This window comes from Allobosea robiniae, assembly GCF_900102525.1.
GTDB classification, from domain to species: domain Bacteria; phylum Pseudomonadota; class Alphaproteobacteria; order Rhizobiales; family Beijerinckiaceae; genus Allobosea; species Allobosea robiniae.
Map to the genome: position 1 here is coordinate 440,817 of NZ_FNBZ01000002.1, position 56,012 is coordinate 496,828.

General features: G+C 67.0%; 54 protein-coding genes (2 of these 54 cut by a window edge). 22 read left to right on the plus strand and 32 right to left on the minus strand.

Annotation, left to right across the window (positions count from 1 at the left end):
- Positions 1–1,946 carry the 3' portion of a YfhO family protein gene (locus tag BLQ70_RS07765; protein WP_139163501.1) on the plus strand. It extends 550 nt beyond the left edge of the window, so 1,946 of the gene's 2,496 nt are visible here — the last part of the coding sequence; its start codon lies beyond the left edge, outside the window; it ends in the stop codon at positions 1,944–1,946.
- A 256-nt stretch (positions 1,947–2,202) separates the two neighbouring features.
- Here BLQ70_RS07765 and BLQ70_RS07770 read toward each other — a convergent pair whose 3' ends face one another.
- Both BLQ70_RS07770 and BLQ70_RS07775 read right to left on the minus strand, forming a co-directional pair.
- On the minus strand, positions 2,203–3,264 hold the full coding sequence (locus tag BLQ70_RS07770) for an NAD(P)/FAD-dependent oxidoreductase (RefSeq protein ID WP_061966851.1): 1,062 nt from the start codon (positions 3,262–3,264) through the stop codon (positions 2,203–2,205).
- A 158-nt stretch (positions 3,265–3,422) separates the two neighbouring features.
- Positions 3,423–3,851: a GlcG/HbpS family heme-binding protein gene (locus BLQ70_RS07775; RefSeq protein ID WP_091856502.1), complete on the minus strand. Its 429-nt coding sequence runs from the start codon at positions 3,849–3,851 to the stop codon at positions 3,423–3,425.
- Between the two features lie 179 nt (positions 3,852–4,030).
- Here BLQ70_RS07775 and lysM point away from each other — a divergent pair, with 179 nt between their 5' ends.
- From lysM to BLQ70_RS07810, 7 genes are all read left to right on the plus strand, one after another.
- Positions 4,031–4,471, plus strand: a complete 441-nt coding sequence (lysM, locus tag BLQ70_RS07780; RefSeq protein WP_061966853.1) for a peptidoglycan-binding protein LysM — start codon at positions 4,031–4,033, stop codon at positions 4,469–4,471.
- Positions 4,472–4,617: 146 nt separating this feature from the next.
- Positions 4,618–4,935 carry a rhodanese-like domain-containing protein gene (locus BLQ70_RS07785; RefSeq protein ID WP_091856503.1) on the plus strand — a complete coding sequence of 106 codons (318 nt, stop codon included), beginning with the start codon at positions 4,618–4,620 and terminating at the stop codon, positions 4,933–4,935.
- Positions 4,936–4,987: 52 nt separating this feature from the next.
- Positions 4,988–5,947, plus strand: a complete 960-nt coding sequence (locus BLQ70_RS07790) for a DUF3829 domain-containing protein (protein ID WP_091856504.1) — start codon at positions 4,988–4,990, stop codon at positions 5,945–5,947.
- A 101-nt stretch (positions 5,948–6,048) separates the two neighbouring features.
- Positions 6,049–8,358: a xanthine dehydrogenase family protein molybdopterin-binding subunit gene (locus tag BLQ70_RS07795; protein ID WP_091856505.1), complete on the plus strand. Its 2,310-nt coding sequence runs from the start codon at positions 6,049–6,051 to the stop codon at positions 8,356–8,358.
- 131 nt (positions 8,359–8,489) lie between these two features.
- A complete protein-coding gene (locus BLQ70_RS07800; protein ID WP_061966857.1) occupies positions 8,490–8,921 on the plus strand; it encodes a c-type cytochrome in 432 nt (143 codons plus the stop codon).
- A gap of 183 nt (positions 8,922–9,104) precedes the next feature.
- Positions 9,105–10,046: a c-type cytochrome gene (locus BLQ70_RS07805; protein ID WP_091856506.1), complete on the plus strand. Its 942-nt coding sequence runs from the start codon at positions 9,105–9,107 to the stop codon at positions 10,044–10,046.
- Between the two features lie 19 nt (positions 10,047–10,065).
- Entirely contained in the window at positions 10,066–10,701 is a 636-nt protein-coding gene (locus BLQ70_RS07810; RefSeq protein WP_091856507.1) for an HAD-IA family hydrolase, read from the plus strand.
- Here BLQ70_RS07810 and BLQ70_RS07815 read toward each other — a convergent pair.
- The 3 genes from BLQ70_RS07815 to BLQ70_RS07825 form a co-directional block, all read right to left on the minus strand.
- Positions 10,679–11,299, minus strand: coding sequence for a helix-turn-helix domain-containing protein (locus tag BLQ70_RS07815; RefSeq protein ID WP_061966859.1), 621 nt, complete (start codon positions 11,297–11,299; stop codon positions 10,679–10,681). The genes BLQ70_RS07810 and BLQ70_RS07815 overlap by 23 nt on opposite strands.
- An 88-nt stretch (positions 11,300–11,387) precedes the next feature.
- Positions 11,388–12,311, minus strand: coding sequence for a DMT family transporter (locus tag BLQ70_RS07820; RefSeq protein WP_091856508.1), 924 nt, complete (start codon positions 12,309–12,311; stop codon positions 11,388–11,390).
- Positions 12,312–12,434: 123 nt separating this feature from the next.
- Entirely contained in the window at positions 12,435–13,214 is a 780-nt protein-coding gene (locus tag BLQ70_RS07825; protein ID WP_091856509.1) for an SDR family oxidoreductase, read from the minus strand.
- Positions 13,215–13,340: 126 nt separating this feature from the next.
- Here BLQ70_RS07825 and BLQ70_RS07830 point away from each other — a divergent pair, with 126 nt between their 5' ends.
- Together BLQ70_RS07830 and BLQ70_RS07835 are read left to right on the plus strand one after the other, a co-directional pair.
- The gene (locus BLQ70_RS07830; protein WP_091856510.1) at positions 13,341–14,171 is read left to right on the plus strand and encodes a UDP-2,3-diacylglucosamine diphosphatase; all 831 of its coding nucleotides are present in this window, start codon (positions 13,341–13,343) and stop codon (positions 14,169–14,171) included.
- Complete coding sequence (locus BLQ70_RS07835) at positions 14,171–15,280, plus strand: glycosyltransferase family 4 protein (protein WP_091856511.1); 1,110 nt, start codon at positions 14,171–14,173, stop codon at positions 15,278–15,280. The genes BLQ70_RS07830 and BLQ70_RS07835 overlap by 1 nt, the downstream gene beginning before the upstream one ends.
- Here the strand turns inward: BLQ70_RS07835 and BLQ70_RS07840 are convergent.
- Positions 15,216–17,009 carry a cation:proton antiporter domain-containing protein gene (locus tag BLQ70_RS07840; RefSeq protein ID WP_091856512.1) on the minus strand — a complete coding sequence of 598 codons (1,794 nt, stop codon included), beginning with the start codon at positions 17,007–17,009 and terminating at the stop codon, positions 15,216–15,218. The genes BLQ70_RS07835 and BLQ70_RS07840 overlap by 65 nt on opposite strands.
- A gap of 217 nt (positions 17,010–17,226) precedes the next feature.
- On the opposite strand from BLQ70_RS07840, the gene BLQ70_RS07845 reads away from it, so the two are divergent.
- The 7 genes from BLQ70_RS07845 (at position 17,227) to BLQ70_RS07875 (ending at position 26,160) form a co-directional block, all read left to right on the plus strand.
- On the plus strand, positions 17,227–18,072 hold the full coding sequence (locus BLQ70_RS07845) for an AAA family ATPase (RefSeq protein WP_091856513.1): 846 nt from the start codon (positions 17,227–17,229) through the stop codon (positions 18,070–18,072).
- Between the two features lie 42 nt (positions 18,073–18,114).
- Complete coding sequence (locus tag BLQ70_RS07850) at positions 18,115–18,642, plus strand: SixA phosphatase family protein (RefSeq protein WP_091856514.1); 528 nt, start codon at positions 18,115–18,117, stop codon at positions 18,640–18,642.
- A 13-nt stretch (positions 18,643–18,655) separates the two neighbouring features.
- Complete coding sequence (locus BLQ70_RS07855; protein WP_091856515.1) at positions 18,656–20,101, plus strand: YcjX family GTP-binding protein; 1,446 nt, start codon at positions 18,656–18,658, stop codon at positions 20,099–20,101.
- Between the two features lie 27 nt (positions 20,102–20,128).
- Positions 20,129–21,142 carry a YcjF family protein gene (locus BLQ70_RS07860; protein ID WP_091856516.1) on the plus strand — a complete coding sequence of 338 codons (1,014 nt, stop codon included), beginning with the start codon at positions 20,129–20,131 and terminating at the stop codon, positions 21,140–21,142.
- 176 nt (positions 21,143–21,318) lie between these two features.
- The gene (locus BLQ70_RS07865; protein WP_091856517.1) at positions 21,319–22,719 is read left to right on the plus strand and encodes a flagellar hook protein FlgE; all 1,401 of its coding nucleotides are present in this window, start codon (positions 21,319–21,321) and stop codon (positions 22,717–22,719) included.
- Between the two features lie 59 nt (positions 22,720–22,778).
- Complete coding sequence (flgK, locus tag BLQ70_RS07870) at positions 22,779–24,638, plus strand: flagellar hook-associated protein FlgK (protein ID WP_091856518.1); 1,860 nt, start codon at positions 22,779–22,781, stop codon at positions 24,636–24,638.
- A 7-nt stretch (positions 24,639–24,645) separates the two neighbouring features.
- Positions 24,646–26,160: a flagellin gene (locus tag BLQ70_RS07875; protein ID WP_091856519.1), complete on the plus strand. Its 1,515-nt coding sequence runs from the start codon at positions 24,646–24,648 to the stop codon at positions 26,158–26,160.
- A gap of 75 nt (positions 26,161–26,235) precedes the next feature.
- Here BLQ70_RS07875 and flaF read toward each other — a convergent pair whose 3' ends face one another.
- From flaF to BLQ70_RS07915, 8 genes are all read right to left on the minus strand, one after another.
- Positions 26,236–26,607: a flagellar biosynthesis regulator FlaF gene (gene flaF / locus BLQ70_RS07880; RefSeq protein WP_061966871.1), complete on the minus strand. Its 372-nt coding sequence runs from the start codon at positions 26,605–26,607 to the stop codon at positions 26,236–26,238.
- Positions 26,591–26,983, minus strand: coding sequence for a flagellar biosynthesis repressor FlbT (flbT, locus tag BLQ70_RS07885; protein WP_061966872.1), 393 nt, complete (start codon positions 26,981–26,983; stop codon positions 26,591–26,593). The genes flaF and flbT overlap by 17 nt, the downstream gene beginning before the upstream one ends.
- Positions 26,984–27,032: 49 nt before the next feature.
- Positions 27,033–28,184, minus strand: coding sequence for a flagellin N-terminal helical domain-containing protein (locus BLQ70_RS07890; RefSeq protein WP_061966873.1), 1,152 nt, complete (start codon positions 28,182–28,184; stop codon positions 27,033–27,035).
- 199 nt (positions 28,185–28,383) lie between these two features.
- Entirely contained in the window at positions 28,384–29,526 is a 1,143-nt protein-coding gene (locus tag BLQ70_RS07895) for a flagellin N-terminal helical domain-containing protein (protein WP_061966874.1), read from the minus strand.
- Positions 29,527–29,770: 244 nt separating this feature from the next.
- Positions 29,771–30,220, minus strand: coding sequence for a hypothetical protein (locus BLQ70_RS07900; RefSeq protein ID WP_091856520.1), 450 nt, complete (start codon positions 30,218–30,220; stop codon positions 29,771–29,773).
- Between the two features lie 224 nt (positions 30,221–30,444).
- On the minus strand, positions 30,445–30,933 hold the full coding sequence (locus tag BLQ70_RS07905) for a hypothetical protein (RefSeq protein ID WP_061966876.1): 489 nt from the start codon (positions 30,931–30,933) through the stop codon (positions 30,445–30,447).
- Positions 30,920–31,276 carry a rod-binding protein gene (locus BLQ70_RS07910; RefSeq protein ID WP_061966877.1) on the minus strand — a complete coding sequence of 119 codons (357 nt, stop codon included), beginning with the start codon at positions 31,274–31,276 and terminating at the stop codon, positions 30,920–30,922. Before BLQ70_RS07910 ends, BLQ70_RS07905 begins: the two co-directional genes overlap by 14 nt.
- On the minus strand, positions 31,276–32,409 hold the full coding sequence (locus BLQ70_RS07915; RefSeq protein ID WP_061966878.1) for a flagellar basal body P-ring protein FlgI: 1,134 nt from the start codon (positions 32,407–32,409) through the stop codon (positions 31,276–31,278). The genes BLQ70_RS07910 and BLQ70_RS07915 overlap by 1 nt, the downstream gene beginning before the upstream one ends.
- A 226-nt stretch (positions 32,410–32,635) precedes the next feature.
- Between BLQ70_RS07915 and BLQ70_RS07920 the strand changes: the two genes are divergently transcribed.
- Positions 32,636–33,043 carry a flagellar assembly protein FliX gene (locus tag BLQ70_RS07920; protein ID WP_244511939.1) on the plus strand — a complete coding sequence of 136 codons (408 nt, stop codon included), beginning with the start codon at positions 32,636–32,638 and terminating at the stop codon, positions 33,041–33,043.
- 109 nt (positions 33,044–33,152) lie between these two features.
- Here BLQ70_RS07920 and BLQ70_RS07925 read toward each other — a convergent pair whose 3' ends face one another.
- The 3 genes from BLQ70_RS07925 to BLQ70_RS07935 all read right to left on the minus strand — a co-directional run bounded on the left by BLQ70_RS07925 (position 33,153) and on the right by BLQ70_RS07935 (position 35,424).
- Positions 33,153–33,698 (minus strand): 2,4'-dihydroxyacetophenone dioxygenase family protein, encoded by a 546-nt coding sequence (locus tag BLQ70_RS07925; RefSeq protein WP_091856521.1) that lies wholly within the window; start codon positions 33,696–33,698, stop codon positions 33,153–33,155.
- 89 nt (positions 33,699–33,787) lie between these two features.
- Entirely contained in the window at positions 33,788–34,525 is a 738-nt protein-coding gene (locus BLQ70_RS07930) for an SDR family NAD(P)-dependent oxidoreductase (protein WP_091856522.1), read from the minus strand.
- A gap of 77 nt (positions 34,526–34,602) precedes the next feature.
- A complete protein-coding gene (locus tag BLQ70_RS07935) occupies positions 34,603–35,424 on the minus strand; it encodes a hypothetical protein (RefSeq protein ID WP_091856523.1) in 822 nt (273 codons plus the stop codon).
- 215 nt (positions 35,425–35,639) lie between these two features.
- On the opposite strand from BLQ70_RS07935, the gene BLQ70_RS07940 reads away from it, so the two are divergent.
- Positions 35,640–36,854 (plus strand): NADP-dependent isocitrate dehydrogenase, encoded by a 1,215-nt coding sequence (locus BLQ70_RS07940; RefSeq protein WP_061966882.1) that lies wholly within the window; start codon positions 35,640–35,642, stop codon positions 36,852–36,854.
- 114 nt (positions 36,855–36,968) lie between these two features.
- Here BLQ70_RS07940 and BLQ70_RS07945 read toward each other — a convergent pair whose 3' ends face one another.
- The 12 genes from BLQ70_RS07945 to BLQ70_RS08000 form a co-directional block, all read right to left on the minus strand.
- The gene (locus BLQ70_RS07945) at positions 36,969–37,634 is read right to left on the minus strand and encodes a hypothetical protein (protein ID WP_091856524.1); all 666 of its coding nucleotides are present in this window, start codon (positions 37,632–37,634) and stop codon (positions 36,969–36,971) included.
- 190 nt (positions 37,635–37,824) lie between these two features.
- On the minus strand, positions 37,825–38,448 hold the full coding sequence (locus tag BLQ70_RS07950; RefSeq protein WP_139163502.1) for a hypothetical protein: 624 nt from the start codon (positions 38,446–38,448) through the stop codon (positions 37,825–37,827).
- A gap of 2 nt (positions 38,449–38,450) precedes the next feature.
- Positions 38,451–39,614, minus strand: a complete 1,164-nt coding sequence (locus tag BLQ70_RS07955) for a cyclic nucleotide-gated ion channel (protein WP_170843341.1) — start codon at positions 39,612–39,614, stop codon at positions 38,451–38,453.
- Positions 39,615–39,621: 7 nt separating this feature from the next.
- Positions 39,622–42,264, minus strand: a complete 2,643-nt coding sequence (gene alaS / locus BLQ70_RS07960; RefSeq protein WP_091856527.1) for an alanine--tRNA ligase — start codon at positions 42,262–42,264, stop codon at positions 39,622–39,624.
- 188 nt (positions 42,265–42,452) lie between these two features.
- Entirely contained in the window at positions 42,453–43,499 is a 1,047-nt protein-coding gene (recA, locus tag BLQ70_RS07965) for a recombinase RecA (RefSeq protein ID WP_113587307.1), read from the minus strand.
- 234 nt (positions 43,500–43,733) lie between these two features.
- Positions 43,734–46,238 carry a cell cycle histidine kinase CckA gene (gene cckA, locus BLQ70_RS07970; protein ID WP_061966888.1) on the minus strand — a complete coding sequence of 835 codons (2,505 nt, stop codon included), beginning with the start codon at positions 46,236–46,238 and terminating at the stop codon, positions 43,734–43,736.
- 72 nt (positions 46,239–46,310) lie between these two features.
- A complete protein-coding gene (gene flhB, locus BLQ70_RS07975; RefSeq protein ID WP_061966889.1) occupies positions 46,311–47,378 on the minus strand; it encodes a flagellar biosynthesis protein FlhB in 1,068 nt (355 codons plus the stop codon).
- A gap of 9 nt (positions 47,379–47,387) precedes the next feature.
- The gene (fliR, locus tag BLQ70_RS07980) at positions 47,388–48,143 is read right to left on the minus strand and encodes a flagellar biosynthetic protein FliR (protein ID WP_061966890.1); all 756 of its coding nucleotides are present in this window, start codon (positions 48,141–48,143) and stop codon (positions 47,388–47,390) included.
- Positions 48,144–48,235: 92 nt separating this feature from the next.
- Entirely contained in the window at positions 48,236–48,502 is a 267-nt protein-coding gene (gene fliQ, locus BLQ70_RS07985; RefSeq protein WP_061966891.1) for a flagellar biosynthesis protein FliQ, read from the minus strand.
- Between the two features lie 24 nt (positions 48,503–48,526).
- Positions 48,527–48,850 carry a flagellar hook-basal body complex protein FliE gene (gene fliE / locus BLQ70_RS07990; RefSeq protein WP_091856529.1) on the minus strand — a complete coding sequence of 108 codons (324 nt, stop codon included), beginning with the start codon at positions 48,848–48,850 and terminating at the stop codon, positions 48,527–48,529.
- Positions 48,851–48,897: 47 nt separating this feature from the next.
- Positions 48,898–49,308 (minus strand): flagellar basal body rod protein FlgC, encoded by a 411-nt coding sequence (gene flgC, locus BLQ70_RS07995; RefSeq protein ID WP_061966893.1) that lies wholly within the window; start codon positions 49,306–49,308, stop codon positions 48,898–48,900.
- Positions 49,309–49,310: 2 nt separating this feature from the next.
- Positions 49,311–49,712, minus strand: coding sequence for a flagellar basal body protein (locus BLQ70_RS08000; protein ID WP_091856530.1), 402 nt, complete (start codon positions 49,710–49,712; stop codon positions 49,311–49,313).
- 221 nt (positions 49,713–49,933) lie between these two features.
- On the opposite strand from BLQ70_RS08000, the gene BLQ70_RS08005 reads away from it, so the two are divergent.
- Positions 49,934–51,244, plus strand: coding sequence for a flagellar biosynthetic protein FliO (locus BLQ70_RS08005; RefSeq protein ID WP_139163503.1), 1,311 nt, complete (start codon positions 49,934–49,936; stop codon positions 51,242–51,244).
- 162 nt (positions 51,245–51,406) lie between these two features.
- Entirely contained in the window at positions 51,407–52,174 is a 768-nt protein-coding gene (gene fliP / locus BLQ70_RS08010; RefSeq protein WP_091856676.1) for a flagellar type III secretion system pore protein FliP, read from the plus strand.
- Between the two features lie 170 nt (positions 52,175–52,344).
- Here the strand turns inward: fliP and BLQ70_RS08015 are convergent, their stop codons facing one another.
- The 3 genes from BLQ70_RS08015 to BLQ70_RS08025 all read right to left on the minus strand — a co-directional run bounded on the left by BLQ70_RS08015 (position 52,345) and on the right by BLQ70_RS08025 (position 54,518).
- A complete protein-coding gene (locus BLQ70_RS08015) occupies positions 52,345–52,881 on the minus strand; it encodes a fasciclin domain-containing protein (protein ID WP_425284566.1) in 537 nt (178 codons plus the stop codon).
- A gap of 185 nt (positions 52,882–53,066) precedes the next feature.
- Positions 53,067–54,206: a ribonuclease D gene (gene rnd / locus BLQ70_RS08020; protein WP_091856533.1), complete on the minus strand. Its 1,140-nt coding sequence runs from the start codon at positions 54,204–54,206 to the stop codon at positions 53,067–53,069.
- A gap of 48 nt (positions 54,207–54,254) precedes the next feature.
- Entirely contained in the window at positions 54,255–54,518 is a 264-nt protein-coding gene (locus BLQ70_RS08025; protein ID WP_061966897.1) for a hypothetical protein, read from the minus strand.
- 189 nt (positions 54,519–54,707) lie between these two features.
- Here BLQ70_RS08025 and aspS point away from each other — a divergent pair, with 189 nt between their 5' ends.
- Positions 54,708–56,012, plus strand: partial view of an aspartate--tRNA ligase gene (gene aspS, locus BLQ70_RS08030; RefSeq protein ID WP_091856677.1) — the 5' portion only. It continues 474 nt past the right edge of the window; the window shows 1,305 of its 1,779 coding nt (coding positions 1–1,305); its start codon is at positions 54,708–54,710; its stop codon lies off the right edge, out of view.

The following is a 56,012-nucleotide window of genomic DNA, read 5'->3' on the forward strand; positions in this document are numbered from 1 at the left end:
CCGGCATGATGGTGCTGGAGCCAGACCAGGTCGCGCTGCTCGCCTGCTATGTGCTGATCGCCATGGTGGTGGCGCATTGGATCTCCGGCGGCTGGGCGGCCTTCAAGGCGAGCCTGCTGCCGATCACCGCGGCAAGCGTGGTCGGCCTCGCCGTCATCGCCATGCCGCTGATCTGGACCTGGCTCTTCGCCGAGGCGACGACGCGGCCCGAGATCGATTTCGCGTTCGCGGGCCGTGGCTCGCTGCATCCGGTGTCGCTGCTGTCCGCCTTCGTCGGCGACCTGTTCGGCGCCAAGGACCCGGCCGTCGAATTCTGGGGCCCGTACGGCAATCCGCAGGTGCTCTATCTCTCCCAGAACATGGCGCAGGTCTATTTCGGCGCGCTGCCGCTGCTGCTGCTGCTGGCGCCCGGCCTGACGCGCGGCTGGCTCTGGGACAAGTCCGTCCGCCCGCTGACGCTGATGCTGGCCTTCATGGTGCTGTTCGCGCTCGGTCGCTACACGCCGCTGTTCCATCTCGCCTATGAATACCTTCCTGGCGTGAAGCAGTTCCGCCGGCCGGCCGACGCGACCTTCCTGATCGGTGGCATCGCAGCGATCCTTTCGGGCTATGTGCTGCATCGCATCCTGACGGCGGAGGCGGGAACCTCGTTCCGCCGCGACATGCTGATCGGGGCAGGTCTGGTGCTCGGCACGCTCGTGCTCGCGCTCGCGGTCTCGCGCGGCTGGGGGCACCTGGCCGATGCCTGGAAGCCGGTCGCAATGGCGCTCGGCTGGTTTGCGGTCGCGGGCGGAGCGTTCTTCATCCTGCAGCGCTGGCGCGGGGCGCTCGGCACTGCCGCCGCGGCGGTCCTGGTCACCGGCGTCGTCGCCGCCGATCTCGGAGTCAACAACGGCCCCAACGAATCGACCGCGCTCGCGCCGCAGCTCTACGACGTGCTGGAGCCGGGCACGAAGAACGACACCATCGCGCTCCTGAAGCACCTGACCTCCCAGCCCGAGGGCTCGCCGCGCCGCGACCGGGTCGAATTGCTCGGCATGGGCTTCGAATGGCCGAATGCCGGCATGGTTCACGGCTTCGACCACACGCTCGGTTACAATCCGCTGCGGCTGGAGGATTTCTCCGAGGCTGTCGGCACGGGCGACGGCATCGCCAGGCCGGCCGACCGCAAGTTCACCCCGCTCTTCCCGTCCTATCGCTGCCGCCTCGCGAACCTGCTGGGCTTGCGCTACATCGCCTCGCCGATTCCGATCGAGCAGGTCGACCACAACCTTGGCGAGAACGATCTCACCCTGATCGCCCGGACGAAGCAGGGCTATGTCTACGAAAACCCGCGAGCCCTGCCGCGCGTGCAGTTCGTCGGCGGCTGGCAGTTCGCCGATTTCGAGAGCATGAAGCTGTCGGGCCGCTGGCCGGAGACCGACCCGACGCAGGCCGTCCTGCTCGATGTCGAGCCACCCGTCGCGACGCCGGAGGGGCCGGTCGCGACCCAGGCCGAGGTCAAGCTGACGCGCTATCGCAATGCCCAGGTCGAGATCGAGGTCACGACGCCTGTCGCCGGCTTCGTCGTGCTCAACGACATCTGGCATCCCTGGTGGAAGGCCGAGGTCGACGGCGTCGAGAGCGAGATCCTGCGGGCCAACGTGCTGTTCCGTGCGGTGCAGGTACCGGCCGGCACGCACAAGGTGCGCTTCAGCTTCCAGCCGCTCTGGGGCGCGCTGGCAGAGCTCAGGGCGCGGATCGAACCGCAGGAGCCGGATGACATGCTGCCGCCGGCGCCAAGGCATGACGAGCCGCAGATCGTCACCGCGCCGGGCGAGATGCCGAAGCTGGCGGGGCCGTCCGAAAGCGTCCGCAATTCGTTGGGTCTGGGCACCGCCCAGGTTCCGCCGGCGCGCAACGGCACGGCCGCCGCGCATATCCCCGGCGACGCCATCGCGCATTGAAAAAGCCGCGGCGGGGGCCGCGGCTTTCATCGTCCTCTGATCTTGCGAGCTCTGCTTTCAAGCAAGCGGTGTCATCCCGTGCGCGCTGAGGCATGTGAATGCCGCTGCGCAGACACGGGACCGTTTCCCGGAAAAGGCGCCCATGCGGAGGCCGTAAGGACGGGAGCCCCAAGCGTCACGCGGTCCCGTGTCTGCGCAGCAGCGTTTCACGCTGCGGCGCGCACGGGATGACAGGCAATCGTCCGAAACGCCCCGCTCAGGCGACGCCGAGCTTCTTCTGCAAGCTGCTGGAAGAGGTCGTGTACTGGAAGGTCAGCCGCTTCTCCGGATAGACGTAGCGGTGGACCTTCTGGGCGCAGAGCGCGGCTTCGTGGAAGCCCGATAGGATGAGCTTGAGCTTGCCCGGATAGGTGTTGATGTCGCCGACGGCGAAGATGCCGGGCACGCTGGTCTCGAATTTCTCGGTGTCGACCGGGACGAGGTTCTCGTTGAGGTTCAGGCCCCAGTCGGCGATCGGGCCGAGCTTCATCGTCAGGCCGAAGAAGGGCAGCAGCGTATCGCAGGCGATGTCGAAGGGCTCGTTGTCGGTGCCGCGACAGACCACCGCCTCAAGCTTGCCGTTCTCGCCCTTGAGCCCGGTGACCTGGCCGAGTTTCATGTCCATCTTGCCGTCGGCGACGAGGCTGCGCATCTGCTCGACCGAATGCGGCGCGGCGCGGAAATCGTCGCGGCGGTGCATCAGCGTGACGCGATTGGCGATCGGCTGGAGGTTCAGCGTCCAGTCGAGGGCGGAATCGCCGCCGCCGACGATCAGGATGTTGCGGCCGCGGAAGGCCTCCATCTTGCGCACGGCGTAGAAGACCGAGCCGTTCTCATAGCCTTCGATGCCGGGAATCGGCGGCTTCTTCGGCTGGAAGGAGCCGCCGCCGGCGGCGATGATCACGCTCTTGGTGTCGAACACGGTGCCGGCATCGGTGGTGACGCGGAAGCGCGGCGCCTCCTGCGTGCCGGTCGGCTCGACCGCCTCGATCATCTGGTTGAGATGGAAAGTCGGCCCGAACGGCTTGATCTGCTCGAGCAGGTTGTCGACCAGCGCCTGGCCGGTGACCATCGGGAAGCCGGGGATGTCGTAGATCGGCTTCTCCGGATAGAGCTCCGCGCATTGCCCGCCGACCTTCGGCAGGATGTCGACGAGATGCGCGCGGATATCGAGCAGGCCGAGCTCGAAGACGGCAAAAAGGCCGCAGGGGCCGGCGCCGACGATGACGACGTCGGTGGTGATGACTTCGTTTTCGTTGGCGGCAGCCGCGTCGCTCATGATTCTACCTTCGAGCCGGTCCAAACTGTCCGATTTAACGAACTCGCGCGCAGGACATGAGGCTTCGAAGGCCGGTTTGCAAGTGCAAAGTGCTGAAACAGCGGAGCGACCGGGGGGAGGGGAAAAGCCTTCTCTTTCCCCCGGCCGCGGTAGCGGAATCAGGCTCCCGTATCGGCCTTGAGCCCGGCTGCGGCGATGCCGGCGCAGGCAGCGGCCTCGTCATTGTCGGAGGTGTCGCCGGAGATGCCGACCGCGCCGAGGACTGTGCCCTCGGGCGAGCGGATCAGCACGCCGCCGGGCACCGGCACCAGCGAACCGCCGACGGCATGGGTCGCCGCTTCCACGAAATAGGGCCGATCCAGCGCCATCTTGTGGAGGGCGCGCGAACCCAGGCCGAGCGCGACCACGCCATGCGCCTTGCCGAGCGCAATCTCGCCACGCTTCAGGCTGGTGCCGTCCTGAGCGGCGAAGGCCTTCTGCGCGCCGCGCGCGTCGAGAACGGCAATGGCGAGCGGCTTGAAGCCGGCGGCTTCGGCGTGGGCCAGCGCGGTCTGGAGAATGGTCTGGGCCTGGGCGAGGGTCAGCATGGCGAGAACTCCGGTTTCGTCAGCGACGTTCTTGCCAGCCGCGAGAGGTGCGGGAAAGGCCGGTGGGGTCCGCTTTGCGCGATTGGTGCTAGCCGGCAAGCAAAACACCTTTTCCGTAGCCGCTTGCATAGGGCGGCGCGACAGGGCTTGATAGCATACCGACACGAGGAGATTTGCTCATGGGTCTGTTCAGTTTCATCAAGGATGCCGGCGCCAAGATATTCGGCGGCTCAGCCAAGGCGGCGACCGCCGACGATCTGCAGAAGGAACTCGCCGGGCACGGCCTGCCTGCTGACGTCAACATCCAGATCGACGGCGACAAGGTGAAGGTCTCCGGCAAGGCCGTTTCGACGGAAGAGGCCGAGAAGATCATTCTCGCGCTCGGCAACACCACGGGCGTGGCCCAGGTCGAATCGGACCTCGCCGTGACCAAGGAGGCCGCGGCGGCGGTGTTCTACACGGTCAAGAAGGGCGACACGCTCTGGAAGATCGCCGAGGAGCATTACGGCAAGGGCCAGGGCGCCAAGTACACCGAGATCGTCAAGGCCAACACGCCGCCGGTCAAGAATCCCGACCTGATCCAGCCGGGCTGGGTCCTGCGCATTCCGCCGAAGGGCTGAGGCGCCTCGCCGACAAGGCAGCCGCGCGCCTCGTGCCCGCGGCTGCTTTTTATTTTCGGCACCCGGAAGCGAGGCCGAGCGGTGGCGTTTCCCGGATTGCCGCCCTATCTCAACGGCTCGCCCGACCGGGCTGGAGTGGCCTGCCCATGATCGTGAACGACCTCGATATCGACGCCATCAAGGTGGGGTTGGACGATGGCTCCATCCTTCTGGTCGACGTGCGCGAGCCGCATGAATTCGCCGCCGGGCATATTCCCGGTTCGGTCTCGCGGCCTTTGTCTCAATTCGACCCCGCGGACCTGCCGAACGAGCCCGGCAAGCGCATCGTGTTGTCCTGCGCGGCGGGCGTGCGCTCGCGGCGGGCACTGGAATTCGCCCAGTCGGCGGGGCTCGACATCGACAGCCACTATGCCGGCGGCTTCAAGGACTGGCTGATGCACGGCGAGCCGGTGGAGCAGGATTGAGGCCCTGAGGCCTCATCCACGCCCACGCCGCCCGTAGACCAAGGATAAAACCATGCTGACCCGAACTTTCTTCTACGGTGCGGCCTGCGCCACCGCGCTGCTCCTGGCCGCTCCGGGAGCCGGCTGGGCGCAGAGCGCCGCGACCGTTCCCGCCGGCAGCGCCAGCAAGGCCGCCGATGACGATCTCCAGGCCGCGATCACCAAGTCGAACGCCTATACCGGACTGATGAACCGCACGCTGCGGGCGATCCAGTCCTGGGAGCGCTATGACAGCTGGGTCGATATGAAGAAGGGTCCGACCGGCAAGGAGCGCTACATCACCTACGGGCTCTACAGCCTTTACGACGTCAACAGCGAGATCAAGAAGGCCGAGGAGGCGATGGCACGGGAGCCGAAGCTGCCGGCGATCGACGAGACCATGGGCCGCTATATCAAGGCCTATCAGGAGCTGGCGCCGCTGATCACCAGGGCCGAGCGCTACTACGACCGCAAGGACTATCGCGACGACAATCTCGCGGAGGGCCAGAAGCTGCACGCGCTGATGGTGCCGGCGGCGAAGACCTTCCTCGAGGAGCGGGCCAAGGTCGATGCGCTGATGCGCGTCTACAAGCGCGGGCTCGACCAGCGCGAGCTTGCCTCGGTCGAGCAGCGCGAGGGCAAGTCGGCCCGCTGGCAGGTGCGCAATATCATGATCAACGCGCGTGCCGTGATGGACCTGATGCCGAGCAACGAGAGCCCGATCGTCGACCTCAAGTCCTTCAACGCCGCGATTGCCGACTATGCCGCCGCCGTCCGCGAGATGGATGCGTTCAAGGACAAGGAGCCCAAGGGCGTGCCCTTCATCGAGAGCCAGGCGAGCTCCTGGCTCGGCAAGCTGCGCGATTTCAGCGACAAGCTCGCCAAGAGCAAGGGCGATGTCCGGCGCGGCGCGGCGAACGACGCCAACTGGCTGGTGAGCAGCTACAACACCATGGTTTCGCTGTCGGAGACGGCGGTGCGCATGTCGCGTTGAGTTCGATGCGTGCGGCGCAGCCCCGGCGCGTGGTGCGCCGGGGCTGACGTGGCGCGGTTTATGCTCCAGTCTTTCATTAGACCTAACTGAGGATATGCCTCATGCGTCCCATGAAATTCGGTTTCGGCCAGCCGGTGCGGCGGGTCGAGGATCAGCGCCTGACGACTGGCGCCGGCCGGTATACGGATGACATCGCAGCCGAGGGTGCCCTGCACGCCTTCGTCCTGCGCTCGCCTTACGCCCATGCGCGCTTCGCCGTCGCCGATGTCGAGACGGCCGGCAAGATGAAGGGCGTCAAGCTCATCCTGACCGGTGCGGATGTCTCGGGGTATGGCGATCTGCCGTGCAAGGGGCATGTGAAGACCACCTCTGGCGAGATGTCGGAATCCTTGCCCGTTCCGGTGCTGCCGACCGACACGGTGCGCCATGTCGGCGAGGCCGTCGCCTTCATCGTCGCGGAGACGCTGGCGCAGGCGCGCGACGCGGCCGAGGCCATTGCGATCGACTGGGACCCGCTGCCGGCCGTGACCGGCATTGCAGAGGCGTTGGAAAAGGGCGCGCCGCAGGTCTGGCCCGACCGCAAGGGCAATGTCGCCTTCGAAGCCGAGCAGGGTGACCGCGCGAAGACCGAGAAGGCCTTCGCCAAGGCGGCGCGCACCGTCTCGCTGACGGTCGTCAACAACCGGCTCGCCTCCAACTACATGGAGACGCGGGCCTGCATCGCCGAATACGACAAGGCCGACAAGCGCTGGACCCTGACCCTGGGCAGCCAGGGCAGCCACGGCATGCGCGACCTGATCGCGACCTATGTGCTCAAGGTCGATCCCAAGCGCATCCGCGTGGTGACGCCGGATGTCGGCGGCGGCTTCGGCACCAAGATCTTCCTCTATCGCGAATATCCGCTGGCGATGATCGCGGCCGAGAAGCTGAAGCGCCCGGTGCGCTGGGTCGCCGATCGCAACGAGCATTTCCTCGCCGATACGCATGGCCGCGCCAATCTCGCGACGGCGACGATGGCGCTGGATGCCAAGGGCCGGTTCATCGGCCTGAAGGTCGATCTCTCGGCCGAGATGGGCGCCTGGCTCTCGCAATACGGGCCCTTCATCCCGTGGGTCGGCACGACGATGACGCCCGGCTGCTACAGCATTCCGGCCGTGCATGTCGTCTTCCGTGGCGTGCTGACCCACACCACCCCCGTCGATGCCTATCGCGGCGCCGGCCGTCCCGAGGCGGCCTATCTGATCGAGCGGCTGGTCGACGCCATCGCACGCGAGACCGGCAAGGCGCCGGAAGCGGTCAGGGCGCAGAATTTCGTCAAGCCGACGGAGATGCCCCATTCGACGCAGACCGGACCGGTCTACGATTCCGGCGAGTTCGAAGGCCATATGCGCCAGGCGATGGATGTCGCCGACTGGAAGGGCTTCAAGGCCCGCCAGAAGGCATCGGCCAAGGCCGGCAAGATCCGCGGCATCGGCCTGGCCTGCTATATCGAGGCCTGCGGCGGCGGCGGGCCGGAGAGTTCGACCGTGATCCTGGAAAAGGACGGCACCGTCACGGTGCTGATCGGCACGCAGTCGAACGGGCAGGGGCATGAGACGGCCTATTCGCAGCTCGTCTCGCAGCATCTCGATATCCCGATGGACCGCATCCGCGTCGTGCAGGGCGATACCGACCGGGTCGAGACCGGCTCGGGCACCGGCGGTTCGCGCTCGATTCCGGTGGGAGGGGCGGCGCTCGACAAGGCGACGGGCATCCTCACCGACAACCTGAAGCAGCTCGCCTCGGAGAAGCTCGAGGCGGCGGTCGGCGATCTCGAGATCACCGAGGGCGCGGTGCGCATCGTCGGCACCGACAAGTCGCTCGACCTCGCCGCGATCGCGGCGCTGCCGGGCGCGACGCCGGCCATGCTCAAGGTGCACCAGAGCTGGCAGCCGCCGGAGGCGACCTATCCGAACGGCACCCATGTCTGCGAGCTGGAGATCGATCCCGGCACCGGCGGCACGGAGATCCTCAACTATGTCGTCGTCGATGATTTCGGCGTGACGCTGAACCCGCTGATGCTGCAGGGCCAGGTCCATGGCGGCGCGGCCCAGGGCATCGGCCAGGCGCTGATGGAGGAGATTCGCTTCGATCCGGACGGGCAGATGCTGACCGCGACGTTCATGGACTATGCCCTGCCGCGCGCCGTTGACATCCCGAACTTCCATTTCGAGACGCGCAATGTCCGCTGCCTGACCAACGCCATCGGCGTGAAGGGCGCGGGCGAGGCCGGAGCGATCGGCGCCTGCCCGGCGGTGATGAACGCGATGGTCGATGCGCTCGACCGTGCGGCCGGCATCAAGGCGATGGACATGCCGGCGACGCCGCTCAAGGTGTTCACGGCGCTGAAGGAGGCCGGATATCGGCTTTGATGCAAGGGCGGGCTTGCGGCGCTGCAAGCCCGCTCACGCAAAAGCGACTGGCTTAGGTTGCGATCATCGTTTGATCTGGACGAGTTCAAAACAGCGCCGGATGGCGCGGACTTGTCTTTGAGGGGAACTGAATGATCCGCACCGCTCTCGTTCTTGCCGGCCTCGGGCTCGGCCTTACCGCCGTGATGGCGCAGTCGAACCCGATCACGGAGCGCCAGCAGACGATGAAGGGCGTCGGCGGGGCCACGCGCGAAGGGGCGGCGATGGCCAAGGGCGAAGCCGCCTTCGATGCCGCCAAGGCGCAGGCGATCTTCAAGACCTATGCCGATGCGGCCAAGAAGATGCCCACCCTGTTCCCGGATTCCTCCAGGACCGGCGGCGAGACCACGGCCGCTCCGAAGATCTGGGAGGATCAGGCAGGCTTCAAGGCGGCCTTCGCCAAGTTCGAGACCGATGCGGCCGCTGGCGCGAGCGTCGCCAATCTCGATGGTTTCCGCACCGCCTTCGGCGCGGCCACGAAGAACTGCGGCACCTGCCACGAGGCCTACCGCATCAAGAAGTGACCGGCTTCGCGGCCGGTTCCGGAAGCGGGCGCCGGCGACGGCCGCCCGCTTTTTCGTGGCTGAGGGAGCTTTTGACCGCTCACGGGCGTTGAAAACGGGCCAGTCTGGAATTGCTGCGATTTCAGGGTTGCCGATGAAGTGCCGGCCCGTCCAATCTGCCGGACGTCCTGACGGGAGACCTCGATGCTGTTGCTGCGCCGCCTTTTCGTGACCCTCGTCCTTCTGGCGGCCGTCGCTTTCGCGGGCTTCTACGTGCTGACCGACCCGCGCGTGGTTTCGCCCTCGCCGGAGATCGGGGCGTTGCCGGCAGCGGATGTCGAGAACGGCAAGCTGCTGTTTTCGGCCGGCGGCTGCACCTCCTGCCATGCGACGCCCGGGCAAGACGACAAGCTCAAGCTCGGTGGCGGGCTTGCGCTGGAATCGGCTTTCGGCACCTTCCATGCTCCCAATATCTCGCCGCACACGCGTGACGGCATCGGCAACTGGGGCGTGCAGGATTTCGTCGATGCGATGGCGGCGGGCGTCTCGCCCTCCGGGCAGCATCTCTACCCGTCCTTCCCCTATACCTCCTACCGGCTGATGCCGCCGAAGGCGCTGGCCGACCTCTTCGCCTATATCCGCACGCTGCCGCCGGTCGAGGGCAAGGCGGCTGCGCATGACCTGCGCTTCCCCTTCAACATCCGCCGGGTCGTCGGCGGCTGGAAGTTGCTGTTCTTCGAGCGCACGCCGTTCCGGCCCGATCCGAGCCAGAGCGAAGCCTGGAACCGCGGCGCCTATCTGGTCAATGGCCCCGGCCATTGCGCCGAGTGCCATTCCAACCGCAACGCGCTTGGCGCCATCGTCCCGGCAACCCGCTTCGCCGGCGGCCCCGATCCCGAAGGCAAGGGCTGGGTGCCGAACATCACGCAATCGGAGAACGGTCTCGCCAAGTGGTCGAAGGAGGAGATTGCCGAACTCTTGAAGACCGGCTTCACGCCGGATTTCGACAGCGTCGGCGGCTCGATGGCGTCGGTCGTGCGCAATATCGCGCAGTTGCCCGAGGGCGATCGGATGGCGATGGCGGAATACCTGAAGTCGCTGCCGGCGGTGGAAGGGCCGGCGCGGCCGCAGGCCAAGGCGCCCTGAAGCGCCGCAGCGAGGCAGCATGCGCTTCAAGGCCGTCATGGTCGATGTCGATGGCGTCGTGATCGTGCACCCCGATCCGCGGGGCTGGTCGGCGCATCTCGAGCGCGATCTCGGCCTGTCGAAGACACTGCTCCAGTCGGCATTCTTCGAACCGCATTGGCAGGACGTCATTCTCGGGCGAGCCGGCTTGCGGGAGCGTCTCGGGCCGGTGCTGGCCGAGATCGCGCCAGGGCTCGGCGTCGACAGGCTGATCCGCTACTGGTTCGAGAACGATGCCCATCTCGATCAAGGGCTGCTGGTGCAGCTCGCGCCGATCCGGGCCGGTGGCGTGACGCTGCATCTCGCCACCGTGCAGGAGCATGAGCGCGCCCGCTACATCTGGGACGCGCTCGGGCTGAAGCAGCATTTCGACGGGATGCACTATGCGGCCGAACTCGGCTGGGCCAAGCCCGCAGCGCAGTTCTTCCAGGCCGCGGCGGCGCGATCCGGCTTTGCGCCGGATGAGATCTTCTTCATCGACGACAAGCAGGCGAATGTCGACGCAGCGCGCGCGGAAGGCTGGAGTGCGGCCCTGTGGGATGGTACCCGGCCACTGGCTGCGCTGATGGCCGAAGCGGCGGAGCGCCCGCCGCCTACTCCATCACCGCGGCCTTGAGGATGCAGACCATCAGGGCGGTTCCGGGCTCGCTGCCGACACAGCGGACGACATGGCGGCGGTCGCAGCGATAGCGCAGCGTCTCGCCGGCCTTGGCGCGCTGGATGATGTCACCGACCTCCACCTCGAACTCGCCTGACGTCACCGAGAGCGATTCGATCGAGCCACGCTGATGGCCCTCGGAATCGAGCTCGCCGCCGGGTTCGGACGAGACCTCGTACCATTGCAGCCATTCGACCGTCTTGATCCAGCCGACGATGGCAAGGCGCAGCTTGCCGTCCTCGGAGACGAGGATCGGCGTGTCGGCGCGGGTGGTCTTGTCGATGAAAGGCTCTTCCTCGCCGCTGGAGAGGACGCGCTCGATCGAGATGTCGAGCGCCTGTGACAGCCGCCAGATCGTCGCCAGCGTCGGGTTGGTCTCGTTGCGCTCGATCTGGCTGATGATCGACTTGGCGACACCGGACTGCTCGGCGAGGTCGGAGAGCGAGAAGTTGTAGGCCTTGCGCAGGCGCTGGATGGTCTTGCCGAGCTGGCCGGAGATGACCTGAGCCCCGGATTCAAGCTCCCGCCCGCCGCGCTCCTTGGTCTCGATTCCCATCCGTCCGGCCCCTGTTCGACTGTGAAATCGTTTGTAACGGCGGACGATCGTTTGAACAAGCGAACTGTGCCGGAGCCGACCGATGCCGTCAGGTCATGCGGCTGGGGCCGACTTCGCGCTGCTCGCGGCGGGCAAGGCCGAGCTGGCGTTCGCGCAGGATTACGTAGATGCCCGAGGCGATGACGATGGTCGCGCCGATCAGGATCGCCAGGGCCGGCCATTCGCCGAACCAGAACCAGCCGATCGCAACCGCCCAGAGCATCGTCGAATATTCGAAGGGCGCGATCAGCGAGGCGTCGCCGTAGCGATAGGCCTGGACGATCAGGATCTGGCCGAGACCGCCGAGGATACCGATCAGGACCATCATCGCCGCATCCTGGAGGTCCGGCATGTTCCAGCCGAGCAGGATGGTCGAGAGGCCGAGCAGGCTGGTCAGCAGCATGAAGTAGAAGACGATGGCGCCGGTGCGCTCGGTCGAGGTCAGGAGGCGCACCTCGATCGAGGCGAAGGCCGAGCAGAAGGCGCCGGCCAGGCCCAGCATGGCTCCAAGCGCGGCATTGCTGCCGACCGGATGAGCGCCGGCGCCGAGATGCGGCGAGAGCATGATGAGCACGCCGACGAAACCGATCGTCACCGCGCTCCAGCGATAGATCCGCACGCGCTCCTTGAGGACGAGCGCGGCCAGCACGACGACGGCCAGCGGAGCGGCATAGCCGATCGCGACGGCCTCCGAGAGCGGCAGGAACTGCAGCGCCGCGAAGCCGCAGAACATGCCGGTCGAGCCCATGATGCCGCGCTTGAGATGGCCGCGCAGGTTGTCGGTCTTCAGGGCAGCCGGCAGCTCGGAGCGCCAAGCCAGCCAGATGAGCAGCGGGATCATCGCGAAGAAGGAGCGGATGAAGACGATCTCGCCGGTCGGATAGCGCGTCGAGATCGACTTGATCCCGGCCGACATCAGCGTGAAGGCCAGCGCCGAGACCAGCTTGAGGGTGATGCCGAGAAGAGGGGACAAAGCGCGCGGCCGAGGAGCTTGGGATGGTTTCGAGCGAAACCGTTCGCTTCTTAGATCATGTCGAAGCCGGGAAGCGAAGCGTGAACGTCGCAACCCGGCTAGGTCATTGGCGTGGGACCGCCCTCAGAACGTGCCGCGGAAAGAACCGCCGTCAATCAGGAAGTTCTGGCCGGTGATGTAGCCGGCATGGACGCTGGCGACGAAGGCGCAGAGCTTGCCGAACTCGTCGGGCGTTCCGAGGCGGCCGGCAGGTACCGCGGCGAGCCGGTTCTTGGTGGCCTGCTCGATGCTGATGCCCTGCATCTCGGCGACCTTGTTGGTCGCGGTCTTGATCCGGTCGGTGTCGAACACACCCGGCAGGATGTTGTTGATGGTGACATTGGCATGCGCGACCTCGCGGGCAACGCCCGAGAGAAAGGCGGTGAGGCCGGCGCGCGCAGCCGAGGAGACGTCGAGCCCGGTCAGCGGGGTCACCACGCTCGCCGAGGTGATGTTGATGATCCGGCCGAAGCCGCGTTCGACCATGCCGTCGATGACGCGCTGCACCAGCTCCAGCGGGGTTGCCATGTTCTGGACGACGCCTTCGAGCAGCCCCTCGCGCGTCACCTGGCGGAAGGGCTTGGGCGGCGGGCCGCCATTGTTGTTGACGAGGATGTCGGGGTTGGGCGCCGCTGCCAGCAGCGCGTCCTGGCCGGCCCTGGTCGAGACGTCGGCGACGACGGCGATGACGGTCGCGCCGGTCGCGGCGCGAATCGCGGTGGCGGTGGCTTCGAGCGTCTTGGCGTCGCGGCCGTTGATCACGACGGTGCAGCCGGCCTGGGCCAGCGCTTCGGCGCAGCCGCGGCCCAGCCCCTTGCTGGAGGCGCAGACGATGGCCGTGCGGCCGGCAATTCCCAGATCCATGATGGTCTCCGATCAGAGGCGAGGTGTTCGTGGCTTACCCTGAGCACGGATCGGTCGCGCCGTCATCAAAGCGCAACGCAAATCAGACACACGGCCCTCGCATCGCAGCAGCAGGGGCTTTCCGGCATGAGCGACGAGGATAACAGCAAGCGGGTCCGCAGCATCTTCATCTCGGATCTGCACCTGGGCACCCGCGGAGCCCAGGCCGATCTCGTGCTGGAGTTCCTGCGCGCCTATGATGCGCCGCAGATCTATCTCGTCGGCGATATCATCGACGGCTGGCGCCTGAAGAGCGGCTGGTACTTCCCGCAGACCCATAACGACGTGATCCAGAAGCTGCTGCGCAAGGTCCGCAAGGGCTCGAAGCTGATCTACGTCACCGGCAACCACGACGATTTCCTGCGCGACTTCACCGGCCTGCAGTTCGGCGGCATCACGCTGGTCGACGAGATCGTCCACGAGACGGCCGACGGCAAGCGCCTGCTCGTCATCCATGGCGACCTGTTCGACCTCGTGGTGCGCAATGCCAAATGGCTCGCGCTGCTGGGCGACTGGGCCTACACCGTCGCGTTGGCGCTCAACATGGCGATCAACCGGGTGCGCCGCGTGCTCAGGCTGCCGCACTGGTCGCTCTCGGCCTGGGCGAAGGCCAAGGTCAAGAACGCCGTGAACTATATCGGCGAGTTCGAGGGCTGCCTTGCCGTCGAGGCGCGCCGCCACAAGGCCGACGGCGTGATCTGCGGCCATATCCACCATGCCGCCCAGCGCGAGATCGACGGCCTCACCTATATCAATACCGGCGACTGGGTCGAAAGCTGCACCGCCTTCGTCGAGCACGAAGATGGCCGCTTCGAATTGATCCGCTGGCCGCAGGGGCGGATGAAGACGACGCCTGCCGAGCCGGTTTCGATGCCGGCGCGCCCGGCTCCGGTCCGGGACCTGATCGAGGCCGCGTGATGCGCGTCCTGGTCGCGACCGATGCCTGGCGGCCCCAGGTGAACGGCGTCGTGCGCTCGCTGGAGCAGATGATCGCGGCGGCGCCCGGGCTCGGCATCACGGCGCGAACGCTGACGCCGGAAGGGTTCCATCAGGTCGGCCTGCCCAGCTACCCCGATATTCGTCTGGCGCTGGCGACGCGCCGGGCGCTCGCCGCGCGCATCGCCGATTTCGCGCCCGACCATGTCCATATCGCGACCGAAGGGCCGATCGGCTGGTTGACACGGGCGGCCTGCCTTGCCGAGAAGCGGCCGTTCACGACGAGCTACCACACGCGCTTTCCGCAATACGTCGCGGCGCGCTGGCCGATCCCCGAGAGCTGGAGCTACCGGCTGCTGCGCCGCTTCCATGGCCCGGCCGCTGCGGTGATGGTTTCGACCGGGACGGTGGAAGAGGAGCTGCGCCAGCACGGCTTCGAGAATCTGGTGCGCTGGGGGCGCGGCGTTGATCTCAGCCTGTTCCATCCGCGCTCGCAGAGTCTGCTCGACCTGCCGCGGCCGATCTTTCTGTATGTCGGGCGCGTCGCGGTCGAGAAGAATGTCGAGGCCTTCCTGTCGCTCACGCTGCCGGGCAGCAAGGTCGTGGTCGGCGACGGGCCGGCGCGGGCCGATCTCGCGCGCGCCTTTCCCGAGGCCCGCTTCCTCGGCCTGAAGGAGGGCGAGGAACTGGCCGGAATCTACGCGTCCTCCGATGTCTTCGTCTTCCCGAGCCTGACCGATACCTTCGGCATCGTCCTGCTGGAAGCGGCGGCGAGCGGGCTGCCGGTCGCCGCCTTTCCGGTCCAGGGGCCGCGCGATGTCTTCGCCGGCAGCGGTGCGGCCGTGCTCGACGAGGACCTGCGCCGTGCTGCCATGCAGGCGCTCAGGGTGCCGCGCGCGGCCTGTCTGGAGCTGGCAGCCCGCCATAGCTGGGCAGCGAGTGCCGCGCAGTTCTACGGCCATATCCGGCGCGTGGCGCGCGAGGCCGGCTACCTGCCGCGCGAGGCCGAAGGCTCGACCGCCGCGGTTACAGCCTTCGCGAGCGGGCGTGGCGGGGAAGGGCGCGGGCTGCCGCGGCGCCTGACGGCTTGAGCTGGGCGCGGAAGCCGTCGCGCCGCTCATGGACCGAGGCGATGACGAGGCCCATCGGCACGCCGAGCCCAACCAGCGCCGCTTCCGATAATTGCAGGCTGGCCTCGATGGTTTCGGGGACCGCATCGTTCACGCCGAGCTCATAGAGATGGCGGGCATGGGCGGCGTCGCGGGCGCGGGCGACGATGACGATGTCGGGGCGTAGCGAGCGGGCGGCGAGGACGATGGCATCGACGGCGCGGGAATTGTCGATCGTCACGATCAGCGCGGTCGCTTCCTCCAGGCCGCAGAGGCGCAGAAATTCCGGCTTGGTCGCGTCGCCGTAATAGGTGGGGCGCCCAGCGCGGCGTTGCGCGGTGATCAGCGAGGCATCGGAGTCGATGACGATGTGGGACTTGCCGTGCTCGTCCAGCATCGAGCCGACAAGGCGGCCGACGCGCCCGCCGCCGACGACGATGGCGCGCGGCGCCCGGTCGTCCGGCGGCAGCACGGCCGCCTCATCGGGAAGCGTGACCGGGGCCGCGAGCTTCTGGCCGAGATTGCGGGCGATCCGGGCCAGCAGCGGCAGCGCGACCATGGTGAGCGAGACGGCGGCGAGCACGATGCTGGTGGCGGCGGGATCGATCAATTGAGCGCCGGTCGCGGCATTGAGCAGCACGAAGGCGAATTCGCCGCCGGGCGCGACCAGGATCGCGGTTTCGAGCGCGGTCGCCGTCGCCAGCCGGAAGCGGCGTGCCAGCACGAAGATGATGGCTCCCTTGACCAGGACGAGGCCGAGCGCCCCGCCGAGGATCGCGAAGGGATGAGCCGCGATATCGGCCGGGTTCACGCCCATGCCGACGGTGAGGAAGAAGACGCCGATCAGCAGCGACTTGAACGGGTCGATCGTGACCTCGATCGCGCGGCGGAACTCGGTCTCGGCCAGCAGCAGCCCGGCGATGAAGGCGCCCAGCCCCATCGACAGGCCGGCGGCCGCGGCAATGAGGCCGGTTCCGAGAGCGACCAGCAGCGTCGCCGCCATGAAGCTCTCGGTCGAATCGGTCGAGGCGACCAGACGAAATAGCGGACGCAGCGCCAGCCGGCCAATGACGACGATGGTCGCGATGGCCGCGAAGGCCTGGATGAAGGCCTGTGCGAGACCGGCGAGCAGCGAGCCCGAGCCGTTCTGGGCATCGAGCACGCTGATCAGGAAGAGCAGCGGGATGACCGCGAGGTCCTGGCAGAGCAGGATCGCGAAGCTGGAGCGGCCGGCCGAAGTCGTCATCCGCTTCTTCGCCGCCAGCAATTCGACGACCATCGCCGTCGAGGACAGGGCGAGGCCGAAGCCGATGATGAGGGCTGCCGCGGCCGGCTGGCCGAGTGCATAGGCGGCAAGCCCGATCGCGGCGGCGCAGAGCCCGACCTGGCCAAGGCCGAGACCGAAGACCAGGCGCTTCATCGTCATCAGGCGCTCGAAGGAGAGTTCCAGCCCGATGACGAAAAGCAGGAAGGCGACGCCGAGCTCGGCCGGGCCGGCCAACGCCTCGGCATTCGAGACGGTGATCGTGCTCAGCAGCGGAAGCTTGGAGACCAGGCCGCCAAGGCCGAACGGGCCGAGCAGGGCGCCGCAGGCGACGAAGGCGATGATCGAGTTGACCCTGAGGCTCTTGGCCAGCGGCACGACCACGCCGGCCGTCGCGAGCACGACGACGGCATCCTTGTAGACGGAAGGGTCGACTGTTCCGGCCAAAGGACTGACCTTGCGATTCGGGGCTTGCGGGATGCGTCGGCAATTCTTGCGGTTTGCGGCGGCGCAGCACAACCTTGGAATCGCTGCGGCGGAAAGAAATTCGCCTTGCGGCGCGAGCCTTTAGGCAGGGGTGCTCAGGTGCCGCGGGCGAAAAAAGCGGTTTCCGCGCCCGCAAAGGATGGGCTAGCGTCCCGGCATTGGCTCAGAAGGACCGTCCATGCGTTTTGCCGGCACCGAAAACTACGTCGCGACCGAGGATCTCACCGTCGCCGTCAATGCCGCGATCCGGCTGGAGCGCCCGCTGCTGGTGAAGGGCGAGCCAGGCACCGGCAAGACGGTGCTGGCCGAGGAGATCGCGGCTGCGCTCGGCGCTCCGCTGATCACCTGGCACATCAAGTCGACGACCAAGGCGCAGCAGGGCCTTTACGAATATGATGCGGTGAGCCGCCTGCGCGACAGCCAGCTCGGCGACCCCCGCGTCTCCGAGATCGGCAACTACATCAAGCGCGGCAAGCTCTGGGAGGCCTTCGTCGCGCCCGTCCGGCCGGTGCTGCTGATCGACGAGATCGACAAGGCCGATATCGAGTTCCCGAACGATCTGCTGCTCGAGCTCGACCGCATGGAGTTCCATGTCTACGAGACCGGGGAGACCATCAAGGCGGCGCAGCGGCCGGTCATGATCATCACCTCCAACAACGAGAAGGAATTGCCGGATGCGTTCCTGCGCCGCTGCTTCTTCCACTACATCCGCTTTCCCGATGCCGAGACGATGCAACAGATCGTCGAGGTGCATTTCCCCGGCATCAGGAAGCGATTGATGGAGGAAGCGCTGCGCCTGTTCTTCGAGGTGCGCGAGGTGCCCGGCCTGAAGAAGAAGCCCTCGACTTCGGAGCTGCTCGACTGGCTGAAGCTGCTCGTCGCCGAGGATATCGGGCCGGAGGTGCTGCGCGAGCGCGACCCGCGCAAGCTGATCCCGCCGCTGCACGGCGCGCTGCTCAAGAACGAGCAGGACGTCTCGCTGTTCGAGAAGCTCGCCTTCATGACGCGGCGGGAGAGTCGCTGAGCGCCCCTCGCAAATCGGCTCCAGCATCGCTAGGTTCTCTCCATGCGACGCCTCATGCTTCTGCGCCACGCCAAGTCCCACTGGCCCACGGGTGTGGCCGACCGCGACCGACCCCTCGCGGCGCGCGGTCGCGAGGCCGCCCCGGTGATGGGGCGCTATCTCGCCGATGAATTGCTGCTGCCCGATCTCGTCCTGGTCTCGCCGGCGAAGCGCACGGTCGAGACCTGGGAGATGGTCGCGCCGATGCTGCCGGAAAGACCGCCGGTCCAGTTCGAGCCGCAAATCTACGAGGCCAAGACCGAGCGCCTGCTCGATGTCGTGCAGGAGGTCGAGGGCGATGTCCGCACGCTCCTGCTCATCGGCCATAATCCCGGCTTCGAGGAGCTGGCACATCTGCTGACCGGCCACGGCGATCGCTATGCCTCGGCGCGGATGAGCCAGAAATACCCGACCTGCGGACTGGCCGTGATCGATTTCGCCACCGAGCACTGGTACGCGGTTGCCGCGCGCGAAGGTCGCCTCGACCGTTTCGTCACGCCGGGTTCGCTCGGCGAAGGCCCGGACGAGTGAGCGCCGCGGCGCCGTGAGCGACACCTCCTATCTCGACAGCGCCCGCAATGCGGCTCTTGCCTTCGGCGACAGCGTGCTCGGATTCGCACGCCCGCGCCTGCGGATCGGCGTCACCGGGTTGTCGCGCTCGGGCAAGACGGTCTTCACCACTGCCCTGATCCAGAACCTGATCGAAGGCGCCAAGCTGCCGGTGCTGAAGGCGGCCTCCGAGGGCCGCATCGCCCGCGTCAGGCTGGTCCCGCAGCCCGACCCAGAGGTGCCGCGCTTTCCCTACGAGGCGCATCGCGCGGCGATGAACGGGCCAGACCGTCGCTGGCCGGAATCGACGCGGCGCATCTCCGAGCTCAGGATCGAGATCGACTACGAGCGGGCCGCCGGCTGGTTCAAGGGGCCGGCGACGTTGACGCTCGACATCGTCGATTATCCCGGTGAGTGGCTGCTCGATCTCGCGCTGATCGGGCAGGACTACAAGGCCTGGTCAGCGCAGGCCGTCGCGGATGCACGCAAGGCGCATCGGCGTGAAGCCGCTGCGGAGTGGCTGGCGGATCTGCCGGGGCGGGACCCGGACGGGGCGCCGGACGAGCTTGCGGCGGAAGCCGCGAGCGACCTGTTCAAGGGCTATCTCGCCCGGCTGCGCGCCGATCCTGAAGCGGTCGCGGTGACGCCGCCCGGGCGCTTCCTGATGCCGGGCGATCTCGAAGGCTCGCCGGCGCTGACCTTCGCGCCACTCGATTTCGGCCATGACCGGGACGTGCGGCCGGGCACGCTCGCGGCGCTGATGGCGGAGCGTTTCGAGGCCTATAAGCGGGTCGTGGTGACGCCGTTCTTCCGCGACCATTTCGCGAGGCTCGACCGGCAGATCGTGCTGGTCGACGTGCTCGCCGCGCTCGATGCCGGGGCACCAGCCCTGGCCGATCTTGAAACCGCGCTGGGGCAGGCGCTCGCCGCTTTTTCCGTAGGCCGCAATTCCTGGCTGTCGAGCCTGTTCGCGCCGCGCATCGAGCGCGTGCTCTTCGCCGCGACCAAGGCTGACCACATCCACCATTCGAGCCATGACCGGCTGGCGGCGGTGATGTCGCATCTGGTCGGGCGGGCGCTGTCGCGGGCGCAAGGCGCCGGCGCGCGGGTCGAGGCGATGGCGCTGGCGGCCGTGCGGGCGACGCATGAGGTCCGGATCAAGGAAGGCCGCGAGGAATTGCCGGCCATCGCCGGTGTGCCGGAGGCTGGCGAGACGATCGACGGGCAGGTCTTTGACGGCATCGCGGAAGCGGCCGTGTTTCCCGGCGAACTGCCTGAGCGGCCGGAAGCCATCTTCGATCCCAAGGCGCATTGGCAGGTCCGGGCGCCGCGCTTCCGGCCGCCAATGGTCGCACCGGATGCGGGCGGGCGCCTCAGGCCGCCGCCGCAGATCCGCCTCGACCGTGCGCTGGAATTCCTGATCGGCGACAGGCTGGCATGAGGGTGTCGGCATGAACGGGGTTTCGCGATGAGCAAGGCACCGCGCGCGATCCGCCTCGATGGCCCGCAGGCGGGCGAGCCCGCCGGGGAGGCCCCGCTTCGGCGCGGCGACCTCGCGATCCTGCCCGAGAGCGAGCCGATCGATGCCGCCGTTCCTGCGGTGCCCGCCAAACCCAGGCGTCGCTTCTCCTGGGGTTCGCTCTTCGTGGCGGGGCTGTCCGGCTTTCTGGCGCTGGCGGCCGGCGTCTGGGTCGAGAACACGATCCGCTCGCTGATGAGCCAGAATCCGGCACTCGGCTATGCCGCGCTGGTCTGTGCGGCGATTGCGACGCTGGCGCTGCTGGTCATGCTGGGCCGGGTGCTGCGCGACATCCTGCGCGAGCGCAAGGTCGAGGCGTTGCGCGAGCGCGCCGTCGCGGCGCTTGCCGGCGGCACGCCCGACGAGGGCCGGGCGATCGCCGATGAACTCGTCTCGCTCTACAAGGGGCGGGCGCAGACGGCTCAGGGCCGCGCCGCCCTGCAGGAGGCGCTGCCGCAGCTCTTCGCCGCGCGCGACATGCTGACGGTGGCGGAACGCAGCCTGCTCGCACCGCTCGATGCGCTGGCCACCGCCCAGATCGCGATGGCCGCGCGGCGCGTCTCGCTGGTCACTGCGGTGAGCCCGCGGGCGCTGGTCGATGTCGTCTTCGTGCTGGTCGCCTGCGCGCGGCTGCTGCGCTCGATCGCCGGCATCTATGCCGGGCGGCCCGGCACGCTCGGCCTGCTCCGGCTGGCGCGGCAGGTGATGAACCATCTCGTTCTGACCGGCGGCATGGCGGCCGGCGATGCCGTGATCCAGCAGGTGGTGGGGCAGGGGCTCGCGGCGAGGCTTTCGGCCAAGCTCGGCGAGGGCGTGATCAACGGTATGCTGACGGCCCGGATCGGGCTCGCGGCGCTCGCGGTCTGCCGGCCGCTGCCTTTCGTCGAAGCGGCGGCACCGACCCTGTCCGATGTCGCGGGCGATCTCGGCGGATGGCGCGGCGACAAGGATGGGGAAGCCTGAGCCCGGCAGATTCTGCCGGCCCAGCGGTTTCTGCCCGGCTCCGACTGCCGTTTTACCTTTCGTAAACGATCCAACCCCTTGAAATAGAACGGTGCTGCGCATGGCACGCCCCGTGCAGATACCGCCTCGAAGTTGTGGGCCGCCCTTGGGGGGCTGCCGGTCGAGGTGAGGGTTCCATGGGTGTTTTCAGTGCGCTGACCACGGCGGTTTCGGGGATGACGGCGCAGTCCTATGCGCTCGAGAACATTTCCGGAAACATCGCCAACTCGCGGACGGCGGGCTACAAGCGGGTCGATACCGCCTTCGCCGATCTCGTGCCCGACGCGGCGCTGAACCGCCAGGTCGCCGGCTCAGTCGCGGCCTTCAGCCAGGCGACGAACTCGATCCAGGGCGATCTCAACCCGACCCGCATCGACACCAACATCGCGATCAACGGCGACGGCTTCTTCGTGGTCGACCAGCGCCAGAGCGGCGTCGGCGCCAACACCCAGTTCTCCAACAGCAACCTCTATACGAGGCGCGGCGATTTCGACTTCGATGCGAATGGCTACCTCGTCAACGGCGCCGGCTACTATCTCAAGGGCCTGAAGATCGATCAGGTGACCGGCCAGCTCGTCGGCACGCAGCCGGACGTGCTGCGCATCACCAAGGAGCAGTTCCCGGCCAAGGCGACGAGCTCGATCGAGTACCGCGCCAATATTCCGGCCGTGCCGGCAACGACGCAGAAAAGCCAGGGCGGTACCGAATTCCTGAACCCTGCCTCGGTCACGGCGGCGGGCGCGGCGCCGAACCCCTATGCCGCCAATGCTGCGGTGATGGGCAACAATATCAGCAGCTTCCTGGCGACCTCGATCCCGGGCGGCTCCGTGACCGTCTATGACGAGCTCGGCAAGGCCACCAGCGTCGAGATGCGCTGGGCCAAGATCGACAACGGCAACCCGGCTGCGAACCCGGCCACATCCGGCACCTGGGGCCTGTTCGTCGCCCAGGACACCAGTGCGACCGCGGCGGGCGACGTCGCCTATGTCCAGGCCGGCCAGACCGTCAGCTTCGGCTCAACCGGGCAGATGGTTTCCCCGGCGAGCGGCGACATCACGCTGCCGACGATGACGATCAACGGAACCACCATCACCGGCATCAACCTGACGACCGGCGGCAATGGCGTGACCCAGAACGGCGATGTCAGCGGCCAGATCGACGCACGCAGCATCCGCCAGGACGGCTACACCGCCGGCACGCTCGATCGCGTCTCGGTCTCGGCCGAAGGCGCGGTGATCGGTACCTTCAGCAATGGCCAGGTCGTGGCGCTGGCCCAGGTCTCGGTCGCCCGCTTCAATGCCGACAACTCGCTGAAGCGGCTCGACGGCGGTGCCTTCGAGGAGACGATCGAATCCGGCCCGCCGATCATCGGCTTGGGCACCTCGCAGATGGTCGGCGGCAGCGTCGAGCAGTCGAACACCGATATCGCCGACGAATTCTCCAAGATGATCGTCACCCAGCAGGCCTACTCGGCCAATACCAAGGTCATCACCACGGCCCAGGAGATGCTGACCGCGGTGTTCAACATCATCCGCTGAGCGGCGCATCTGCCTAAGCTGCGGCCCAGGAGGGCCGCATCTCGCAACAGGAGTTGACGATGGGCCTGAGTACTTCCCTGAACACCGCGATCGGCGGCCTCAACGCCGCGCAGGTCGGCATCGGCATCGTTTCGCAGAACGTCGCCAATGCGGGAACGACGGGCTATGTCCGCCGGACCGTCTCGACCGCCGACAGCCTGAGCGGGCTGACGGTCGGCGTGCAGAGCACGCAGGTCCAGCGTCTCCTCGACAAGATCGTCCAGCATCAGCTCTGGCAGGAGGCTTCGGGGGCGGCCTATACGTCGACCCGCGCGAACTCGCTGTCCAATCTCGACAAGCTCTATGGCGCGCCGGGCAGCGCCACGGCTCTGGATACGATCTTCAACAAGTTCACCGGCGCGCTGCAATCGCTCCAGAACGACCCGTCGTCCTACAGCCTGCGCGCGCAGGTGCTCGACAATGCGACGCAGCTGGCGCGCCAGCTCAACACGCTCTCCAACGGCGTGCAGGCCCTGCGCAGCCAGGCCGAGAGCGGCATCGCCTCCGCGGTCACCAAGGTCAACGACCTGCTCAGCGCGCTCTCCAAGGTCAATACGCGCATCGTCGGCAGCCCGAACGACAGCGCGACGGCGGGGCTGAAGGACCAGCGCGACCTGATCCTCTCCGAGCTGTCGCAGTATGTCGACATCAAGACGACGGAGGATGCACGGGGCTCGGTCAGCGTCGTGACGGGTTCCGGGACGCAGCTCTTCGATGGGCAGGCGGCCGTCACCTTCAAGTTCGACGAGCATGCCGGTCTGGGGCCGGACGACCAGTGGGACATCGACCCGGCCAAGCGCAGCGTCGGCACGATCAAGATCATCGATGCCTCCGGCAACGCCTCGGACGCCATCGCCAACCGGATCTTCCGCTCCGGCGAGATCGCGGCCAATATCGAATTGCGCGACAAGACGCTGGTCCAGGCGCAGGCGCAGCTCGACGAGATCGCCGCGCAGATGTCGAAGGCGCTCTCGGAGAATTCCCTCCCGAGCGCGGCCTATCCGCCGTCGCCGGCGGCGCAGACCGGCCTCGATCTCGATCTCGGCTTCGATGCCACAAAGCAGCGCCTGAACACGCTGACCTTCGACTACACGCCGACACCTCCCGGCCCGACGCAGCGCTTCACCTTCGTCAACGCGCCTGCCGGAACAGTCCTGCCGATCGGCAGCGATCCGTCCAACAAGACGATCGCGATCGATTTCTCGGCCGGCCCCGCTTCGGTCGCCGCCCAGATCCAGAACGCGCTCGACACGAACGGTGCGACGGGCTTCACGGTGGGCAATCCCAGTGGCTCGCTGCTGCGGATCACCGAGCCGGGCGGCCGCGTCGCCGGGCTCGGCGCCAAGACCGGTGTGCTCGCCGCCGATTCCGCGACCTCCGGGATGCCCCTCTTCGTCGATGCGGACAACAAGCCCTTCATCGGCTCCTATGACGACGCCACGCGCAAGGTCGGGCTGGCGGGCCGGATCGCGGTCAATGCCGACGTCATCCGGAACAGCGCGCTGCTGGTCGGCCCGGCCGGCACCGCGGCCGGCGATGCGACGCGGCCCAAGGCGCTGCTCGAGAGCCTAACGAGCAGCGTCCGCAGCTTCGACAACAGCTCCTCGCCGGACGGGGCGACGGCATCCTTTTCCGGTACGATCACCAATTTCGTCCAGCGCGTGGTCTCCTCGCAGGGGCAGGCGGTCGAGGCTGCCAAGCGCCTCGACGAGGGCCAGCAGGTCGCGCTCGCATCGATCCAGAGCCGCTTCCAGGAGACGTCCCAGGTCAATGTCGACCAGGAGATGTCGATGCTGATCGAACTCCAGACCGCCTATGCCGCCAATGCCCGCATCATCTCCACGATGAAGGAGATGATGGACGTGCTGATGAGAGTGTGAGGCCGCGATGACCATCACCGCTTACGGAACCGGCGCCTACCGCGCGGCCAAGCCCAACGAGTTCGTTTCGACCCGAGCCCAGTTCGACGATCTCCAGCGCCAGCTCGACACCAAGCAGCGCAGCACGAGCTATGGCGACCTCGGCATCGACCGGCGCGTCAGCCTCGATCTCAACGCCAAGGTTTCGCAGCTCGATTCCTGGCTCAGCGGCATCGAGCTGACCAATGTGAATCTCAAGCTCTCGTCGCAGAGCGTCGAGAACTTCGCCAAGCTCGTCAACGAGACGCGTACCGATACCCGTTCCAACAGCTACGTGCCGAGCGCCAGTGGCCGCTCCGCGCCGCAATTGCTGGCCGAGGAGAAGTTCAAGCAGGCGCTCGACCTGCTGAACACCGATGTCAACGGGCGCTATCTCTTCTCGGGCAAGACTTCGGATACCGAGCCGACTGCGGGCTTCGACGAGATCATGAACGGAGACGGCGCCGGCAAGGCCGGACTGAAGCAGTTGATCGACGAGCGCAAGCAGGCCGATCTCGGCTCCGGTCTCGGACGGCTGACGACCGGCATCTCCGGCACGACGAGCGTCACGGTGGCCGACGAGAACCATGTTTACGGCTTCAAACTGGCCGGAGCCACGTCGAGCTCCTCGGCCCTTGCCGTGACCTATAATGCGGGTACTCCGGCGAATCTCGCCGTCGACGTGACGGCGCAGCCCCAGCCGGGCGACAAGGTGACCCTCAAGCTGACCTTGCCCGATGGAACGCAGGAAGAGGTGACCCTCACCGCCCGGGCCGCCGGAACCGATGGCTCGGCCGCCGACAGCTTCCAGATCGGCGCGACGCCGGCCGATACCGCGACGGCGCTGAAGGCCTCGATCGACGCTGCCCTTGGCAGGGAAGCGAAGACGACGCTCCCTGCCGCCTCCGCGCAGGTGGCGGCCGAGGATTTCTTCGCCGGCAGCCCAAGCAATCCGCCGAAGCGGGTGCCGGGCCCGAACTTCGCGACGGCGACCGCCCCGCCGAGCAATGCCGGCACGGCTGCGACGACGGTGACCTGGTATCGCGGCGATGACGGCAGCGACCCTGCCCGCAATACGGCGACGGTCCAGATCGACCAGGGGCAGGTCGTGGGGACGGGTGCGCGGGCCAACGAGCAGGCCTTCCGCGTCGGCCTCGCCCAGTTCGCGATCATGGCGACCGAGACCTTCCCGGCCAGCGATGCGAATGCGCAGGCAGGTTACGAAGCGATGGCGTCGCGGGTCGGCGACAAGCTCGGTTTCGGCGACTCCGTCCAGAAGCCGGCTGAGATCATCACCGAGCTCGGCTCGGCCCAGACCGCGCTCGCCAGCGCCAAGGAACGCCACCAGAGCACCAAGAACTACCTGATCTCGACACTCTCCGGCGTCGAGAATGTGACGACGGAGGAGGTCGCGACGCAGATCCTGTCGCTGCAGACGCAGTTGCAGGCGAGCTATCAGGTCACCTCGATGCTGTCGAAGCTGTCCCTGACCAATTACCTCTGAACGCAGAAAAACCCGCAAACAGAAACGCCGCCCATCGGGCGGCGTTTCTGTTTTCAGGTCTTCCGCGGAAAGGTATCAGCGGCCGCGCAAACCCGCGGCGATTTCCCGGTTGATGCTGATCAGCGCACCGAGGCCCTGCGGCTGCGGATCGGCCGAGATCTTGAACGTCTGATTGAAGATGAAATTGGCCAGGCCGAGGATGTTGGTCTTGATGCCGACCGGCAGAGGGTTGTCCTCGGCGATCATGGCGGAGACCAGCAGGGTCCAGAGGCGCCGGTTGTAGGTGAGGGCTTCGTCGACATCTCGCCCGCGCGCCTCCCAGTCGTCGGCGACGGCCTGAAGCCGGGTCGCGGCCTTGATCAGCAGGGAGGCTTCAAGTTCGCGGGGCGAAACGACGGATTGGGCAGTCTTGGCCGCGGCGGCGTAGGCGTTAAACCCGTTTTGCATTCTCGATCAATTCCGCTTCATAGGCGATCAGCTTTCTGGCCGCCTTCAGAGCCTTGTACAGGTCGTCGCTTAAGATGCGGTTATTGATCTCATGAACATGCGGCAGAGCGCTGGGCGCTGCATTGATGAATTCGCGCACGAGTTGGAAATAGGTCTCGTGCTCATGCGTCGGGTCCTGCGCCAGGTACATCAGCTGGATGGCGAGGTAGATCTTCTTGGCCGGGGTGTCGGCGCTGGCTGCGGTGAGAATGTCCTTCTCGCGCAGGATGGGCGCATCGCCCTCGATGAAGAAGCGCGTGCGCTGCTCGTCGTTGCGGATCACCACCTGGCCGATGATGATGCGCTCCTTGGGCTTGAGCTCGACCTTGAGAGCCATGTCTTGTCCTTGCCTTCTGGCGGAGGGGAGGGCTGTGCCGTCTTCGGCGTCAGCCGAAGAGCCGGAGCACGCCCTGGTCGGCCTGCGAGGCCAGCGACAGCGCCGTCTGCGAGAGCTGCTGGCGGGTGTTGAGCGCGAGCAGCTTGGCGCCTTCCTCGTTGGAATCGGCGAGAACGAGGTTGTCGGCGCCGATGGTCAAGGTGTTGATCATGTTCTTGGTGAAGTCCTGACGGGTCTGGATCACCGAGAGCTGCGAGCCAAGCGACGAGGCCGAGCTGCGCAGCGAGGTCAGCGCGTTGGTCAAGGCGTCGGAGGCATTGGCCAGGGCGTTGTCGTTCTGGAAATCGATGTCGCCGACGGCGGATCCCGCCTGGGCGATGCCGAGATTGGTCGCGCTGATCTCCTCGCCCTGGATGTCCAGCTTGTTCTGGGCTGCACCGGTCTTCTCGTTGAAGACGACCGAGAGAGCGTCGCCGGCCAGCAGGTTGATGCCGTTGAAGCCGGCGTCCTTGGCGAGCTCGTTGATCTGGCTGCGCAGCTCGTTGAACTGGTCGACGAGATTGGCGCGGATATCCGAATTGCCGGCGGCGACGACAGCGGCGGCGTCGCTGCCGGCCGCGCCGGTCACGGCGTCCGCGCCGGCGATCGTGAGTGCGTCCGAACCCGTACCCTTGATCGTCAGTTCGCCGGAGTTGTTGACCGTCGCGGTGGCGATGCCGGAATCATTGATCTTGTTGACGACGTCGCGGATCGTCTCGGTCGCGCCGATCGCCACGGTATATTCAGTGTTCCCGGCCGTGATCACGATGTTGCCCGCGGCAGCGACGGTTTTCGCGAGAGCCGCAGCCTTGGTCGCGGCGATGGCGGCACCCGTGGTGCTCGGACGGTTCTGGGCGGCGTCGGCCTGGGCCTGCTTGATGGTCGACTGGGCCGACTGCACCAGCTTGACGATCGCGTCGATACCTTTCGATGCCGTCTGAATCGTCTGAATGCCGTTGGAGATTCCATCCAGCAAGCCGCCGAGCTGGTTGGACCGGTCGTTCAGGCCGGCTGCGGTGAAGAAGTTGATCGGGTTGTCGATGGCCGAATTGACGCGCCGTCCGGTCGCCAGGCGATTCTGGATCGCGCCCTGCTCGGCGGTGGTCTGCTGGAGCGTCAGCAGGTTGTTGCGCACGCCGCTGGTGAGAATCGTATTGGCCATGTCTGGGTCCTCTGAACGCGCGGCGCTACGCCCGCCCGGATTGCTTTGGACCGATCATTGTTTGTTAAGGCTAATAAACGGTTAATCGCGACGGAGAATCCTTGCTTGTAACGAAGAAAGCGGCGGAGCTTGCGCTCCGCCGCTTTCTTTTGTCTTCGGCCCAAATTCTGTGGGCAAGCCCGCTTCTGCGGACGAAGGATCAGAACAGGCGCAGGACGGCCTGATCGGCCTGGCTCGAAAGCGACAGGGCGGTCTGGGAGAGCTGCTGGCGGGTCTGCAGAGCGAGCAGCTTGGCGCCTTCCTCGTTGGTGTCGGCCAGCACCAGGTTGTCGGCACCCTGGGTCAGGGTGTTGATCAGGTCCTTGGTGAAGTCCTGGCGGGTCTGGACGACGCCCAGGCTGGAGCCCAGCGACGAGGCCGTCGAGCGCAGCGAGGTGAGGGCGTTGGTCAGGGAGTCGGCAGCGGTGGCGAGCTGCGTATCATTCTGGAAGTCGATGTCGGTACCAGCTTGGCCGATGCCGAGGTTCGTGGCGCTGATTTCCTCACCCTGAACCTTGAGCTCGTTCTTGGCGGCACCGGTCTTCTCGTTGAAGACGACGGAGAGTGCGTCGCCGGCGAGAAGATTGATGCCGTTGAAGCCGGCGTCCTTGGCGAGTTCATCGATCTGCGTGCGCAGGTCGTTGAACTGATCGACGAGGCTGGCGCGAACGTCGGAGTTGGCAGTGGCCGTCACGGCGGCCTGGTCGTTTCCGACCACGCCGGTAACAGCGTCGGCACCGGCGATCGTCAGAGCGTCCGAACCCGTGCCCTTGATCGTCAGCTTGCCATCGTTGCTGACCGAAGCGGTCGCAATACCCGACTTGTTGATGTTGTTGACGACGTCGCGGATCGTGTCGGTCGCGGTTGCAGTGACGGTGTATTCCGTCGCGCCGGCGGTGATCGTGATGTCGCCGGCTGCGGCGACGGTCTTGGCCAAGGCCGCAGCCTTGGTCGTATCGATCGCGGCGCTGACGGTGCTCGGGCGGTTCTGGGCGGCGTCGGCCTGGGCCTGCTTGATCGTCGACTGGGCCGACTGGACCAGCTTGGTGATCGCGTCGATACCCTTCGAGGCGGCCGTGATGGTCTGGACGCCGTTCGAGATGCCGTCGAGCAGGTTGGTGAACTGGCCAGCGCGATCGTTCAGGCCGGCGGCGGTGAAGAAGTTGACCGCGTTGTCGACGGCGGAGTTGACCTTCTTGCCGGTGGCGAGACGGAACTGACCCTGCTGCGAGGCGGCGGTGGTCGAGGAGAGCGAGGAGAGCGCGTTGCGCACGCCAGCGGAGAGAGAGATCGTCGAGGCCATAATGAGAAACCCTTCTGGGATGATGCCTTCTGGCGTCGTGGCCGTTCTGGCCGCGACGAAAGGACCCTGCCGCGGCGCTTCGTAACGAGACGTAAATTTCGACGTTAGAATGCGCCGCTGACGGGGCAGCTTGCCGGCATGGTGAACGGCGGATTAAGGGCGGCGAGGGAGCCTTGAAACGACGAAGGCCCGCTTGCGCGGGCCTTGCGGGAGGCAAGCCGGGACGTCGTGGAGCAGGCCGGCTTCAGGCGGTCCGTTCGACCTGATGGGCCTCGCTGGCCTCGCGCGCTCGTTCGCTGAGCTCGCGCGAATAGGCGCGGAGTTTCAGGAGGACTTCGTCCGGCAGTTGCGAGATCGTCTCGCCGGTGTGCGGGTCCTTCTTCTGCAGCACGATCGCGCGCGTCTTCGGATCGATGATCAGCTTGCGCTCGACCGTCTCGTCGGCGGTGCGCGTGGCGGCGCGATCGTTCCGGTCGTTGGCGAATGCCCGGCGCTCGCCATCGGCGCGGCTCTGGGCGTCGCGTGCCTCGGCGCGGACCTCGACATTGACGGCCGCGCCGGCAGAGGCGGATTGCACGGTCTTTTCGGGGGGAAGGTCCACGGCGACGCCGCCGGCCTGCGCCGTAACGTCCGAGCGGGTGACGGGCGGCGCGGCAGTCACGGCCGCGAGCCTGGGGGCGTTGCCAAAATCCATGACCACTCCTTCTGGAGTCGTTCACGGCGCCGTTGCGCCGTTCTCGTCCGGTGCCGGGAGCAGGACGTGCTACCCGACGCTGCGAGGATTGGCAGAAAAGATTGAATCCGGCGTCAAGAAATTAGGTAAATCTTTAGGGTTTCCGGCGCAGCCGGCGCGTAAACCCTTTATATACCAAGGGCCTGGCGGCTGCCGACGGCGAGCCCGCCAGAGCAGGGCGCCGATCAAAGCCGGCGCGAGACGACCAACGGCCCGGAATTGGGACGGGCGAAGACACCGGCGCCGACGGTCGCGGTCGGGCCGTAGCCATTGGCCCGCATCGGCCGGTTGGCGTCGGCCGCAAGATCGCGAATGACGGATTCCGAGACGGCGCGCGCCGTCGCCAGAACGATCTGGTTGGTTTCGATCAGGCCCTGGAAGGCGTTGTGCGCCTCCTTCAGCCGCTTGACCTGGTCCGGTACGAAGCGGGCAAGCGCCACGGCATTCAGCTTCACCTGTTCGACGCCTCGCATGTAGATGCCGGCGAGCTCGGTCTTGCGCGGCTCGCGGGTCATCGCTTCCGGCAGGCGGCCGGCACGAACCAGCTCGGTCTCCTCGCCGACGAGATGCGAGAGGGCGCCAAGCGCCTCCAGGACGGCTTCGATCAGGGCTCGGGCACCAAGCGCGTCGGCGATGCGCGGGCGTTCGTCGAGGACAGGCTTAGCGACCGGCATTCTGGACTCCGCCCGCAGCCTGTTCCTGGAGATTGATCAGGTCGCGCATGATCTGGTTGGAGAGGCCGATGCCGCCGGCCTGCTGGATCTGCTTGGCGTATTGCTGGGTGAGCTGCGAGCGCCAGATGCCGCCGCCGGTGCCGTTCTCGCCGAGTGGGCCTTCGGTGCCCTCGCTGGCGAAGAGCTTCTCGGTCATCTGCTCGAGGAACATGGTCTCGAAATCGTCGGCCTGCTTCTTCGCCTTGGCCTTGGCCGGGTCGAGCGCATCGGCAATGCCGCTGGCGACCTTGCCGGCGACGCCGAGGGCGAGATTCGCGGCGGGAAGCGCGAGGGCAGCAGTCATCACATCACCTCGATTTCGGCCTGCAGCGCGCCTGCCGACTTGATGGCCTGGAGAATGGAGATCAGGTCGCGCGGGCCGATGCCCAGCGCATTGAGCCCGTCGACCAACTCGGCCAGCGTCACGCTTTCCTTGACCAGGGCGAGCTTGTTGCCGCCGCCGGTATCGACCTTGACGTTGGTCCGGGGCGTCACGACGGTCTGGCCGCGCCCGAAGGGCTCCGGCTGCGAGACCTGCGGCTGCTCGCTGATCGTGACGGTGAGGTTGCCCTGCGCCACGGCGACGGTGGAGACGCGGACATCCTTGCCCATGACGATGATGCCGGAGCGCTCGTCGATGACGATGCGGGCGAGCTGGTCGGGCTCGACGCGCAGCTGCTCGATATCGGTGAGCAGCTTGATCATGTTGCCCTTGAAGCGGGCCGGAATCTGCAAGGCCACGGTCGAAGGATCGGTCGGCTCGGCCGAGTCGCCGCCGACGAATTCGTTGATCGCGGCCGCCATGCGGCGAGCGGTGGTCAGGTCGGGATTGCGCAGCGACAGGCGCAGCGTCTGGAGCTTGTTCAGCGCGAAGTCGATCTCGCGCTCGACGACACCGCCATTGGCAATGCGGCCGACAGTCGGCACGCCGCGGGTGATCTTGCTGGCCTCGCCCTCGGCCGAGAAGCCGGAGATCGCGACCGGGCCCTGCGACACCGCATAGACCTCGCCATCGGCACCGAGCAGCGGGGTGACCAGGAGCGTGCCGCCCTGCAGTGATTTGGAATCGCCCATGGCCGAGACGGTGACGTCGACGCGGGTGCCCTGCGTGGCGAAGGGCGGCAGGTTTGCGGTCACCATCACGGCGGCGACGTTGGCGGTGCGCATGTTGGCGCCGCGGGTGTTGACGCCGAGACGCTCCAGCATCGCCTGCAGCGACTGCTTGGTGAAGGGCGTGTTGTTGAGGGTATCGCCGGTGCCGTTGAGGCCGACGACGATGCCGTAGCCGAGCAGCTGGTTGGTGCGCACGCCCTCGACCGAGGCGAGATCCTTGATGCGCGAGAGCGCGAACACCGGCTGCGACGACAGGCCGACGACCACGGCCAGCAGAGCGGCCAGCGGCTTCAGCAGCGTCTTCAGGGCGGGGTTGCGGAACATGCGTCTGGCACCAGGGGTAGTTGAACTCATCCGACCCTTGCGAGGGGCGTGCCAAACCGCTCGAATTTGAAAAGCCTTGTTTGTCAGTCCTTTGTAGTTCGGCTTCATGGTTGGGAGGCTCTTGCGGAGCCTGCGCTTCCTGCCGGGGCGGCAGTTTCTGCCGGGTCGTTTACCGGCTGTTAACCGTCTTCCGACAAGGTTTCATTAACCCTTCACGAGGCCGCCGATGATCAGGATCGACCAGCGCGCGCCCGTTTCGAATGCCGGCCCGGCCAGTTCCGCGAGGCGCTCGAGCGGCGCGGCCTTCACGCTTCCGATGCAGGATTCCGCCACCGCGACCCGCAGCAGCGGCGTCAGCGCGGCCGGCCCGCTCGATACGCTGCTCGCCGTCCAGGCGCAGGAGGACACGCAGGACCGCAAGCGCCGGCAGGCACGGCGCGGACACGACCTGCTCGACGGGCTCGACCGGCTGAAGGCGGCGCTGCTCGCTGGCCGGGTTCTGCCGTCGGAACTGGAGCGGCTGCGCACGACGCTGGCGCTCAGGCGCGAGACCACCGACGATCCACGCCTCGACGAGGTTCTGGCGCATATCGAACTGCGCGCGGCGGTCGAGCTGGCGAAGCTGAAGCGCTGAGGCGTTGGAACCGTCATGCTCGCCCTTGTGGCGAGCATCCACGGCTTGAACACCGCATGCGACCAGCGAAGGCGTGGATGGTCGGGACAAGCCCGACCATGACGAAGCACTACCGAATGAACTGATCGACATACTCCGCGCCGAGGCCGTTCTGCGCGTAATGCGCCCGGCACTTGTCGATGCGGGTGAAGGTGTCGTCATAGCCGAGGCATTTGCCGTCCGGGTCGACATAGATCATCGCGCCGTTGACCTGGAACATGGTGATCATCTCCTCGACATCGGGATCGACCACCAGCGTGTGGGTCTCGCCGGGCGCCTCATAGACATAGGAGCCCTCGGTCGCGACCCAGTCATGTTCCAGATAGCGCCATTGGCCCTTCAGTACGTAGCCGTGGACCGGCAGCGGGTGGCGATGGCGCGAGAGCACGCCGGCGCGGCGAACCTTCAGCAGGTTCATCCAGTAGCCGCGCGAGACGCAGAAGAGCAGCGGGCGGAACCAGACATTGTCATCGACCGGCACCCAGACGCGCTCATCGGTCGGGATCACGTTCGGGACGATCAGCTCCGGCGGCGATTCCTTCGGCTGGGGATGGCGATAGGGCGTCCAGCGCTCCTCCTGGGTGGCCGCGACGGGGATCGGGCTCGTCGTGTTCATGGCGTCTCTCCCGGGCTGATGTTCTGATTCAATGCGCTTGCAATTCGATTCAGGTTTCCGGCTCAAGCTGTTGAGCCGGAAACACTTTCCTAGACCGCGAGGTAGCCGCCATCGACCGGCAGGATCGCGCCGGTGACGAATTGCGCGGCATCCGAAAGCAGGAAGGCGATGGCGCCACCAACATCGCCGGGCTTGCCCCAGCGGCCCATCGGTGTGCGGGCGATGATGGGGGCCGAGCGCTCGGCATCCTCGACCAGCGGCCGGGTCAGCTCGGTCTCGATCCAGCCGGGCGCGACCGCGTTGACGCGGATGCCGTCCGGGGCCCAGGCGGCGGCGAGCGACTTGGTGAGCTGGCCGATGCCGCCCTTCGAGGCGGCATAACCCGGCGCGAAGGCGGAGCCGTGGAAGGTCAGCATCGAGGCGATGTTGACGATGGCGCCGCCGGTCTTGTCCGCGCCCCTGGCGGCGAGCTTGTCCCTGGCGGCGACGCACATCCGCATCGTGCCGTTGAGATTGACCTCGATGGTCAGGCGGAAGGCGTCGATCTCGAATTCCTTGCCGCCGCGCTGGATCATGCCTGCGCAGTTCACCAGGGCATCGAGACGCGGGCAGGTGGCGACGATGGCGGCGACCTCGGCGTCGCGGGTCACATCGAGCCGGGCATGCCGGATCGCAGGATGGGCCGGGGCCGCTGCCGCCTCCTCCTCGGTCAGGCCGGTGGCGAGAACGTCGTAGCCGGCCTGTGCCAGGGCAAGCGCGGCGCCGGCGCCGATGCCGCGGGTGCCGCCGGTAACGAGAGCGAATTTGGTCGAAGCCGGATTTGTCATGGGGCGAGGCTAGAGCGCTCTGCGCCTCCGGGGAAGGCAACATGATGCAGGCCGCCATGCGATGGCGGCCGTGCCGGTCAGTCCCACTTGTATTTGAAGGAGAGCATAGCCCGGCCCTGCGTCTCGAAATCGCTGGCGACGAGCGGCACCTTGCGCGCCAGCGTCAGGTCGAAGGAAGTCTGCCAGGGCAGGTCGGCGAGCCTGGCGAGATCGACCGAGAGCTTCATCTCCGGCGTGAATGCCGTGTGGAAGCCGTCGCCCGGCGCGAAGACGTAATTGCCGGCCATGGCGAGCTGGGAGGTCAGGGTGAGATGCGGGAACAATTCCTGCCGGTAGCCGATCACGGCCTCGCCGGTCTGTTCGGGATTGCCGTAGAGCGAGCCACCGCCGCCGGTCGCGAGGCTCCAGATGAAGCCCTTCCGGGCAACCGCCGGCTTGCCCAGCCGCCAACGCAGCTCCGCGTCGCGCGTCGCACCGACGCTCGCCGGATCGGAGAGCGTGGTCGAGAGCGAGAAGATGTCCTGCCCGAGCTTGAAGCCGACGGAGCGATCCTGCGCCGCGCTCGTCATGGTCTGGCGCGCGGCGAAGCCCTTGCGAATGATGTCGACGGGAATCGGCGCCCGCGCCCGCAGATGGGCGCCGGACGCCGCTGCCGCCCGGCCGAGCGCGGCCAGCCCCGGATCGAAGACGAGGGCATCGGGGTCATCGGCGGCGAGTGCCGGAGCCGCCATCACGTCGGCATCGGGATCGATCAGCGCGCCACGCGGGACCGGCAGCGGGGTGGCCGGTGCTTCCTCGGCCGTGATCGGCGCGGAGGCGAGGGCGGGGCCGAACGACGCCGCCAGAAGGATCGCGGCCGGCTGAAGACCGGCGCGGAGGTCATGAATGAAACGGAACACGTCGTTCGTCCTGTCGCTATGACGAGCGGCAGAACAGACTAGGCCGGGAAGATGCCGATTTTGCGGCAATGCAGCATAATTCGGTGCGCAGCAGATTGGGCGAAAGCTGCGCTTCCCCCGCCGGCTCTAACGAGCTAGGAAGCGACCCAGCCGTGGATCGTGGCCGAAAGCCGCGATTTCGGATCGTTCTATCTGGAGAGAACAGGGGTCATCGCATGAGCAAGATCAAGGTCGCCAACCCGGTCGTCGACATGGACGGCGACGAGATGACCCGGATCATCTGGCAGAAGATCAAGGATACCCTGATCTTCCCGTATCTGGATCTCGAGCTCGATTATTACGACCTCTCGGTCGAGAACCGCGACGCGACCGACGACCAGGTCACGATCGACGCCGCCAACGCCACCAAGAAGCATGGCGTCGCGGTGAAATGCGCCACCATCACGCCGGACGAGGGCCGCGTGAAGGAGTTCAACCTGAAGTCGATGTGGAAGTCGCCGAACGGTACGATCCGCAACATCCTCGGCGGCGTGATCTTCCGCGAGCCGATCATCTGCAAGAACGTGCCGCGCCTGGTTCCCGGCTGGACCCAGCCGATCGTCATCGGTCGCCATGCCTATGGCGACCAGTACCGCGCCACCGATTTCAAGTTCCCGAGCAAGGGCACGCTGTCGATCAAGTTCGTCGGCGAGGACGGCAACGTCATCGAGAAGGAGGTCTTCAAGGCCCCCGAGGCCGGCGTCGCCATGGCGATGTACAATCTCGACGAGTCGATCCGCGACTTCGCCCGCGCTTCGCTGAACTACGGCCTGATCCGCAAATACCCAGTCTATCTCTCGACCAAGAACACCATCCTCAAGACCTATGACGGGCGCTTCAAGGATATCTTCGAGGAGATCTACCAGGCCGAATTCAAGGCGGAATTCGACAAGCTCGGCATCACCTACGAGCACCGCCTGATCGACGACATGGTCGCTTCCGCGATGAAGTGGTCGGGTGGCTATGTCTGGGCCTGCAAGAACTACGACGGCGACGTGCAGTCCGACACCGTGGCGCAGGGCTTCGGCTCGCTCGGCCTGATGACCTCGGTGCTGATGACGCCCGACGGCAAGACCGTCGAGGCCGAGGCCGCGCACGGCACGGTGACCCGCCACTACCGCGAGCACCAGAAGGGCAAGGAGACCTCGACGAACTCGATCGCCTCGATCTTCGCCTGGACCCGTGGCCTCGCGCACCGCGCCAAGCTCGACAACAATGCCGAGCTCGCCAAGTTCGCAGCGCTGCTGGAGAAGGTCACGGTCGACACCGTCGAGGCCGGCGACATGACCAAGGACCTCGCCCTGCTGGTCGGCGCCGAGCAGAAGTGGCTCTCGACCACCGGCTTCCTCGAGAAGGTCAGCGACAACATGCGCAAGGCGATGGCCGCCTGATTTAGGGCGCATCATTGCGTGGAATGAGAAGCCCGGCCGAAAGGCCGGGCTTTTTTCATCAACGGTGACGGCAGGACGTCGTGACTTGAACCTGCCCGTCGCTGCGCGATCAGGTCAATTGACGGCGAAGCAGTAAAGCCGCCCGGCGCCGCCCGTGCCTTTCAGGGCGTCCTGGCTGCAGCCGCCGCGCGAGGCATGTGAGCTGTTCCAGGATTTCGCGGGCGGCGACTCGTCGAGCCCGGTCCGGTCATGGTGGCCCATCATCACCGCGCCCTCCGCGCCGCTTTTCGTATAGTTCCCGCAGGTGCGATCCTCGCCCGGGGCGAAGGCCGTGCCGTCGGGCTGCGAGCCGGTCAGGATGTCGTGCTCGTTGGGCGTGTCGCCGCGGCCGTTGACGGCTTCGCCCTTCTCGGTGAGCGCCGTCTGCTTGGTGAGGTTCGCCGCGCCGCCATGCAGGTCCGCGACGCTGTTCGCGATCACCGCACCCTTGGCATTGCGCCAGGGGCCGGCGCCGATCCGATCGCGCGCATTGACCGCGGCGGTGCTGCCGGCTGCCTGCGTCGACAGATAGGCGTGCCAGGTCTTGCTGCCGGCGCCGGCCGCCTGGGCGAGGCGCTGGCAAATCGCATCGGCACCCGCCAGCCCGCCGAGATCCGCGCCCTTGCCGGAGCCAGCGCTCGTGATGAAAAAGGTCATATCCGAGGTCTGAGCCTGGGCGGTGCTGCCGGTTAGCGCCAGCAATCCGAAGGTCGCAGCAAGCGTGACGTATTTTGCGCTCATCGTTCGGTCTCCCTGGTCTTCTTCGCTCTTGGCTACGTTCGTTCAGCGACGCCCGCAGCCGGTGCAGGGGCAGCCTAACATGGCTTTCGGCCTGTTGGGGGCGGCCTCGGCATAGTCGCAAGGAAGTGACTGAAGGGGGCAGTTCAGGCGGCAGGGCGGTTTCGCTCAAGCCGCATCGCGATGTGTCCGGTCATTCCACCCTGACCAGCCGCCGCGCCAGGATGCGATGCTCCGCCAGCGGCGCATGCAGGATGTAGCGCAACTCATAGACACCCGGCTGGTCCGGCGCTTCCAGCGTTGCCTCGACATTCTCCGCGGGGAAGAAGCGCGGGCCGTCCGTGTCGGCCGGCGCGTCCGGCTTCACCAGCATCACGCGGTCCTGCTCGCCATTGGGGCCGATGCCGCGCACCGGCACGCCCTGGCCGCGGCCGACACGCTCGGGCGCAGCGAGCGTCGCACTCGGCTCTGTCGTCGCGAGCGGCTGGCGCAGCAGGATCGTGGGCGCGCCGGCCTTTTCCACCGTCAGGCGCAGTTCGTAAATCCCGACGGCGCCAGGGGTGGGGAGGGTCGGCACCGTGGTCCTAGGCTCGACGACGACGATCGCCTTGTCTGCCGGATCATCCGGGCGCGCGATGGCGAGGCGCGCGCCTTGCGGCATGCGCGTGAGGAAGACGCTGAGCGGCGCGCCGGCGACGATGGTCCGCGCCGCGGAGAGGGCGGGGGCATCGTTACGGCGTTGGGCGGGCTTCGTCTGCGCGGCGGCGAGCGCCGGCAGGAGCAGGGCGGCAAGCCCGATCAGGAAACGGCGTTTCACGTTCATCCTCTCGCCAGCGTCCGGATGCGCTCGGCAAGCCGGGGATGGCGTGTGGTGAGTGCCCGGAAATCGATGGGGTCGAGCACCAGAAGCTTGGAAGGAGCCGTCGCCACCGCCGCTTGCGGGCAGGGCGAGTGGCTCGCGATGGCGATATCATCAAGCTGGAGTTCGCCGAAAAAATGGCCTTCGTCGAGCCGGTCCCGACTGTTGGCGAGCGCGACCTCGACCTCGCCGCTGGCGATGAAATACAGCGCCCGGCCGGGCTCGCCCTGATGCATGATGACGGCGCCGCTGCGCACCGTCTGGGCGCGCAGGAATTGCATTACGGCGGCGATTTCGTTCGCATCCAGCGCGCCGAACAGCGGCACGCGCGCGATCATGCTCCAGGTGACCACGAATTCGCGCCGGTGGATCTCCTGTGCGAAGGCGGTGGCGACGATGCCGACCGGCAGGGCGAGCATGACGAGGCCGAGCACCGCGGTGACGGCCGCGACCGCCTTGCCGGCTGCGGTGACCGGGAAGACATCGCCGTAACCGACCGTGGTCAGGGTAATGATCGCCCACCACATCGCATCGGGGATGGTGCCGAACTTGTCGGGCTGGGCCTCGTGCTCGACCAGATGCATCGCGCTCGCCGCCACCAGCATCACGCCCATCAGGATGACGAAGCAGGCGACCAGCGCCTTGCGCTCGGAGGCCAGCGCTGCGGCGAGCGAGGCCATGCCGGGCGAATAGCGGCCGAGCTTGAAGAAGCGCAGCAGCCGCAGCAGCAGCAGGATCCTGATCTCGCCGAAGCCGATGAGACTGGCGGCGAGCGGCAGGATCGCGAGCAGATCGATGATGGCTGGGACGGAGCGGAGATAGTCGAGCCGCGCCCGTGTCGCGCTCAGGCCGCGATAGCGGGCATGCTCGGGCGCGATCCAGATGCGGATGGCATATTCGAGGGTGAAGACCGCGAGCGAGGCGCGCTCCAGCAGGTCGAAACCGGGGCCGAAGCGGGCGGCGAGCGTGGGAACGGATTCCAGCACGATCGCCAGCACGTTGGCTGAGATCAGCGCGACCAGCGCCCGGTGGATTACAGTGGCGACGAGATCATCGCCGGCACCGTGATCGAACCACAGGTGAACCTGCCGCCGCCAGCCCTGTTCAGGCGTGGCGGCGGCCATATCCCTGTCAGCCCATCGCAGCCGCGACGGCATCGAGCGCGGCTTGCGCCTTGCTGCCGTCCGGCCCACCGGCCTGGGCCATGTCGCGGCGTCCGCCGCCGCCCTTGCCGCCGAGCTGCTCGGAGGCAGCACGGACCAGTGCGACCGCGTCGAAACGCTCGGTCAGGTCGGGCGTGACGCCGACGACGACGCCGGCCTTGCCGTCATCGGCCACACCGACGATGGCGACGACGCCGGAGCCGACGCGAGCCTTGGCCTCGTCGGCGAGGCTCTTCAGGTCCTTCATCTCGACACCGGTGACGGCGCGGGCCAGCAGCTTGGCGCCCGCGATCTCCTGGATGGGCTCCTCGGCCGCACCGCCGCCACCCATGGCGAGCTTCTTGCGAGCCTCGGTCAGTTCGCGGTCGAGCTTGCGGCGTTCCTCGATCAGCGCGGCCAGGCGGTTGCCGGCCTCGGCGGCGGGGACCTTGAGCAGGCTCGCCAGTCCGTCGAGCAGGCGCGATTCCTCGTTGAGGCGCAGGCGGGCTCCATTACCCGTCATGGCTTCGAGGCGGCGCACGCCGGCCGCGACGGCACCTTCGCCGACGATGCTGACGAGACCGATATCGCCGGTGCGCGCGGCATGGGTGCCGCCGCAGAGCTCGACCGAATAGGCGCGGCCGGCCGGGTTGGTGCCCATCGCGACGACGCGGACCTCGTCGCCGTATTTCTCGCCGAAGAGAGCGCGTGCCCCCGAGGCGATGGCCTCGTCGACGCTCATCAGGCGGGTCGTGACCGGCTCATTCTGGAGGACGATCGCGTTGGCGATCTCCTCGACCTCGCGCAGTTCCTCGGCGCTGATCGGCTTTGGATGCGAGAAGTCGAAGCGCAGGCGATCGGCCGAGACCAGCGAGCCCTTCTGCGCGACATGGTCGCCGAGGACGAGGCGCAGCGCCTCGTGCAGCAGATGCGTCGCCGAATGGTTGGCGCGGATCGCGGAGCGGCGCTCATGGTCGACGACGAGCTCAACGGCGGCGCCGAGCTTCAACTCGCCTTCCTTGACCGTGATGCTGTGGGCGAAGACGTCGCCGAGCTTCTTCTGGACGTCGGAAACCTCGACCAGCGCGCCCGGCGCCTTCGCCACGCCGGCATCGCCGACCTGGCCTCCGGATTCGCCGTAGAACGGCGTCTGGTTGACCAGCATGAAGCCGCTCTCGCCGGCCTTCAGCGCGGGAACCTCGGCATTGTCGCGGATCAGCGCGGTGACCACGCCCTCGGCAATCTCGGTGTCGTAGCCGAGGAACTCGGTGGCGCCGACCTTGTCGCGCAGCGGGAACCAGAGCGCCTCGGTCGCGGCCTCGCCGGTGCCGGCCCAGGCGGCGCGCGCCTTGGCCTTCTGCTGCTGCATGGCGGCGTCGAAGCCCTCGGTATCGACCGTGATCTCGCGGGCGCGCAGCGCGTCCTGCGTCAGGTCGAGCGGGAAGCCGTAGGTGTCGTAGAGCGTGAAGGCGACGTCGCCCTTGAGGCTCTGGCCGGCGGTCAGGTCCTTCGAGGCGTCGTCGAGCAGGGTGAGGCCGCGTGCCAGCGTGGTGCGGAAGCGGGTCTCCTCCAGCTTCAGCGTCTCGGTGATCAGCGCTTCGGCACGCAGCAATTCGGGATAGGCGCGGCCCATCTCGCGGGTCAGCGCCGGGACGAGCTTGTGGAGCAGCGGCTCCTTGGCACCGAGGAGCTGCGCATGGCGCATGCCCCGACGCATGATCCGGCGCAGCACATAGCCGCGGCCCTCGTTCGACGGCAGCACGCCGTCGGCGATCAGGAAGGCCGAGCAGCGCAGATGGTCGGCGATGACGCGGTGGCTCGCCTTCATCGGCCCGTCCGGATCGACCGAGGTCAGGTCGGCGATGGCCGTGATCAGGGCGCGGAACAGGTCGATATTGTAGTTGTCATGCGTGCCCTGGAGCACGGCCGCGATGCGCTCCAGCCCCATGCCGGTGTCGATCGAGGGGCGAGGCAGGTTGGTGCGGATGCCGCCCGCGGCCTCCTCGTACTGCATGAACACGAGATTCCAGATCTCGATGAAGCGATCGCCATCCTCCTCGGCCGAGCCGGGCGGGCCGCCCCAGATATGGTCGCCATGGTCGTAGAAGATCTCGGAGCAGGGGCCGCAGGGACCGGTATCGCCCATCCGCCAGAAATTATCCGAGGTCGCGATGCGGATGATCTTGTCGTCGGTCAGGCCGGCGATCTTCTTCCAGAGAGCGTGCGCCTCGTCGTCCTCGGAATAGACGGTGACCGTCAGCTTGTCCTTGGGCAGGCCGAACTCGCGGGTGACCAGCGTCCAGGCGTGATGGATCGCCTGCTCCTTGAAATAATCGCCGAAGGAGAAATTCCCCAGCATCTCGAAGAAGGTGTGGTGGCGCGCGGTGTAGCCGACATTGTCGAGGTCGTTGTGCTTGCCGCCGGCGCGCACGCATTTCTGGGCGGTGGTGGCACGCGAATACGGGCGCTTCTCCTGGCCGGTGAAGACGTTCTTGAACTGCACCATGCCCGAATTGGCGAACATCAGCGTCGGGTCGTTGCGCGGCACGAGCGGGCTCGACGGCACGATCTCGTGGCCCTGGGACTTGAAGTAGTCGAGGAAGGTCGACCGGATATCGTTGACGCCGCTCATCGCTCTTTTGCGCTCTGATCTGGGGCAGGAGGCCGGGCGCGCCCGGCAGGAAGGACCGGTTCTAGTCAGGCGGCTTGCCGCTGTCCAGAAAGCTTGACGCAGCGCACACCGGGCAAGGCCTTATCCGCAAACGAAAAGGGCGGCCCGAAGGCCGCCCGCGTCTTCGTCCGGGACAGTGCAGGCCGCGATCAGGCCTCGCCTTCGTCGAGATCGTCCGCGGTCGGGTCCGCCTGATCGAGGATGCGGTCCGCGACGAGGCCGGAATTCTGCCGGATCGTGGCCTCGATCTTGGCGGCCAGGTCAGGGTTGTTCTTGAGGAAGGTCTTGGCGTTCTCGCGGCCCTGGCCGAGACGCTGGCTGTCGAAGGAGAACCAGGCGCCAGCCTTCTCGACCATGCCGGCCTTGACGCCGAGATCGATCAATTCGCCGACCTTCGAGATACCCTCGCCGAACATGATGTCGAACTCGACCTGCTTGAAGGGCGGCGCGACCTTGTTCTTGACGACCTTGACGCGGACCTGGTTGCCGGTCGCCTCGTCGCGCTCCTTCAGCGTCGAGACGCGGCGGATGTCGAGGCGCACGGAGGCGTAGAACTTCAGTGCGTTGCCGCCGGTGGTGGTCTCCGGGGAACCGTACATCACGCCGATCTTCATGCGGATCTGGTTGATGAAGATGACCATGCAGTTCGAGCGCGAGATCGAGGCGGTGAGCTTGCGCAGGGCCTGGCTCATCAGGCGGGCCTGCAGGCCGGGCTGGACATCGCCCATCTCGCCCTCGATCTCGGCGCGGGGCGTGAGCGCGGCGACGGAGTCGATGACCAGCACGTCAATGGCGCCGGAGCGGACGAGGGTATCGGTGATCTCGAGCGCCTGCTCGCCGGTATCGGGCTGCGAGATCAGGAGGTCGTCGAGATTGACGCCGAGCTTGCGGGCATAGACCGGATCGAGCGCGTGCTCGGCATCGACGAAAGCGCAGACGCCACCCTTCTTCTGGGCCTCGGCGATGGTGTGCAGCGCCAGCGTGGTCTTGCCGGAGGATTCCGGTCCGTAGATCTCGACGATGCGGCCCTTGGGCAGGCCGCCGACGCCGAGCGCGATGTCGAGCCCGAGCGAACCCGTGGAGATGGTCTCGATCTCGATCGACGGCGAGTTCTTGCCGAGCCGCATGATCGAACCCTTGCCGAAGGCGCGTTCGATCTGGGAGAGCGCTGCATCGAGCGCCTTGGCCTTGTCCATCGAGGAGCCTTCCACGAGTTTGAGATTCGCCTGATTCACGGTTCGGGCTCCTTATGGCAGGGCGACGGGGACATCTCAATGCGTCTTGACATGAGGATGGTCACGCTTTGTTCTTGTTCGCAAGTTCTTTTTTTGTTCTCGGTGTCAGTTTCTGTCAGGAGGGGTGTCAGGAGCTGTCACAGGCAGGGCCGCCGCAGCGGAATATGGCGCCCGGATGCTCGGGCGCCGTCGGCCTCAGCCCATCGCCGCCTTCACCGTCTCGACGAGCTGCTTCATCGTGAAGGGCTTGGGCAGGAAGTGGAATTCCTCGCCCTCGGGCAGGTTCTTGCGGAAGGCCTCCTCGGCATAGCCGGAGACGAAGACGACCTTGGTGTCCGGGTTGCGCTTGCGGAGTTCGCCGAGCAGCGTCGGGCCGTCCATCTCCGGCATCACCACGTCGGAGACGACGAGGTCGATCTTGCCGTCGTTCTGCAGGAAGAGGTCGAGCGCCTCGACGCCCGAGGCCGCCTCGTGGACGGTATAGCCGCGCGAGACCAGCATGCGGGCGTTGAGCGCGCGCACCGCATCCTCGTCCTCGACCAGCAGGATGACGCCGGCGCCGGTATGATCGGCGGCGAGCTTCTTCGGCGCTTCCTTGGCCGCGGCCTCGGCGGCGATATCCTCCTGGCTCGGGACATGGCGCGGCAGGAAGATGCGGAAGTTCGTGCCCTTGCCGATGGTCGAGTCGACGAAAACATAGCCGCCGGTCTGCTTGACGATGCCGTAGACCATCGAGAGGCCGAGGCCGGTGCCCTTGCCGACCTCCTTGGTGGTGAAGAAGGGCTCGAAGATCTTGTCGAGATATTCCTGCGGGATGCCGGTGCCGCTGTCCTCGACCTCCAGCAGGACGTAGTCGTCGGCAGGCAGGGCGTCCTGGCCGAAGGAGGCGCAGTCCTCGCGGGTGACGTTGCGGGTGCGGACCGCGAGCTTGCCGCCGTCCGGCATCGCGTCGCGGGCGTTGACCGCGAGGTTGACGATGACCTGTTCGAGCTGGCCGAGATCGGCCTTGACCGGCCAGAGGTCGCGGCCCTGGCGGACGTCGAGCGTGACCTTGTCGGCGACGACGCGCTTCAGCATCAGCGAGAGATCGGAGAGCACCTCGCCGAGCTCCAGCACCTGCGGGCGCAGCGTCTGGCGGCGCGAGAAGGCGAGCAGCTGCCGCACCAGCGCCGCGGCGCGGTAGGCATTCTGCTTGATCTGCATGATGTCCGGGAAGGACGGGTCGGTCGGCCGGTGGCTCGCCAGCAGGAACTCGGAGGCGTTGATGATGACCTGCAGCACGTTGTTGAAGTCGTGCGCGATGCCGCCGGCGAGCTGGCCGACCGCCTGCATCTTGCCGGCCTGGTCCATGTTGTCGCGCAGCTTGCGCTCGGCCGTGGTCTCCAGCGCGTAGACGATGGCGCGCTCGCCGTCGCCGCCTTCGGTGCCGGCGACCGGGGTGAGATAGAGCTTGGCCGAGCGGCCATCCTCGCCGGCGAGCGCCAGATCCAGCGGGGCGCCACCCGAGCGCCCGGCCACCACCTCGGCCAGCGCCGCATCGAGGCCGGCACCGGAGGCGACGAGGTCGTGGATGGTCTGCGGCCGCAGGCCCGCCGGGATCAGGCGGGCGAAGGCGGCGTTGGAATGCAGGATGGCGCCGGTCTCGTCGATGGTGGCAATCGCCATCGGCGTTGAATGGAAAAAGCGGGCGAAGCGGACCTCGGCGTCGCTGCCGCCGTCGGAGCCGGCCTCGCCGGCCGTGCGGTTGAGGACGAGGGTGCGCGACGGGCCGGCGCGGCCATCCTGCCCGAAGGCGACCTGATGGTGCAGGCGCACGGGCAGGGGCGCGCCGTTGCGGCGCTTCAGGTCGACATCGAGAACTTCGACGCGGACATCGCCGGGCTGGCCGCGGATCGCCTGGAGCAGGGCGGCGGCGGAGGGCGTGCAGACATCGTCGAGATGCAGGCCGCCGGAGCCGAAGCGGGCGAGATCGAAATCGAGCCAGCCGGAGAGCGTCGCGTTGAGATAGGAGATCTCGCCATCGGCATCGATCGAGATGAACCCGGCCGGCGCGTGGTCGAGATAGTCTATCGCGTGCTGGAGTTCCTGGAAGGCGTTTTCCTGGCGCTCGCGGTCGGGCGTGATGTCGGCGACCGACCAGAGCGTCGCGGTCGAGGTCTCGCGGCGGACGGGCGAGACCCGGACGCGGTACCAGCCGACCTCGCTGCGTCCGTTCAGGGCGGGCTCAAGGCGGACCTCCTCGACCAGGCGGCGATGCTCGCGGGCTGCGGTGGCGAGCCGGTAGATCGCTTCGGAGACGTCGGCGCGGCCGGTCAGCAGGCGGCCGACGGGCTTGAGGTCGTTGGCGCCTGTCGCGCCCGCCAGCGCCAGATAGGCCTCGTTGGCATAGACGATCTCGTTTTCGCTCTCGGTCACCACGATGCCGTCATCGGCGCCATCGACGACAGCCTTGGTCAGGTCGTTGCGGGCGGCGCGGCCGGAAAACTGCACGAGTCCGATGGCGAAGGCGAAGAGCCCGAAGACGCCGACGACCGAGAGCAGGGCCAGCAGGCCGAGGATCAGCGGCTGCGCCCATTCATTGGCGAGGAAGCCGAGCGCGATCGCTGCGCCCACAAGCAGGGCGGCCACGAACAGGATGATCCCGATATGGCCGGGCTTGTCGGAGCGATCGATCGTATTGGTCGCCGTGGTGCCGCTCATTGCGGTGGAGTCCGTTCGCTTGGGGCCGCTGCGGAAACTCCGCGGCCATCCTTCCTTCGCATCCCTGCCGAGTTAGGCGCGCCGACCCTTCAGGCGCAAGACGTATCCGATGACTTCGGCGACGGCCTGATAGTGTTCGACAGGAATTTCTTCGTCGATGTCGACCGTGGCGTAAAGCGCACGCGCCAAAGGCGGGTTCTCGATGATCGGCACGCGGTGCTCGCCGGCGACCTCGCGGATCTTCAGGGCCATGGTGTCGACGCCCTTGGCGAGGCAGAGCGGTGCCGCCATGCCGGGCTCGTATTGCAGGGCGACGGCGAAGTGGGTCGGGTTGGTGATGATCACCGTCGCCTTGGGCACCGCCGCCATCATGCGCTTGCGGACGCGGCTGGCGCGGATCTGGCGCAGCTTCGCCTTGACCTCGGGATTGCCCTCCGAGTTCTTGAACTCGTCCTTCATCTCCTGCTTCGTCATCTTCTGGCGCTGGTACCAGGAGAAGCGCTGCCAGCCGAAATCGCCGATGGCAATGATGGCGAAAAGAGCAAGCACCGCGCCCATCAGCTGGATGGCGAGCGACAGTGTCGCCGGCATCAGCGCCTCGACGCTCATCTGCGCGAAGCCTTCGAGCCGGTCGTGCTGGCCCCAGAGCGTGTACCAGACGACGACGCCGATCAGCGTCGTCTTGGCCAGGCCCTTGGCGAAGTTGACCCAGGCCTCCTTGCCGAAGAGCCGCTTGGCGCCGGCCATTGGCGAGATCCGGTTGAACTTCGGCATCAGCGGCTCGAAGGTCCAGAGCGGCTTGTGCTGGAGCATGGCGCCGGCGAGGCCCGCGCAGAGGATGAAGGCGAAAGGCAGGCCCAGCGCCATGAAGCCGGTGAGCACGCCGCGCTGCGTGACCTGCATGAACGAGGCCCCGTCGGATGGGACCTGATGCGCGTTCATCAGGAAGGAGCGCAAGGACAGCATCGCCTCGCGGGCAGACCAGCCGGCAGCCACCATCAAGGCGAGCGTGAAGCCGCAGAGCACGAAGAAGGTCCCTATCTCCTGCGATTTGGGGACGTCGCCTTTCTCGGTGGCCTCGTCCAGCTTTCGCTGGGTCGGGTCTTCTGTTCTGTCTTCGTTTTCGGCTTCCTCGGACATTGCGCCCCCTCAGCCGGTGAACTGACGGAGGAAGGCGCCGAGGTCGTCGATGAAGACGCTCATCATCACGCCGAGCACGACGAGCATGACGAGCATGCCGCCCATGATCGAGGCCGGCACGGCGAGGAAGAAGACCTGCAATTGCGGCATCATCCGCGCGAGCACGCCGAGGCCGAGATTGAACAACAGGCCGAAGACGAGAAAGGGCGCCGAGATCTGAATCGCCAGGGCGAAGCCGCGCGCCGTCGAGCGGATCGCCAGCGCCATCACGTCGGTCATGTCGACGGCGCCGCCCGGCGGCAGCAGGCGATAGCTCTCATGGATCGCGGCGATGGCGATGTGGTGCAGGTCCGTGGTCAGGATCAGCGTGATGCCGAGCATCGTCAGGAAGTTGCCGATCGAGGGATTCTGCATGCCGCCGGTCGGATCGACGGTCATGGCGAAGCCCAACCCCATGGTCTGCGCGACGAGCGTGCCGGCGGTCTGCAGGCAGGCCATCACCAGCCGGGCGCAGAGCCCGATAACGAGGCCGATCAGCAATTCGCCGACGAGCAGGGTGACGACGCCGGAGACGTCGCCGGGCACGCGCAGGGAAGGGCGGGCGACGGGCACGATCATCAGGGCGATGAAGAAGGCGAGCGACAGCCGCGCCCGCGAGAAGATGAAGCGCTCGCCGATGCCGGGCATCAGCATGACGAGCGTGCCGACCCGCGCGAAGACGAGCACGAAAAGGGCGCTGATCTCTGGCAGGATCGCGATCTGCATCGTGCCGCGGGGACCTTCACGCCAAGGACTTGCACGCCAGGACGGGCGCCGCGGCCCCGCGCCGGCCAGGGCCGGCAGCAGGCGCGACGGGCTCATCCGCCCGTGGCGATTCGGGCGGCGACTCGCCCCATATAACCCGCCAGCGCGCTTCCCATGAACGGAAGAAACAGCAGCAATCCGGCAAAGACGGCGATGATCTTCGGCACGAAGACCAGCGTCTGTTCCTGGATCTGCGTCAGCGCCTGCACCAGCGAGACGATGAGGCCGACCGCGAGCGCGATCAGCATCAGCGGGCCGCCGACCTTGAGGAAGACGACGATGCCGTCGCGGGCGATGTCGAGAATGGCTCCGGAAGTCATAATGCTCGTCCGATCCTGTCGCCGTCAGACCGGCATCCGCATGATTTCCTCATAGGCCGCGATGACCCGATCGCGCACGGCGACCAGGGTCTCGATCGCGGCCTCGCTCTCGGCCACCGCGGTCACGACATTGACGATGTCGGCCCGCCCGCCGGCGACGCTCGCGGTCTGGGCATCGGCCTCACGTCCGGCAGTGGCGGTGGCGTCGAGCGCCTTGCCGAGCAGGGCGGAGAAATCCGGCCCGCCCGCTTCCGCTGCGCCCGTGGCGAGCGGCTTGCGCATCAGATTGCCGGCACCCATCCCCTGGATGGAGGCATAGGCGCCTGCGGCGAAACCCGGAGTGGCCATGGCGGTCTAGTCCCCTTCTGGAGTGCTTGTTTCGGTCGCCGGGCGGTTCAGGCGCGCAGGATGTCGATGGTGCGCTGGATCATCCGGCGCGTCGAAGAGATCAGGTTGAGATTGGCCTCGTAGCTGCGCTGGGCCTCGCGCATGTCGACCATCTCGACCAGCGAATTGACGTTCGGCATCTGCACGTCGCCTTTGGCGTCGGCTGCGGGGTTGCCCGGATCGTGCTTGACCCTGAAGGCGCTCTGGTCGCGCTGGACCTTGCCGAGCGCGACGAGCTGGGCGTCGAGGGTGCGGTCGAAATGGCGCTGGAAGGTCGGGACCTTGCGCCGATAGGGCTCGGCGCCGGCGCGCTCCGGGCCGGAATCGGCGTTGGCGATGTTCTCGGAGATGACGCGCATGCGCCCCGACTGGCTGCGCAGGCCTGAAGCGGCGACGGCGATGCTCTTGATCAGGTCCATGATCAGCGCCCCTTGCCGATGGCGATCTTCATCAGGCCGAGGCCCTTGCTGTAAAGCGAGGCGGCGAGCTGGTAGTCCGACTGGTTCTGCGCGACCTTGAGCATCTCGTCCTCGAGGTTCACCGCGTTGCCGTTGGGCGTGGTCTCGAAGCGCGGGGCACCGGTGCCGTCGAAGCCGCCATTGGTGCTGGTCAGGCTCATATGGCCGGCATTGGTCTGGGCGAGCGCCACGCCGGCGCGCGCCGGATCGACGCTCGGCGGCTTGAGGTCGACCGGGCGGAAACCGGGGCTGTCGGCATTGGCGACGTTCTCGGCGAGGATCTTCTGGCGCGACTGCTGGTAGTGCATGCGCAGTTTCAGCGACTGCATCAGGCCGCCGCTGACGTTCAAGCCGTCATTCGCCATGGCTCCTGCTCCCCGTTTTCGCCACCGGCGAGGCCGGTCCACTCGGCAAATCCTGCCGGGTGCATGGTTAATATCCGGTTAAGGAGCGGTGTTTCGCAGGTGTGGTTAACCACACGTTCACCATGTTTCCCGATAGCGAAAGCGTTATGCTATAGCCAAGGTGTTCAACCATGGGCGGGACTTAACGGCCGTCCGGGCGGCCGTCGCGTAAGAGGCAGACCTTGCAGAGCTTGTTCGGATTGGAACTCTCCACCGCGCAGAAGGTGATCGTCGCCTCTGTCGTCATTCTTGTGCTGCTCGCCCTGCTGGGCCTGTTCGTGCGGCAGATCCAGGGCGGGCGGCTTCGGCTGCGCGGCCAGGCCGGGGGGCGGCAGCGCCAGCCCCGTCTCGGCGTGGTCGATACCTACGACCTCGATCGCCAGCGCCAGCTCGTCCTGATCCGGCGGGACAATATCGAGCACCTGGTGATGATCGGCGGCGCGTCCGACGTCGTGGTCGAGACCAATATCCTGCGCAGCGGCGGTCGCGCTGCGGCGCCCGCCTATGTCGACACCGCCACGGCGGATCGGCCGCTGCCGCCGTTCGAGACGCTGGTGCCTCCGAGCGAGCCTGCAATGCGGGCCGGGGATGAGGCGCGCCGCGCCGGTTACGCTCCCGAAGGGCCGGAGCTGCTGCCGCCTTTGCCGACCCGTCCGGCTTCGGTCCCGGCCGAACCGACTGCGCCGACCCCTGCGGCTGCGACCGCTGCCTCGGCAGGTGTTGCCGCCGCTTTGGGCGTTGCAGCCGCGGAGGCGGTTTCGGCCGCTGCCAAGCCGGTGATACCCGCGATGCCGGCGCCGCCCGTCACCACCGGACCCGCGCCCAGCTTCGCACGCGAACATGCGCCGCAGCCCGCCGTCAGCCCCGGCGAGCTCGACGACATGACCCGCCAGCTCGAGGAGGCCTTGAAGCGGCCCTTCTCCGCCGTGCGCCCGGCCAATCTCGCGGCCGAAACACCGGCCGAGAATGCTGCGCCGGCCGTGGAACCCCCTGTTCCGGCAGAGAAGCTTTTCCCGGCGCCTGTCGTCGAGGAGGAAGCGCCGCCGACGGAAGCGGCAGCGCCCGTGGTCGAGCCGCCGGCCCCCGAGCCCGAGATCGTGCCGGAGCCCGAGCCGGCCGCTGCGGCGCGCCAGAAGCCGATTCCGAGCGATGTCGAGGCCGAGCTTGCCGCGGCACTCGGGCTGACGCTGGATCGTCCCCTTTCGAAAGCGCCCGAGCCCCGGCCGTTCGAGGCCAAGCCGGCCGAGATGCATCATCCGGAGCCGGAACCGGCGCCCGAATCCGAACCGATCGGCGAGGAGGAGCCCGCTCCCGCGGAGCCGGCCCGTGCCGCCAGCGTGGACGAGCCGGCCCCGGCCGAGAGCCCGAAGGCACAGCCCGAGCCGGAAAAGCCGGCCGAGCCGGCTGCGAAGGAGATCGATCCCTTCTCGGTCGACGCGATCGAAGCCGAATTCGCCCGGCTGCTCGGCCGCGATCCCAAGGCCAAATCCTGAGGCGGCAAGCAGCAGGCTGAAGGCCGGCAGCCCGAAGGCGGCCGACCATCAACAGGATACTCGGCCATCCCGGCTCATCGACGCCGCGCATCGGTTGCGCGGCGTTTTCGCATCGGTAGCCTCGGTGCGCCCGGTCGCTTGAGTCGGGCAGTGGCGGCGCGCGTGAATTTCATCGGCGGACGAACGAGACGGTTTCGAAGCGGGCGCACCCTGGCGGCGGCCGCGCTGCTGCTCGCGCTTCAGACGGTGCCGGCGCTGCCGCAGACGCTGTCGCTCGATCTCGGGCAGGGCGGTGGCGTAGCGGAACGGGCGCTGCAGCTCATCGCCGTCATCACGGTCCTGTCGCTGGCGCCGTCGATCCTGATCATGGTGACGTCGTTCACGCGGATCGTCGTGGTGCTGTCGCTGCTGCGCTCGGCGCTGGGCACACAGACCGCGCCGCCGAACGCGGTGATCCTCGGGCTGTCGCTGTTCCTGACCGGCTTCGTCATGGCGCCGACACTGCGCGAGGCCTACACGACGGCGGTCCAGCCGCTGGTCGCGGGCCAGATCCAGCCGCAGGAGGCCTATAACCGCGGCGTCGTCCCGTTCAAGACCTTCATGCTCAAGCATGTCCGGGAGAAGGACCTGGAGCTGTTCCTCGACATGTCGCAGGCGCCGCGCCCGCAGCAGCCGCAGGATGTCGGCGTCGAGGTCCTGATACCGGCCTTCATGATCTCGGAACTGCGCCGGGCCTTCGAGATCGGCTTCCTGCTCTTCGTGCCCTTCCTGATCATCGACCTCGTCGTCGCCTCGATCCTGATGTCGGTGGGCATGATGATGCTGCCGCCGGTGACGGTGGCGCTGCCGTTCAAGCTGATCTTCTTCGTGCTGGTCGACGGCTGGGGGCTGGTCGCCGGCTCGCTGGTGAAGAGTTATGGCAGCGGGTGAGCCAGGCGCTGAAGCCTGAATCGGGTCAGGGGCTTGGCGGGATTCCCTCGCGGCCCGATTCAGGTTCTGCGAGGCCGCCCGGCGCCACGCGTCCGGAGTCGAAAGCCGGATTGTGACACGGGCGGCGGCACGAGACGGCGCTTCCGGCAGGCGAAAGGCCGTCTGGCTGACTATTTCGGCATCAGCACTGTGTCGACGACATGGATGACGCCGTTGCTTTGCTTCACATCCGGGATCGTGACCATCGACTTGCCGCCCTTGGCGTCGATGATCTCCAGCTTGCCGCCGGCCATCGCGACCTTGAGCGTCTCGCCCTGAACGGTCTTCAGCATTGCCTTGCTGCCGCCGGCCTTGGCGTCGGCCATCAGCTGGGCACCGGTGAGATTGCCGGGAACGACGTGATAGGTCAGCACCGCGGTCAGCTTGGCCTTCTGGTCGGGCTTCAACAGCATGTCCACCGTTCCCGCCGGCAGCTTGCCGAAGGCGGCATTGGTGGGCGCGAAGACAGTGAACGGCCCCGGCCCCATCAGGGTGTCGACGAGACCGGCAGCCTTCACCGCGGCGACGAGCGTGGTGTGGTCCTTGGAATTGACGGCATTCTCGACGATGTTCTTGTTGGCAAACATCGGCGCACCGCCGACCGTTACAGGCTCTTGCGCGAAGGTTGGATCGAGAGAAGCGCTCGCGCCGAACACAAGCAGGCTCATTGCGGCGCCAAGCGCCACATTCACTGTGCGTTTCATGGGGTGATCTCCAGAATTTGCGGCAGAAAATCTATCGCAAAAACCGAATTATCCAGGCCAGCCGTTATGGCTGGTCAGGTTTCGGTAATCTGAATACGTTCGCGGGAGCCCGTCGGATCGAATTATTTCTGCCGGCCGCGAAACAGGCGTCAGGCGACGACGACGCGCCCGCGCTGGATTCGCAGGCTGAGCGAGCCGTCCTTCAGCGCCAATGCCTTCTCGCCGAAGACGCTGCGACGCCAGCCCTGCAGGGCCGGCACCTCGGCAAGATCATCGGAGGCGATCGCCTCGAGATCGTCGGTGGAGGCGATGATCTTGGGCGCGACGCGCTCGGCATCGGCGACCGCCTTGAGCAGCACCTTGAGCAGGTCGAGCACGGCGGCGCTGGTCGGCCGGCCACGCTCGCGCTCCAGCCGTGGCAGGGTCTTCGGATCGATGGCGGCGGCGCGCTCGATCGCCGCGAGGACCTCGGCGCCGTTGCGCGAGCGTTCGAAGCCGTTGGGAACGGAGCGCAGTTCCGCCAGCGCCTCGACCGAACGCGGACCGCGCTGGACGATATCCATCAGCGCGTCGTCCTTGAGCACGCGCTGGCGCGGCACGTCGCGGGTCTGCGCCTCGCGCTCGCGCCAGGCGGCGATCTCCATCAGGTTCGGCAGTTCGCGCGGCTTGCGGATGCGGCCCTTGAGGCGCAGCCAGGCATTCTCCGGCTTGACCTCATAGGTCCCCGGCGAGGTCAGCACGGACATTTCCTCGGCGACCCAGCTCTCGCGGCCGCTGGCGTCGAGATCGGCCTTCAGGGCGAGGTAGATGTCGCGCAGATGGGTGACGTCGGCCTCGGCATAGACGAGTTGCGCCTCGTTGAGGGGACGGCGCGACCAGTCGGTGAAGCGCGAGGACTTGTCGATGCGCGCCTTGGCGAGGTCGTTGGCGAGCTGTTCGTAGCCGACCGAGTCGCCATAGCCGCAGACCATGGCCGCGACCTGCGTGTCGAAGAGCGGCGTCGGCAAGACACGCCCGAGCAGCCAGACGATTTCGAGGTCCTGCCGGGCGGCGTGGAAGACCTTCACGACGGCGTCGTTGACCATCAGCCCGAAGAAGGGGGCGAGGTCGAGATCGGGCGAGAGCGGGTCGACCAGCACCGCCTCGTCCGGCGAGGCCAGCTGGATCAGGCACAGCTTCGGGTAATAGGTGGTCTCGCGCAGGAACTCGGTGTCGACCGTGACGAAGGGGTGGGTCGCGAGGCGGTCGCAGGCGGCGGAGAGCGCGGCGGTATCGGAAATGAGATGCATGGCTTCGGCTTAGCGGAGGAAGCAGGCTTTCGTCGAGTCTCGAAGCTGTCAGCGACTGATGCCGCATTGGCTCCACAGTTCACCCTGATAGGCGCGTCCGGCGCTCGCGACCCAATGGTTCCGGCGACCATCCGGATGTGGCCTCGCGTGCCTTGCGAAAACGCCGGCGAAGCAGCCCGGGTGGGCGTAGCCGCGCTTGCGTGCGATGTTCAGGCCCGCGCTGTAGGCACTGCCGCGATCTTGTGCCTGCGCGGAGGCATCCGCACCGGCGAGCAGCATGGCGGCGAGAGAAAGCGGCGCCAGCGGCTTCATTATCGCTAATCGGACCATGTCGACCCTTCCACGCGCTGTCCGGATACCTCCATGCGAGGCTAGCAGTGCGCCTACCGGATGTCGCGGCCGTTCTTGACATTTCGGGCGCGCGCGTGTGCTTAGCCGCAAGCTGCGGCTGGTCCTACGGACCGGCCTTTGACGTATTTCCGAAAGACCGATCCCGTGACCCTGCATCGCTATCGTTCCCATACCTGTGGCGCACTCCGTGACAGCGATATCGGCCAGAATGTGCGCCTGTCCGGCTGGTGCCATCGCATCCGCGACCATGGCGGCGTGCTCTTCATCGATCTGCGCGACCATTACGGCATGACACAGGTGGTGATCGATCCTGATTCGCCGGCCTTCGCGGATGCCGAGACGCTGCGCTCGGAATGGGTCGTGCGCATCGACGGCAAGGTCAAGGCCCGCCTCGAAGGCACCGAGAACGCCAACCTGCCGACCGGCGCGGTCGAGGTCTTCGCGACGGCGATCGAGGTGCTCGGCCCGTCGGCCGAACTGCCGCTGCCGGTTTTCGGCGATCTCGAATATCCCGAGGACACGCGCCTCAAGTACCGCTTCCTCGACCTGCGTCGCGAGAAGCTGCACAACAACATCATGCTGCGTACGAAGGTCATCGACTCGATGCGCCGCCGCATGAAGGATTCGGGCTTCTCCGAGTTCCAGACGCCGATCCTGACGGCCTCCTCGCCGGAAGGCGCGCGCGACTTCCTGGTGCCGAGCCGCCTGCATGCCGGCAAGTTCTACGCGCTGCCGCAGGCGCCGCAGCAGTACAAGCAGCTCCTGATGATGGCGGGTTTCGACCGCTACTTCCAGATCGCGCCCTGCTTCCGCGACGAGGACCCGCGCGCCGACCGTCTGCCGGGCGAGTTCTACCAGCTCGACGTCGAGATGAGCTTCGTCGAGCAGGAGGACGTGTTCGCGACGATGGAGCCGGTCATCACCGGCGTCTTCGAGGAGTTCGCCGAAGGCAAGACGGTCGCCCGCAACTGGCCGCGCATTCCCTATGCCGAGGCGATCGCCAAATACGGCTCCGACAAGCCGGACCTGCGCAACCCGCTGATCATGCAGGACGTCTCCGAGCCTTTCCGCGGCTCTGGCTTCAAGGTCTTCGCGCGCATTCTCGAAGGCGAGAAGAACCGCGTCTGGGCTATCCCTGGGCCCAAGGGTGGCTCGCGCGCCTTCTGCGACCGGATGAACTCCTGGGCGCAGGGCGAGGGACAGCCGGGCCTCGGCTACCTGATGGTCAAGGAAGACGGCGAGGGCCAGGGGCCGATCGCCAACAATATCGGCCCGGAGCGCGTCGCCGCGATCATCAAGCAGATGGGGCTGAAGGGCGGCGATGCCTGCTTCTTCGTCGCGGGCGACCCTGACAAGTTCTACAAGTTCGCCGGCAGCGCCCGTAACAAGGTCGGCCAGGATCTCGGGCTGATCGACGAGAACGCCTATGCCTTCGCCTGGATCGTCGACTTCCCG

Coding starts and splice junctions, on each gene's coding strand:
- lysM (WP_061966853.1), top strand. CDS start 4,031: ATGGGTCTGTTCAGTTTCATCAAGGATGCCGGCGCCAAGATATTCGGC.
- BLQ70_RS07785 (WP_091856503.1), top strand. CDS start 4,618: ATGATCGTGAACGACCTCGATATCGACGCCATCAAGGTGGGGTTGGAC.
- flgC (WP_061966893.1), bottom strand. CDS start 49,308: ATGGACCTGATCAAGAGCATCGCCGTCGCCGCTTCAGGCCTGCGCAGC.
- BLQ70_RS07815 (WP_061966859.1), bottom strand. CDS start 11,299: ATGGGAATCGAGACCAAGGAGCGCGGCGGGCGGGAGCTTGAATCCGGG.
- BLQ70_RS07890 (WP_061966873.1), bottom strand. CDS start 28,184: ATGGCCAATACGATTCTCACCAGCGGCGTGCGCAACAACCTGCTGACG.
- BLQ70_RS07800 (WP_061966857.1), top strand. CDS start 8,490: ATGATCCGCACCGCTCTCGTTCTTGCCGGCCTCGGGCTCGGCCTTACC.
- cckA (WP_061966888.1), bottom strand. CDS start 46,238: ATGAGCGGCACCACGGCGACCAATACGATCGATCGCTCCGACAAGCCC.
- BLQ70_RS07775 (WP_091856502.1), bottom strand. CDS start 3,851: ATGCTGACCCTCGCCCAGGCCCAGACCATTCTCCAGACCGCGCTGGCC.
- BLQ70_RS07830 (WP_091856510.1), top strand. CDS start 13,341: ATGAGCGACGAGGATAACAGCAAGCGGGTCCGCAGCATCTTCATCTCG.
- flgK (WP_091856518.1), top strand. CDS start 22,779: ATGGGCCTGAGTACTTCCCTGAACACCGCGATCGGCGGCCTCAACGCC.
- BLQ70_RS07770 (WP_061966851.1), bottom strand. CDS start 3,264: ATGAGCGACGCGGCTGCCGCCAACGAAAACGAAGTCATCACCACCGAC.
- BLQ70_RS07930 (WP_091856522.1), bottom strand. CDS start 34,525: ATGACAAATCCGGCTTCGACCAAATTCGCTCTCGTTACCGGCGGCACC.
- BLQ70_RS07825 (WP_091856509.1), bottom strand. CDS start 13,214: ATGGATCTGGGAATTGCCGGCCGCACGGCCATCGTCTGCGCCTCCAGC.
- rnd (WP_091856533.1), bottom strand. CDS start 54,206: ATGCATCTCATTTCCGATACCGCCGCGCTCTCCGCCGCCTGCGACCGC.
- BLQ70_RS07905 (WP_061966876.1), bottom strand. CDS start 30,933: ATGCCGGTCGCTAAGCCTGTCCTCGACGAACGCCCGCGCATCGCCGAC.
- fliE (WP_091856529.1), bottom strand. CDS start 48,850: ATGGCCACTCCGGGTTTCGCCGCAGGCGCCTATGCCTCCATCCAGGGG.
- BLQ70_RS07860 (WP_091856516.1), top strand. CDS start 20,129: ATGAGCAAGGCACCGCGCGCGATCCGCCTCGATGGCCCGCAGGCGGGC.
- alaS (WP_091856527.1), bottom strand. CDS start 42,264: ATGAGCGGCGTCAACGATATCCGGTCGACCTTCCTCGACTACTTCAAG.
- BLQ70_RS07845 (WP_091856513.1), top strand. CDS start 17,227: ATGCGTTTTGCCGGCACCGAAAACTACGTCGCGACCGAGGATCTCACC.
- flhB (WP_061966889.1), bottom strand. CDS start 47,378: ATGTCCGAGGAAGCCGAAAACGAAGACAGAACAGAAGACCCGACCCAG.
- fliQ (WP_061966891.1), bottom strand. CDS start 48,502: ATGACTTCCGGAGCCATTCTCGACATCGCCCGCGACGGCATCGTCGTC.
- BLQ70_RS07875 (WP_091856519.1), top strand. CDS start 24,646: ATGACCATCACCGCTTACGGAACCGGCGCCTACCGCGCGGCCAAGCCC.
- BLQ70_RS07955 (WP_170843341.1), bottom strand. CDS start 39,614: ATGGCCGCCGCCACGCCTGAACAGGGCTGGCGGCGGCAGGTTCACCTG.
- fliR (WP_061966890.1), bottom strand. CDS start 48,143: ATGCAGATCGCGATCCTGCCAGAGATCAGCGCCCTTTTCGTGCTCGTC.
- BLQ70_RS07915 (WP_061966878.1), bottom strand. CDS start 32,409: ATGTTCCGCAACCCCGCCCTGAAGACGCTGCTGAAGCCGCTGGCCGCT.
- BLQ70_RS08025 (WP_061966897.1), bottom strand. CDS start 54,518: ATGAAGCCGCTGGCGCCGCTTTCTCTCGCCGCCATGCTGCTCGCCGGT.
- BLQ70_RS07790 (WP_091856504.1), top strand. CDS start 4,988: ATGCTGACCCGAACTTTCTTCTACGGTGCGGCCTGCGCCACCGCGCTG.
- BLQ70_RS07810 (WP_091856507.1), top strand. CDS start 10,066: ATGCGCTTCAAGGCCGTCATGGTCGATGTCGATGGCGTCGTGATCGTG.
- flbT (WP_061966872.1), bottom strand. CDS start 26,983: ATGGCTCTCAAGGTCGAGCTCAAGCCCAAGGAGCGCATCATCATCGGC.
- flaF (WP_061966871.1), bottom strand. CDS start 26,607: ATGCAAAACGGGTTTAACGCCTACGCCGCCGCGGCCAAGACTGCCCAA.
- BLQ70_RS07805 (WP_091856506.1), top strand. CDS start 9,105: ATGCTGTTGCTGCGCCGCCTTTTCGTGACCCTCGTCCTTCTGGCGGCC.
- recA (WP_113587307.1), bottom strand. CDS start 43,499: ATGGACAAGGCCAAGGCGCTCGATGCAGCGCTCTCCCAGATCGAACGC.
- BLQ70_RS07865 (WP_091856517.1), top strand. CDS start 21,319: ATGGGTGTTTTCAGTGCGCTGACCACGGCGGTTTCGGGGATGACGGCG.
- BLQ70_RS07895 (WP_061966874.1), bottom strand. CDS start 29,526: ATGGCCTCGACGATCTCTCTCTCCGCTGGCGTGCGCAACGCGCTCTCC.
- BLQ70_RS08000 (WP_091856530.1), bottom strand. CDS start 49,712: ATGGCGAATGACGGCTTGAACGTCAGCGGCGGCCTGATGCAGTCGCTG.
- BLQ70_RS07945 (WP_091856524.1), bottom strand. CDS start 37,634: ATGAGCGCAAAATACGTCACGCTTGCTGCGACCTTCGGATTGCTGGCG.
- BLQ70_RS07850 (WP_091856514.1), top strand. CDS start 18,115: ATGCGACGCCTCATGCTTCTGCGCCACGCCAAGTCCCACTGGCCCACG.
- BLQ70_RS07910 (WP_061966877.1), bottom strand. CDS start 31,276: ATGACTGCTGCCCTCGCGCTTCCCGCCGCGAATCTCGCCCTCGGCGTC.
- BLQ70_RS07925 (WP_091856521.1), bottom strand. CDS start 33,698: ATGAACACGACGAGCCCGATCCCCGTCGCGGCCACCCAGGAGGAGCGC.
- BLQ70_RS07835 (WP_091856511.1), top strand. CDS start 14,171: ATGCGCGTCCTGGTCGCGACCGATGCCTGGCGGCCCCAGGTGAACGGC.
- BLQ70_RS08015 (WP_425284566.1), bottom strand. CDS start 52,881: ATGAGCCTGCTTGTGTTCGGCGCGAGCGCTTCTCTCGATCCAACCTTC.
- BLQ70_RS07920 (WP_244511939.1), top strand. CDS start 32,636: ATGATCAGGATCGACCAGCGCGCGCCCGTTTCGAATGCCGGCCCGGCC.
- BLQ70_RS07940 (WP_061966882.1), top strand. CDS start 35,640: ATGAGCAAGATCAAGGTCGCCAACCCGGTCGTCGACATGGACGGCGAC.
- BLQ70_RS07900 (WP_091856520.1), bottom strand. CDS start 30,220: ATGGATTTTGGCAACGCCCCCAGGCTCGCGGCCGTGACTGCCGCGCCG.
- BLQ70_RS07795 (WP_091856505.1), top strand. CDS start 6,049: ATGCGTCCCATGAAATTCGGTTTCGGCCAGCCGGTGCGGCGGGTCGAG.